52 protein-coding genes and 1 tRNA gene (1 of these 53 running past the window's edge) are annotated in these 57,671 nt (G+C 38.0%); 35 read left to right on the top strand and 18 right to left on the bottom strand.

What is annotated here, in order from left to right:
• The 4 genes from G504_RS0117760 to G504_RS0117745 all read left to right on the top strand — a co-directional run.
• A protein-coding gene (locus tag G504_RS0117760) for a hypothetical protein (RefSeq protein WP_019671546.1) crosses the window boundary here: on the top strand, positions 1-925 show its 3' portion. It extends 32 nt beyond the left edge of the window; 925 of the gene's 957 nt are visible here — the last part of the coding sequence; its start codon lies beyond the left edge, outside the window; the stop codon is at positions 923-925.
• A 5-nt stretch (positions 926-930) separates the two neighbouring features.
• Positions 931-1,446 (top strand): mechanosensitive ion channel domain-containing protein, encoded by a 516-nt coding sequence (locus tag G504_RS0117755; protein ID WP_019671545.1) that lies wholly within the window; start codon positions 931-933, stop codon positions 1,444-1,446.
• A gap of 109 nt (positions 1,447-1,555) precedes the next feature.
• Entirely contained in the window at positions 1,556-4,090 is a 2,535-nt protein-coding gene (locus G504_RS0117750) for a PIG-L family deacetylase (RefSeq protein ID WP_019671544.1), read from the top strand.
• Between the two features lie 102 nt (positions 4,091-4,192).
• Positions 4,193-5,902, top strand: coding sequence for a sodium:solute symporter (locus G504_RS0117745; RefSeq protein WP_019671543.1), 1,710 nt, complete (start codon positions 4,193-4,195; stop codon positions 5,900-5,902).
• A gap of 123 nt (positions 5,903-6,025) precedes the next feature.
• Here the strand turns inward: G504_RS0117745 and G504_RS0117740 are convergent, their stop codons facing one another.
• Together G504_RS0117740 and G504_RS18965 are read right to left on the bottom strand one after the other, a co-directional pair.
• Positions 6,026-6,868, bottom strand: a complete 843-nt coding sequence (locus G504_RS0117740) for a DUF2911 domain-containing protein (RefSeq protein WP_019671542.1) — start codon at positions 6,866-6,868, stop codon at positions 6,026-6,028.
• Between the two features lie 90 nt (positions 6,869-6,958).
• The gene (locus tag G504_RS18965) at positions 6,959-8,116 is read right to left on the bottom strand and encodes a T9SS type A sorting domain-containing protein (protein ID WP_019671541.1); all 1,158 of its coding nucleotides are present in this window, start codon (positions 8,114-8,116) and stop codon (positions 6,959-6,961) included.
• 194 nt (positions 8,117-8,310) lie between these two features.
• Here G504_RS18965 and G504_RS0117730 point away from each other — a divergent pair, with 194 nt between their 5' ends.
• The 8 genes from G504_RS0117730 (at position 8,311) to G504_RS0117695 (ending at position 15,381) form a co-directional block, all read left to right on the top strand.
• On the top strand, positions 8,311-8,808 hold the full coding sequence (locus tag G504_RS0117730) for an SRPBCC family protein (RefSeq protein WP_026348683.1): 498 nt from the start codon (positions 8,311-8,313) through the stop codon (positions 8,806-8,808).
• Positions 8,809-8,810: 2 nt separating this feature from the next.
• Positions 8,811-9,503 carry an SDR family NAD(P)-dependent oxidoreductase gene (locus tag G504_RS0117725; RefSeq protein WP_019671539.1) on the top strand — a complete coding sequence of 231 codons (693 nt, stop codon included), beginning with the start codon at positions 8,811-8,813 and terminating at the stop codon, positions 9,501-9,503.
• A complete protein-coding gene (locus tag G504_RS0117720; RefSeq protein WP_019671538.1) occupies positions 9,504-10,814 on the top strand; it encodes a cryptochrome/photolyase family protein in 1,311 nt (436 codons plus the stop codon). It abuts the gene before it with no gap.
• Positions 10,815-10,932: 118 nt separating this feature from the next.
• A complete protein-coding gene (locus G504_RS0117715; protein WP_019671537.1) occupies positions 10,933-12,363 on the top strand; it encodes an amidohydrolase in 1,431 nt (476 codons plus the stop codon).
• Positions 12,364-12,391: 28 nt separating this feature from the next.
• Positions 12,392-12,823, top strand: a complete 432-nt coding sequence (locus tag G504_RS0117710; protein WP_019671536.1) for a (4Fe-4S)-binding protein — start codon at positions 12,392-12,394, stop codon at positions 12,821-12,823.
• A 72-nt stretch (positions 12,824-12,895) separates the two neighbouring features.
• On the top strand, positions 12,896-13,816 hold the full coding sequence (locus tag G504_RS0117705) for a TolB family protein (protein ID WP_019671535.1): 921 nt from the start codon (positions 12,896-12,898) through the stop codon (positions 13,814-13,816).
• 45 nt (positions 13,817-13,861) lie between these two features.
• Positions 13,862-14,308 (top strand): VOC family protein, encoded by a 447-nt coding sequence (locus tag G504_RS0117700; protein WP_019671534.1) that lies wholly within the window; start codon positions 13,862-13,864, stop codon positions 14,306-14,308.
• Between the two features lie 74 nt (positions 14,309-14,382).
• Complete coding sequence (locus G504_RS0117695) at positions 14,383-15,381, top strand: pirin family protein (RefSeq protein ID WP_019671533.1); 999 nt, start codon at positions 14,383-14,385, stop codon at positions 15,379-15,381.
• Between the two features lie 63 nt (positions 15,382-15,444).
• Here G504_RS0117695 and G504_RS0117690 read toward each other — a convergent pair whose 3' ends face one another.
• The 4 genes from G504_RS0117690 to G504_RS0117675 form a co-directional block, all read right to left on the bottom strand.
• Positions 15,445-15,768, bottom strand: coding sequence for a GNAT family N-acetyltransferase (locus tag G504_RS0117690; protein WP_019671532.1), 324 nt, complete (start codon positions 15,766-15,768; stop codon positions 15,445-15,447).
• Positions 15,769-15,821: 53 nt separating this feature from the next.
• Positions 15,822-17,132, bottom strand: a complete 1,311-nt coding sequence (gene murA / locus G504_RS0117685) for a UDP-N-acetylglucosamine 1-carboxyvinyltransferase (protein ID WP_019671531.1) — start codon at positions 17,130-17,132, stop codon at positions 15,822-15,824.
• A 15-nt stretch (positions 17,133-17,147) separates the two neighbouring features.
• A complete protein-coding gene (locus G504_RS0117680; protein ID WP_019671530.1) occupies positions 17,148-17,801 on the bottom strand; it encodes a DUF4290 domain-containing protein in 654 nt (217 codons plus the stop codon).
• Positions 17,802-17,886: 85 nt separating this feature from the next.
• Positions 17,887-18,174 (bottom strand): DUF493 family protein, encoded by a 288-nt coding sequence (locus G504_RS0117675; RefSeq protein WP_019671529.1) that lies wholly within the window; start codon positions 18,172-18,174, stop codon positions 17,887-17,889.
• Between the two features lie 87 nt (positions 18,175-18,261).
• Here G504_RS0117675 and G504_RS0117670 point away from each other — a divergent pair, with 87 nt between their 5' ends.
• The 5 genes from G504_RS0117670 to G504_RS0117650 all read left to right on the top strand — a co-directional run bounded on the left by G504_RS0117670 (position 18,262) and on the right by G504_RS0117650 (position 22,792).
• Positions 18,262-18,828 (top strand): AAA family ATPase, encoded by a 567-nt coding sequence (locus tag G504_RS0117670; protein ID WP_026348682.1) that lies wholly within the window; start codon positions 18,262-18,264, stop codon positions 18,826-18,828.
• The gene (locus tag G504_RS0117665; protein WP_019671527.1) at positions 18,828-20,726 is read left to right on the top strand and encodes a RecQ family ATP-dependent DNA helicase; all 1,899 of its coding nucleotides are present in this window, start codon (positions 18,828-18,830) and stop codon (positions 20,724-20,726) included. The genes G504_RS0117670 and G504_RS0117665 overlap by 1 nt, the downstream gene beginning before the upstream one ends.
• Complete coding sequence (gene fmt, locus G504_RS0117660; protein ID WP_019671526.1) at positions 20,723-21,670, top strand: methionyl-tRNA formyltransferase; 948 nt, start codon at positions 20,723-20,725, stop codon at positions 21,668-21,670. Before G504_RS0117665 ends, fmt begins: the two co-directional genes overlap by 4 nt.
• Positions 21,671-21,845: 175 nt before the next feature.
• Entirely contained in the window at positions 21,846-22,118 is a 273-nt protein-coding gene (locus G504_RS0117655) for an HU family DNA-binding protein (RefSeq protein WP_019671525.1), read from the top strand.
• Positions 22,119-22,231: 113 nt separating this feature from the next.
• Positions 22,232-22,792: a YqgE/AlgH family protein gene (locus G504_RS0117650; protein ID WP_019671524.1), complete on the top strand. Its 561-nt coding sequence runs from the start codon at positions 22,232-22,234 to the stop codon at positions 22,790-22,792.
• Here the strand turns inward: G504_RS0117650 and G504_RS0117645 are convergent.
• Positions 22,785-23,627: an aminotransferase class IV gene (locus G504_RS0117645; RefSeq protein ID WP_019671523.1), complete on the bottom strand. Its 843-nt coding sequence runs from the start codon at positions 23,625-23,627 to the stop codon at positions 22,785-22,787. The two genes, G504_RS0117650 and G504_RS0117645, sit on opposite strands and share 8 nt — an antisense overlap.
• Positions 23,628-23,680: 53 nt before the next feature.
• A complete protein-coding gene (locus tag G504_RS0117640; protein WP_019671522.1) occupies positions 23,681-24,064 on the bottom strand; it encodes an START-like domain-containing protein in 384 nt (127 codons plus the stop codon).
• Between the two features lie 135 nt (positions 24,065-24,199).
• Between G504_RS0117640 and G504_RS0117635 the strand changes: the two genes are divergently transcribed.
• The 7 genes from G504_RS0117635 to G504_RS0117600 all read left to right on the top strand — a co-directional run bounded on the left by G504_RS0117635 (position 24,200) and on the right by G504_RS0117600 (position 31,733).
• Positions 24,200-24,273, top strand: a tRNA-Met gene (locus G504_RS0117635).
• 337 nt (positions 24,274-24,610) lie between these two features.
• Positions 24,611-26,113, top strand: a complete 1,503-nt coding sequence (locus G504_RS0117625) for a S10 family peptidase (RefSeq protein ID WP_019671520.1) — start codon at positions 24,611-24,613, stop codon at positions 26,111-26,113.
• 34 nt (positions 26,114-26,147) lie between these two features.
• Complete coding sequence (locus G504_RS0117620; protein WP_019671519.1) at positions 26,148-26,840, top strand: aspartate/glutamate racemase family protein; 693 nt, start codon at positions 26,148-26,150, stop codon at positions 26,838-26,840.
• Between the two features lie 269 nt (positions 26,841-27,109).
• A complete protein-coding gene (locus tag G504_RS0117615) occupies positions 27,110-28,657 on the top strand; it encodes an amidase (protein WP_019671518.1) in 1,548 nt (515 codons plus the stop codon).
• Between the two features lie 94 nt (positions 28,658-28,751).
• Positions 28,752-29,879 carry a TolB-like translocation protein gene (locus G504_RS0117610; RefSeq protein ID WP_019671517.1) on the top strand — a complete coding sequence of 376 codons (1,128 nt, stop codon included), beginning with the start codon at positions 28,752-28,754 and terminating at the stop codon, positions 29,877-29,879.
• A gap of 287 nt (positions 29,880-30,166) precedes the next feature.
• Positions 30,167-31,117: a proline iminopeptidase-family hydrolase gene (locus G504_RS0117605; protein WP_019671516.1), complete on the top strand. Its 951-nt coding sequence runs from the start codon at positions 30,167-30,169 to the stop codon at positions 31,115-31,117.
• 100 nt (positions 31,118-31,217) lie between these two features.
• A complete protein-coding gene (locus G504_RS0117600) occupies positions 31,218-31,733 on the top strand; it encodes a nuclear transport factor 2 family protein (protein ID WP_019671515.1) in 516 nt (171 codons plus the stop codon).
• Between the two features lie 436 nt (positions 31,734-32,169).
• Here G504_RS0117600 and G504_RS0117595 read toward each other — a convergent pair whose 3' ends face one another.
• Positions 32,170-33,177, bottom strand: a complete 1,008-nt coding sequence (locus G504_RS0117595) for an AI-2E family transporter (protein ID WP_316928677.1) — start codon at positions 33,175-33,177, stop codon at positions 32,170-32,172.
• A gap of 416 nt (positions 33,178-33,593) precedes the next feature.
• On the opposite strand from G504_RS0117595, the gene G504_RS0117590 reads away from it, so the two are divergent.
• The gene (locus G504_RS0117590) at positions 33,594-34,319 is read left to right on the top strand and encodes a peroxiredoxin (RefSeq protein ID WP_019671513.1); all 726 of its coding nucleotides are present in this window, start codon (positions 33,594-33,596) and stop codon (positions 34,317-34,319) included.
• Between the two features lie 140 nt (positions 34,320-34,459).
• Entirely contained in the window at positions 34,460-35,425 is a 966-nt protein-coding gene (locus G504_RS0117585) for a calcium/sodium antiporter (protein ID WP_026348679.1), read from the top strand.
• 45 nt (positions 35,426-35,470) lie between these two features.
• Here G504_RS0117585 and G504_RS0117580 read toward each other — a convergent pair whose 3' ends face one another.
• From G504_RS0117580 to G504_RS0117570, 3 genes are all read right to left on the bottom strand, one after another.
• Complete coding sequence (locus G504_RS0117580; protein WP_019671511.1) at positions 35,471-38,110, bottom strand: cation-translocating P-type ATPase; 2,640 nt, start codon at positions 38,108-38,110, stop codon at positions 35,471-35,473.
• A 216-nt stretch (positions 38,111-38,326) separates the two neighbouring features.
• The gene (locus G504_RS0117575; protein WP_019671510.1) at positions 38,327-39,280 is read right to left on the bottom strand and encodes a phosphoribosylaminoimidazolesuccinocarboxamide synthase; all 954 of its coding nucleotides are present in this window, start codon (positions 39,278-39,280) and stop codon (positions 38,327-38,329) included.
• A gap of 9 nt (positions 39,281-39,289) precedes the next feature.
• Positions 39,290-40,243: a PhoH family protein gene (locus G504_RS0117570; RefSeq protein WP_019671509.1), complete on the bottom strand. Its 954-nt coding sequence runs from the start codon at positions 40,241-40,243 to the stop codon at positions 39,290-39,292.
• A gap of 129 nt (positions 40,244-40,372) precedes the next feature.
• Between G504_RS0117570 and G504_RS0117565 the strand changes: the two genes are divergently transcribed.
• The 5 genes from G504_RS0117565 (at position 40,373) to dnaN (ending at position 45,140) form a co-directional block, all read left to right on the top strand.
• The gene (locus tag G504_RS0117565) at positions 40,373-41,203 is read left to right on the top strand and encodes an SAM hydrolase/SAM-dependent halogenase family protein (protein WP_019671508.1); all 831 of its coding nucleotides are present in this window, start codon (positions 40,373-40,375) and stop codon (positions 41,201-41,203) included.
• Entirely contained in the window at positions 41,204-41,500 is a 297-nt protein-coding gene (locus G504_RS0117560) for a putative quinol monooxygenase (RefSeq protein WP_019671507.1), read from the top strand. It abuts the gene before it with no gap.
• A gap of 3 nt (positions 41,501-41,503) precedes the next feature.
• A complete protein-coding gene (gene gldF, locus G504_RS0117555; protein ID WP_019671506.1) occupies positions 41,504-42,235 on the top strand; it encodes a gliding motility-associated ABC transporter permease subunit GldF in 732 nt (243 codons plus the stop codon).
• Positions 42,235-43,902, top strand: coding sequence for a gliding motility-associated ABC transporter substrate-binding protein GldG (gene gldG, locus G504_RS0117550; protein ID WP_019671505.1), 1,668 nt, complete (start codon positions 42,235-42,237; stop codon positions 43,900-43,902). The genes gldF and gldG overlap by 1 nt, the downstream gene beginning before the upstream one ends.
• Before the next feature lie 119 nt (positions 43,903-44,021).
• Positions 44,022-45,140 (top strand): DNA polymerase III subunit beta, encoded by a 1,119-nt coding sequence (dnaN, locus tag G504_RS0117545; RefSeq protein ID WP_019671504.1) that lies wholly within the window; start codon positions 44,022-44,024, stop codon positions 45,138-45,140.
• A gap of 59 nt (positions 45,141-45,199) precedes the next feature.
• Here the strand turns inward: dnaN and G504_RS0117540 are convergent, their stop codons facing one another.
• Positions 45,200-45,562, bottom strand: coding sequence for a DUF4870 domain-containing protein (locus G504_RS0117540; RefSeq protein WP_019671503.1), 363 nt, complete (start codon positions 45,560-45,562; stop codon positions 45,200-45,202).
• A gap of 172 nt (positions 45,563-45,734) precedes the next feature.
• On the opposite strand from G504_RS0117540, the gene mnmE reads away from it, so the two are divergent.
• A complete protein-coding gene (gene mnmE, locus G504_RS0117535) occupies positions 45,735-47,150 on the top strand; it encodes a tRNA uridine-5-carboxymethylaminomethyl(34) synthesis GTPase MnmE (RefSeq protein WP_019671502.1) in 1,416 nt (471 codons plus the stop codon).
• Positions 47,151-47,277: 127 nt separating this feature from the next.
• Complete coding sequence (locus tag G504_RS18960) at positions 47,278-48,051, top strand: hypothetical protein (protein ID WP_019671501.1); 774 nt, start codon at positions 47,278-47,280, stop codon at positions 48,049-48,051.
• 87 nt (positions 48,052-48,138) lie between these two features.
• On the opposite strand, the gene G504_RS20090 is transcribed toward G504_RS18960, so the two are convergent.
• Positions 48,139-48,270, bottom strand: coding sequence for a hypothetical protein (locus G504_RS20090; protein ID WP_262493647.1), 132 nt, complete (start codon positions 48,268-48,270; stop codon positions 48,139-48,141).
• A gap of 19 nt (positions 48,271-48,289) precedes the next feature.
• The gene (locus tag G504_RS19360; protein WP_026348678.1) at positions 48,290-48,508 is read right to left on the bottom strand and encodes a hypothetical protein; all 219 of its coding nucleotides are present in this window, start codon (positions 48,506-48,508) and stop codon (positions 48,290-48,292) included.
• Between the two features lie 377 nt (positions 48,509-48,885).
• Between G504_RS19360 and ppdK the strand changes: the two genes are divergently transcribed.
• Both ppdK and G504_RS0117510 read left to right on the top strand, forming a co-directional pair.
• On the top strand, positions 48,886-51,606 hold the full coding sequence (ppdK, locus tag G504_RS0117515; protein WP_026348677.1) for a pyruvate, phosphate dikinase: 2,721 nt from the start codon (positions 48,886-48,888) through the stop codon (positions 51,604-51,606).
• Positions 51,607-51,712: 106 nt separating this feature from the next.
• Positions 51,713-52,453 (top strand): tyrosine-protein phosphatase, encoded by a 741-nt coding sequence (locus G504_RS0117510; RefSeq protein ID WP_019671499.1) that lies wholly within the window; start codon positions 51,713-51,715, stop codon positions 52,451-52,453.
• A gap of 5 nt (positions 52,454-52,458) precedes the next feature.
• Here G504_RS0117510 and G504_RS0117505 read toward each other — a convergent pair whose 3' ends face one another.
• Genes G504_RS0117505 through G504_RS0117495 form a run of 3 tightly spaced genes read right to left on the bottom strand, consistent with a single transcriptional unit; the run spans position 52,459 to position 57,669 of the window.
• Complete coding sequence (locus G504_RS0117505; RefSeq protein WP_019671498.1) at positions 52,459-54,843, bottom strand: GumC family protein; 2,385 nt, start codon at positions 54,841-54,843, stop codon at positions 52,459-52,461.
• Positions 54,844-54,884: 41 nt separating this feature from the next.
• Positions 54,885-55,676 carry a polysaccharide biosynthesis/export family protein gene (locus G504_RS0117500; RefSeq protein WP_026348676.1) on the bottom strand — a complete coding sequence of 264 codons (792 nt, stop codon included), beginning with the start codon at positions 55,674-55,676 and terminating at the stop codon, positions 54,885-54,887.
• Positions 55,677-55,710: 34 nt separating this feature from the next.
• Entirely contained in the window at positions 55,711-57,669 is a 1,959-nt protein-coding gene (locus G504_RS0117495) for a polysaccharide biosynthesis protein (protein ID WP_019671496.1), read from the bottom strand.
• Between the last annotated feature and the right edge of the window lie 2 nt (positions 57,670-57,671).

Genomic DNA, 57,671 nt, shown 5'->3' with positions numbered 1-57,671 from the left:
TTTTTTAATCCTATCTGTACCTTTCCTATTTATATCCTGCGAATTAAAAGCCAGTTCAGAAGTGAACACAGTTATTGATGCTGAAAGCCTGAAAAAAAACAAGGAAGCCGCAAGACCAACCCCACTTTCACCGGAGTTTAAAGAGTATTGGTATGCGGGAGAAGCAGAGATTACGTCTTATAGGCTCGAACAGGCAAGGTATGGAGAACTAAGAGAGGGACATGCAGTTTTAATTTTTGTTACGGAACCATTCCTGGCCGATAAGCAGGTTAAGGCAGATAGAAATAATCCCGAGAATATTCCTGTTCTTAAATTAAACAGCACCAAAAAATACCTTACGGGTATTTATCCGTATTCTATAATGAGTAGTTCATTTTATCCGGTTCAGGACAATCAGCACGCTATAAAGATATCCTCATCTATTCAGGAGTGGTGCGGGCACGTTTATTCACAGTTGAACAACAGGGAGGTTTTTGAGTACGAATCACACTCTTATTTTGAAGGTGAAGCCGATCAAAAATTCACAATGGAAAAAAGCATTTTGGAAAACGAGCTGTGGAACAAATTGCGAATTAACCCCAAAGGGCTTCCCCTGGGTGAAATGGAAATAATACCTTCATTAGAATATATACGAGTCTCTCATAAAAGGATTAAGCCGCATAAAGCCATTGCTTCTATTGCAGAGAAGGATGGAATTAGCTCTTATTCCTTAACATATCCAGAATTAGACCGCACACTTACCATAAACTTCAGAACAGCCTTTCCTCATGCCATAGAAAGCTGGACGGATGAATTTAAAAGCGGCTGGGGTGTTAATGCCAAAAAAATGACTTCTAAAGCAACAAAAATCAACACCATTAAAGCTCCATATTGGCAACAAAATGGAAATAAAGATATATTTTTAAGAGAACAGTTAGGGTTATAAAATCTATGCAGGAATTTATTACAAACCATCAGAATGAAATTTTAGCAACAGCAGTTACAATAATAACGTTGCTGGTCTTAAAATTTATTTTATCGAAGACAATTCGTAAAGTCGGTGGTGTTAGCGACCTCAATATTATACGTACAAGGCTGATAATAAAGTATGTCTCCTTTGGTCTTAGTACAATAGGGCTTGCAGTAATTATATTTATTTGGGGTGTTAATTTCAGGGAACTCGGTCTTATTTTTTCCTCTGTCTTTGCGGTTATTGGAGTTGCGATATTTGCCCAATGGTCCATTTTAAGCAATGTTACGGCAGGTATTATTCTTTACTTCTCTTTTCCTTTTAAAATAGGCGATCGCATTAAAATAATGGATAAGGATATGGAGTCTGAAGGAAATTATATTATTGAAGATATCAGGGCATTTCATATACATTTGCGAAATGATGCGTCCGAATTAATAACCTATCCCAATAACCTTATGCTCCAAAAAGCAGTTTTGATATTAAAGACTATTTAAACATTGAAGCTTTATGTACATAAGGTGTTATAAGTTGTTAAAGAAGTTCTAAATATTAACTCCGCGCCTCTAAACTTTCTATATTTGACCACCACCATATAAAAAAACTATGCGGAATTATCTGGCACTCCTTCTTGGGATATTCTTTGGTTTACAATCCGTCCTGGCCCAGTTACCAAAAAAAAGCACCTCTTCAGACATCTATCATTCCTTGCAAAAACTAAACTTTCTGGGTTCTGCCCTTTACATTGCAGCGCACCCGGATGATGAAAATACACGACTGATATCTTACCTTTCAAATGAAGTAAAAGCCCGGACCGGTTATTTATCTATTACTAGAGGTGATGGAGGTCAAAACCTTATAGGCTCGGAACTTAGGGAATTGCTTGGCGTTCTGAGGACTCAGGAATTATTGGCGGCCAGAAGTGTAGATGGCGGCGAACAGTTTTTCACAAGGGCGAATGATTTTGGATATTCCAAACACCCGGAAGAAACCCTGGAAATTTGGGATAAAGAAGCTGTTTTGGGCGATGTGGTATGGATCCTAAGAAATTTCAAACCAGACGTAATAGTAAATCGTTTTGATCACAGGACCCCCGGTTCAACCCATGGGCACCATACTTCTTCTGCCATGCTAAGTTTCGAGGCTTTTGATCTTGTGAATGATCCAAATGCATATCCGGAACAATTAGATAAGGTAGGTCTATGGCAGCCTGAAAGATTATTCTTTAATACATCCTGGTGGTTTTACGGAAGCCCTGAAAACTTTGAAAAAGCCGATAAGTCCAGATTAATGAATTTGGATATAGGAGTTTATTATCCAATGAAAGGTCTTTCCAACAACGAAATTGCCTCCATAGCAAGCAGTCAGCATTTGAGTCAGGGTTTTGGCAGACTGACCAGCAGGGGCAGTCAGGAAGAATATATTGAATTGTTGTCGGGGGACATGCCAGAGGATAACTCCGATATTTTTGAAGGGATCAATACAAGCTGGTCAAGGATAAAAGGAGGTGAGGCTATTGGTAAAATATTGGTTGAGGTAGAAAAGAATTTTGACTTCAAGACTCCTTCAAAACACCTTCCGGAACTATTAAGGGCTCATAGATTACTTGCAGGTATTGAAGATGATCACTGGAAGCATATCAAGCTGAATGAACTTAATGATATTATTCTGGAGGTTTGCGGACTTTATCTGGAAGCGTCATCATCCGAATCAAATGCAGTTCCCGGAAATACTGTAAAAATAAATATTGAAGCCATTAACAGAAGTAATGCTGATATTTCCCTTAATTCGGTAACTCTTGCTTCAGAAACCTATGCCCAGGATAAATCGTCTTTAGCCAATAATCAAAAAAAGACCATTGCTATAGATCTTAAAATTCCTGAAGATCAGCCCTATACCGGTCCATATTGGCTCGCTGAAAAAGGAAGTCTTGGCATGTACAAGGTAAATCAGCAGGAACTTATTGGAAGTCCCGAAACCCGGCGTCCATTTCATGCAGTATTTGAATTGGGATTTGACGGGTATGCTGTAAAATTTGAAAAACCCGTAATTCATAGATTTTCAAAACCAGATAAAGGAGAGCTTTATGAACCTTTTGAGATTATTCCTGAAGCTACTGCCAGAATTGGTGAAAAGGTGTTGATCTTTGCAGACGGCAGCCCAAAACAAATACCCGTAACTATTACCGCGCACAAAAACGGGCTCAAAGGAAATGTGCGATTGGGCTATAATAAAGGCTGGATGGTAGATGAGGAATTTATAGAGTTTGAAATTGCAAACAAAGGGGATGAAAAGACCCTTATTTTTACTTTAACACCACCATCCCAGGAAGATAAGTGCTTCATAACACCTATTATTCGTATCCAAGGTAAAGAACTGGATAAAGAGTTAGTAGAGATTACCTATGACCACATACCCAAACAAACGGTTTTGCTACCTTCCGAAGCAAAAGTTGTAAGACTGGATATTCAGAAAGTGGGTGAACATATTGGTTATATAATGGGTGCAGGTGATGAAGTACCTGAAAGCCTGGAACAGATTGGTTATACCATACATCGTATAGATCCTAAGGCAATAGAATCCGGTTCTCTGGATAAATATGATGCAGTGGTTACCGGGATAAGGGCATATAATGTAATTGAAGACCTAAAATTTAAACAGCGGTATTTGCTGGAATATGTTGAGAAAGGCGGGAATCTGATCATACAATATAATACTGCCGGGCGAAGGGATACACCTTTTAAAGACCTGGCCCCCTACCCTCTTAATATTTCCAGGGATAGAATTACCAATGAAGATTCTGAGGTAAAAATTCTTGCCCCTGACCATTCTGTAGTTAACTTTCCAAATACCATAACCAACCAGGATTTTGAGGGTTGGGTTCAGGAAAGGGGACTATACTTCCCGGATGAATGGGATCCCAAATTTACTCCAATCCTGCAAATGAACGACAAAGGAGAATCTCCAACCAACGGAGCTCTGCTTGTCGCCCCATACGGTGAAGGAAATTATATATATACCGGGATTAGCTTTTTTAGGGAACTTCCTGCAGGTGTTCCGGGAGCCTATAAACTATTTGCAAATATTTTATCGATCGGTAAAGAGCAAATGGATAACAGCACAGATATAAAAGGCAAATGATACCGGAAAAACTAAACTGGAAAAAGGAATATACCATGGTGTTGGTGCTCAACACTATCTACATTATTATATTTTACTTTGTAATGACCATATACAGCTAATATGGGGAAACTTGACTGGATAATTCTTGGTGGAACCCTATTATTTATAGTGGCTTACGGAGTATGGAAAACAAGAGGAAATAAAGATGTAAGTGATTATGTGCTTGGAGGTAATAAGGCCAAATGGTGGACGATTGGACTTTCCGTCATGGCTACCCAGGCCAGTGCAATAACTTTTCTCTCCACTCCGGGTCAGGCGTTTCACGATGGAATGGGTTTTGTTCAATTCTACTTTGGCCTTCCATTGGCCATGATAATCATTTGCATTGTATTTATCCCGCTTTATCATAAACTAAAAGTTTATACGGCCTATGAATTTCTCGAAAGAAGGTTCGATCTTAAAACCCGTTCCCTTGCGGCTGTTTTATTTTTAATTCAACGTGGCCTTGCGGCTGGTATTACCATTTTTGCGCCATCTATAATACTCTCTGCAGTGCTTGGTTGGGATTTGAAAACCCTAAACATAATTATTGGCTCCTTAGTAATTATTTATACCGTTTCGGGTGGCACCAATGCCGTAAGTGTTACTCAGAAACAACAGATGTTTGTTATTATGACCGGGATGTTTATAGCGTTCTTTTTCATTCTGGGTTATTTGCCGGCAGATATCACATTTACCAAAGCCCTTAAAATTGCCGGGGCCAGTGATAAGCTTAATATCCTTGATTTCAGTCTGAATACGCAAAGCAGGTATACCTTCTGGAGTGGTATTACCGGAGGAATGTTTCTCGCCCTTGCCTATTTCGGGACGGATCAAAGTCAGGTTCAACGCTATCTTTCTGGTAAATCTGTCCGGGAAAGTCAGTTAGGCCTTATTTTTAATGGAATCCTTAAAATACCCATGCAATTTTTCATACTCCTCGTTGGCGTTATGGTATTTGTGTTTTATCAGTATAATCCATCACCGTTAAATTTTAATCCTGCGGCAACCAATGCGATTCTGCAATCCTCCCACGCAGAAGATTATAAAATATTGGAAGAAGGTCATAAGAATTTGGAAATTGAAAAGAAAATTGCCCAGGATCAGTTTTCTGCAGCTTTGGATTTGGACGATCCGTATGCTACCGCTGCCGCGCAAAACGACATGCTCTTAATTATTGAAAAGGAAAAAAACAACAGGGAAGCAGCAAAAGCGATGATCAAAAAGGCAGATGACCTGGTTGAGACGAACGATAAAGATTACGTCTTCATCCATTTTATCTTAAATTATCTGCCAAAAGGCTTAATAGGTCTTTTATTGGCTGTTATTCTATCGGCAGCTATGTCTTCGACCGCCTCAGAATTAAATGCGCTTGGTACAATTACTGCTCTGGACCTTTATAAAAGGAATAGAAAGAATGAATTTTCGCCCGGGCATTATGTCAAAATATCCAAGTTATTTACCTTGTTATGGGGAATCATAGCCATTATTATAGCCTGTGTAGCAAACCTGTTTGATAATTTAATACAGTTGGTAAATATCATTGGCTCCATTTTCTATGGAAATGTTTTAGGGATCTTTTTACTGGCCTTCTTTTTCCGTTTTGTAAAAGGCAATGCTGTTTTTATTGCTGCAATTATTACGCAGGTTGCTGTAATCCTTGTTTGGTATTTGGATTGGATGTCCTATTTGTGGTTAAATGCGTTTGGTTGCGCAGTGGTAATACTGCTGGCGCTGGTGCTCGAATCATTTGACAGGCTCCACAAAACTCCTCCTATAAAAGGAGATTAAGCTGTTATCACAACTATTTTAACACGCGAAGATGGTACTCCAATTATACTATCTGAGGGGGAAAGAAAAAAACCCCAACCTATAGAAGGTCAGGGTTTTTAAAAAATTATAATTTTGGAAATATTATAATGCTCCCCACTCTTTCAGCGAGTCTTTATTCATTTTAACGTAATCGGCATTGCCTGCAGCTTCCGCTACTGCCATAGATTTTTTGGCAGCTTCAATAGCCCCTTTGGTATCACCCATTTTAGCATAAATAAGAGATTGTCTTCTCATCATCCAAAAAGCCTTATCATTCATGGAAACCGCTTTATCTATCCATTCCTTGGCTTTAGTAAGGTCTTTGCCTTCTTCATGATAATAAGATGCAGCCGCAAAATAATCATTAGCTGATGGCCCGTTCATGACACTTTCAATACTCTTTACTGCCTTTTCCGCTGTTGGTACTTCAAAAGCAACACCAACATAAACTTTTTCCCATATTATCCCAAGAGTAGCCCCGTTATTGTGCAAGGCATCAATGCTCATGGTAAAGGATTCTACATCCATCGGCATAGTATATACCTCAACGGTGGTCTTTGCCGCTACTTTAGAATCATCCCAGTTCTGAGGAGTACCCCAGTTATTGGTGTCTGCATAGAAAATTACTTCCCAGGAAGTCTGTCCCGGTTTAGTAAATACTGCATAAGAGCCGGCTTTTACTTTCTGGCCGGCAATAGTAACATCATCTCCAAAAGTTATCATTGAATTTTGGTTAGCCCCTGTCCTCCATAATTTATCATAAGGAACAAGATCTCCAAAAATAGTTCTTCCGCGCATAGAAGGTCTTGAGTACTCTACAGTTACATCAGTTAACCCAACGGTCTGCATAATTTTTGCGGACGGACTGGGCGCTGGGGTTGTTATCTGTCCATTCAAAGAAACGGACCCCATAACAACACAAATTAATAGTGCTAGTTTTTTCATTATTATTTAGGTTTTATAGTTCTGACAAATCTAAATATAATGGTGTATTACACTTGTTAACAAATCCTTAAATAATGGGAATTGTAATTATTATTCCAGGATAAACGGTTTCGTTATTGTCACCCCTTGCAGATAAAAAGTTAAGTAATATACCGCACTTTCCAGTCCGGATAGATCTATGCTGTTATTTTCAATTAAATTGCCCGGAGTGTGCCGTACCCTTTTCCCTGTAATATCAAAGATGGCCCGTCCAAACAATGGCGCATTAGAATTTAGATCGTACTGAAGCTCTTTAGATCCAATGGATCTGTAAATTATTAGTTCATTATCGGCTTTGCCATCATCTGATGGAATTTCTATTGGCAATTCTTCATTTTCCTGAGAGGCATCCTTGTCATAAAATCTATAAAGTTGGGGAGCAAGTGTTATGGAAGGAAAATTGTTTTGGTAACGTTCAGAGGAGATAAAATAAGTATTGGAATCTGAATAGGTAATTCCTTCTACCTGTGAAAATCCAATTCCCAAATCCAACTTTTCTTCTGTTCCATTAAAGATTAAACTGGCAGAAGGTTCATCTATCCGAACAACAAAAGGCTGTAACTGTGTTGAATACCCCAGTAACATCAGGACATTTGAAGATTTATTATATGTAGCTCCCGTAACCAGTCCGGAGACATCATAAAAGCCCATATTTTTGGCCGAATAAGATCCTGGAACCTTAGGAATTGAATAAACAACTGAGCCGTTTGTTTGCCATTGTTTTGTAAAGATTAGCAATTGATCATCAAAATCAACAAGGGCTTCCGCATCCCAATCAGAATTCGGTATCTCCGAAAAATCTGTTTGATCCTCATATGAAAAATTTATTATTTCCGGATCTATACTACCAAAGGCATCATACTCAGACTTTTTTATCCTGTAAATACGGAGGTCCTGCCTGTTTCCGCTATTGTTTCCGAAATCACCAATATAAATATAGGCGTCATCCTGTGTTATGTCTTCCCAATCAATATTTGAAGCATTGTTTATGGTGATTATCCGGATGATCTGCGAGCTTAAGGTATCCAGTTCATACAATCGGGGCGAATTTCCCGAATCATTATGGGTTATAAGCCTGTTCTTATAATAGATAAGCCCGGAAGATTCCGGAACATCTTCCGGTAAAGTCCCTACAATAGAAGCACTCGCCTGGGCATTTAAGAAAGCGACAGGGAAAAGAATACTTAAAATAAGTAACCTGAAAATCATAACACAAAGCTCCTGAAATATACAAAAATCAGGCACTGAATGGAAAATTACCCGATAACAAGACCTATTGCACCATAATCGGTAATCATCCTGCCAAATTATTTTCAGACAAATCAGGGTATTTTTACTATTTGTTTAACACTTTTAATTTTTTATTAAACAATAATGAGTCTAATTTTGTAAAAAACAGTTTAATGAAATTATATCAGCTGCATTCCCGACAAAACTTACCTATAACACCACAAGTAGCGTGGGCTTTTTTATCAAATCCCGCAAATTTAAAAGTCATCACGCCGGAACACATGGGTTTTCATATTTTAAACGGAGCCGACAGGGAGATGTTTCCCGGTCAGATTATCCAGTATAAGGTTTCCCCCTTTGCCGGAATAACGACCAAATGGGTTACCGAAATTACCCATGTAAAGGAAGGTGAATATTTTGTAGACGAGCAAAGGTTTGGCCCCTATGCGCTATGGCATCATAAGCACTTTATTAAACCTGTTCCCGGCGGAGTGGAAATGGAAGATGTTATTGATTATAAACTCCCATTTGGAATTTTAGGTCAACTTACCCATCCCATTCTGGTTAAAAAACAACTGAAAAAAATATTTGCCTACCGGGAAAAAAAGCTGGAGGAACTCTTCGGAAGTATGAAGGACTCCACTAATGAATTAAGTATGAAATCTATTTAAAAATGAAAAGAAATATAGTATTGATAGGAGGTTCTTATGGTATAGGTTTATCCATAGTAAAACAGCTACGGGAAAGCTGTACAATATATGTGGCCTCAAGAAGTACGGAAGGTTTAGAAGGCTATAACGTAAAACATATTCCATTCGACGCATTAACCGACTCCCTGGATCTTTCACTACTTCCGGAAGAAATTCACGGGTTTGTATATTGTCCGGGCAGCATTAACCTAAAACCTCTAAAAATGCTTAGCCTGGCTAATTTTGAGGAAGATATGCAACTGAACTTTTTTAGCATGGTAAGAGTTGTTAAAGACATCATAGGCAGAATGGCAGATAATTCAAGTATGGTGTTTTTTAGCACTGTAGCCGTAAGCACAGGCATGCCATTTCATACGAGTGTATCGGCGGCCAAAGGCGCTATAGAAGGCTTCGTAAAATCGCTTGCGGCAGAATATTCTCCTAAAGTTCGAATAAATGTCATTGCGCCCTCTCTTGTAGATACGCCATTGGCGGCTCGTTTATTAAATAATGACAGAAAAAAAGATAGTATGGCAGAACGCCATCCACTCAAACGGGTTGGCAACCCAGAAGATATTGCTAATATGGCGGAGTTTTTATTAAGTGATAAAAGTGGTTGGATTACGGGTCAGGTCATTGGGGTTGACGGGGGGTTGTCTACCCTCAATATTAATTAAATGTCTGAAAAAGTAAATATTTTTTGGTTTCGAAGAGACCTAAGGCTGGATGATAACGCAGGGCTTTATAATGCCCTTAACGCAGCTTATCCGGTGCTGCCAATATTTATTTTTGATGTTGAAATCCTCCATACACTTCCGGAGAATGATGCCAGGGTATCTTTTATTTATGATTCTTTGCAGGAAATGCGAAAACGGCTGAAAGAACGCAACCAGGGTTCAATTGGCATCTATTACGGCAGTCCGGTCGAGATTTTTAAAAAGCTAACCACTGAATACGATGTTGAGGCTGTCTATACTAATCGTGATTATGAGCCCTATGCTCAAAAAAGGGACAGGGAAATTGCAAAGAATCTAAAAGTATCGAATATTGAATTCAAATCTTTTAAGGACCAGGTAATCTTTGAAAAGGATGAAGTTGTTAAGGATAATGGTGAACCCTATGTGGTTTATACGCCCTATATGAGGAAGTGGAAACAAAAGTTCCAAACAGATAATCCGGCTATGGATTATGACTCCGCATCGCTGTTAAACAGGGTATATAAAAAAGTTGATTTACCAAATCCGGCATTAGAAGAGGTAGGCTTCAAAAGGTCTGATATAAAGGTTTCGCCTTATGAAATTTCTCCTTCGTTGATAAATTCATATGATAAAACCCGAAATTTTCCGGCCATTGAAAAAGGGACTTCCAAACTGGGTCCTCATTTGCGATTTGGAACCGTTTCAATTCGACAAATCGTTAAAAAAGCCCTGAAAGCAAGGGTTGAAGCTTTTTTAAATGAATTAATCTGGCGTGAATTTTTTATGCAAATTCTTTGGCATTTTCCCCATACCGTGCATAAAGCTTTCAAACCAAAATATGACAGGATTCCATGGCGAAATAATGAAAGGGAATTTGAAAAGTGGAAAAATGGGGAAACAGGATACCCTCTTGTTGATGCAGGAATGCGGGAACTAAATTCTACCGGATTTATGCATAACCGGGTGCGAATGCTGGTGGCCAGCTTTCTCTGTAAACACCTGTTGATAGACTGGCGCTGGGGTGAAGCCTATTTTGCTTTGAAACTACTGGACTTTGAATTAAGCAGTAATGTAGGAAACTGGCAATGGGCAGCCGGAAGTGGTGTTGATGCCGCCCCCTATTTCAGGATTTTCAATCCGCTTACGCAAGTAGATAAATTTGACAAACAAAAAGAATATATTAATAAATGGGTGCCAGATCTGCAGGAACTGACCTATCCCCAAATGATGGTAGACCATAAAATGGCCCGTGAGCGCTGCCTCAAAACATATAAAGAAGCTCTAAGCTGAAACCTGAAAGTCTGCTACTGATTGGAGTTTGACTTTTTAGCTGTATAACAGGCAAGACAGAATAAAAAAATGTATTTTTAGTGAATTGATTGGTTTTACCAAAAACATCTGTAAAAATATGAGAAAATTATTCTTTGGATTATTACTTATTCTGAGCTCTCTTGTCTCAGCTCAAAAAATAAGCAATAACAAAAAAGCTATTATACAATCCATAGAAAAACACAACAAAGAGTTAATCGCTATTAGTGATTCTATCTGGGGCCTTGCCGAAACCGCCTTCAATGAAACTCAATCTTCCGTTATCCTGTCAGACTATGCCGAAAAGAATGGCTTTACTTTGGAACGAGGGGTTTCCGGAATGCCAACTGCTTTTATAGCAACTTACGGAACAGGTAAGCCCGTTATAGGAATTCTAGGCGAATTTGATGCGCTTCCGGGAATTTCTCAAAAGGCACAACCAACCAAGGAAGCCTTGAATGAAGGAGCTGCCGGACATGGATGCGGGCATAATTTATTTGGAACAGCCAGTCTTGGAGCCGCTGTGGCGGTTAAAGAGCTAATAGAACAGGGTAAAATAAAAGGAACGATTAAGTTTTTCGGAACCCCTGCTGAAGAAAAATATTTTGGAAAGGTTTGGATGGTACGAGACGGTTTATGGGATGATGTAGACGTTAATTTAAGCTGGCATCCGGCAGACAATACTGAAGCCGATGCTCAAAGCACGCTGGCCCTTGTTGATTTTAAAGTTGAATTTTTTGGTCAGGCGGCACACGCTTCTGCTGATCCCTGGAATGGAAGAAGTGCTTCCGACGCCCTGGAAATATATACAACAGGAATTAATTATTATCGCGAACATATAAAGCCAACAGTACGGATTCATTATCATATTCAAGATGGTGGCCAGGTTGTAAATGTAGTGCCTGACTATTCCAAACTTTGGGTACGGGTAAGGGACACCAAGCGAAGCGGCGTACTGCCGGTTTACGAAAGAGTTCAGAAAATGGCTGAAGGTGCGGCAATAATGGCAAATGTGGATTATAAGATTTCACTGATTTCCGGAATCTATGAAGTCCTGGTAAACAGGTCCGGGGAAGAGATCATGCAAAAAAATTTAGAATATTTGGGTGACATTACTTACTCGGAAGAAGAACAGGCCTTTGGTAAAAAAATTCAGGAGATTACGAAAAAACCTCAGGTGGGCATGGATAGCAAAATTAATCCGTTGAAAGAGACCAAAGAAAATCCCGGGGGTGGCTCAACAGATGTTGGCGATGTAAGCTGGAATGTTCCGAATATAAATTTAAGTGTTACTGTAGCACCAAAAGATACCCCCTGGCATTCATGGGCCGTAGTGGCATGTGGCGGGATGAGTATTGGCCACAAAGGCATGACGTATGCTGCCAAAGCGTTAAGCATGACCGCCGTTGATCTTTTCGAAGATCAGAAATTAATTGAAAAAGTTAAGAACGAGTTTAAAGAACGGAAGGGCGATGAGGTTTATATGGCAAATATACCTCCCGGCCCGCCTCCCGTAGGAGATAATTACTAATAACTTTTTAATAATCCTAAATAAAATAATGGCAGAAAGAGAAATAGTAAAAGAATATGCAAACGGGGATTTCATTGTGGTATGGAAACCTAAGAAATGCATTCATTCGGCTATATGTGTCAATACTTTGCCGAAAGTTTATGATCCTGATAAAAAACCATGGATTGAACCAAAAAATGCATCTATCGATGAATTAAAATCGCAAATAGACAAATGTCCTTCAGGGGCACTAACTTATTATATTAAAGGAGAAACAGAAAATTTAGAAGATATGTCAGATAATACACGAGTAGAAGTAATGGCAAATGGGCCACTGTTGGTACACGGTACTTTAGAAGTAAAGGATGCAAGTGGTAAGACTGAAAGCAAAAGCGGGGTAACTGCTTTGTGCCGATGCGGTGCATCAGACAATAAGCCTTATTGCGATGGGGCTCATAAGAAAATTGACTTTGCAGGATAAAGTAAATAATATATTATTATAATCGAGGCGAGTGGAATTGAAGCTCACGGCATTAACAAATCCCTGATTATTATGAATTCAATTTTTAATAAAACTCTGGTAATTCTATTTATTATGGGTTCTTTACAAAGTTTTGGACAAGCATCGCAGCTTAAATCAATGCTAGAGATTTTCTCACTCGAAACCGGTGAGAGAAAGGTAATTTACGAAGAAATGGGGCACTTTGAGGCACCTAACTGGAGTAAGGATGGTAACTCCTTAATTCTCAATCAAAATGGTCTCTTATACAGAATAAAAACCGATGGGAGCTCAAAGGAACAAATAGACACAGGATCGGCCGTTAAATGCAATAATGACCACGGAATTTCTCCCGATGGCACCATGCTGGCAATTAGCAATAATGATCCTATTGAGGGGGTAACATCCGGCACTTCCCGTATCTATACATTACCTATTGAAGGGGGTATCCCTAAACTTGTGACCCCGAAATACCCTTCTTACTGGCATGGATGGTCTCCTGAGAGTGATGCTGTTGTGTATACAGCAAGTCGTGACAATAATTTTGATATCTATAGGATTTCTATTCATGGAGGGAATGAGGAGCGCCTTACAAATAGTGCCGGATTGGATGATGGCCCGGAATATTCACCGGATGGATCTTACATTTACTACAATTCAATGCAATCCGGGTCTATGGAAATTTGGAGGATGAAAGCCAATGGCAGCGAAAAAGAACAGTTGACTAACGATGCATATTCCAATTGGTTTGCCCACCCATCGCCGGATGGAAAGTATTTTGTTTTTATTTCCTATCTGGAAGACCAGGGAGATCGTCATCCACCTTTAAAAGATGTGGCATTGCGCCTTTATGATCTCAATACTAAGGAAATTAAAACTCTTTGCTTTTTTACAGGAGGGCAGGGAACCATAAACGTTCCCTCCTGGTCACCAGATAGCAAACATTTTGCATTTGTTTCTTATAACAATAAATAATCCAATCTTTTTAAGTATCCATTAAAACAGCCAAAATCTTTTCCAATGAAAAAACTCATACTCTTACTATTCATATGTTATTTTTCAAATTCTTATGCGCAGGACTTTGACTTTCAATACGATCACTATTCGTTTGTAGTTACCGACCTTAAGAAGACAGGAGATTTCTATGCCAATATCCTGAAATTAAAAGAAATCCCCCATCCTTCTGCATCAAAAGGGTTTAGATGGTTTAATATTCATGGGAATTCTCAATTACACCTGATAGAAAAAGATTCGGTTATCAGACTAAATAATAAAAGTGTCCATCTTTGCCTTGCTACCAAAAACATGGATGGCCTTATCTCCTATCTGGAAGAGAAAGATATCCCCTACTGGGATTGGCCCGGGAAAAAGAATGCTGTTACAGACCGGGCAGATGGCGTAAGACAAATTTATATTAAAGATCCGGAAGAAAATTGGGTCGAAATTAATACTGCAGCCCATGAATAAAGGGTTTCCATTTCTTTTGATATCGATATTCAAAATCCTCTTGTAAAATTACTAAAACATTAAAACTTACTACAATGAGCATCCCTGTTAGTCGTATTTTTCCTTTGGGTTTCCCATGGGAAACTCAAGATCCTTTTTTATTCTGTGTTTATCATTTAGATCATTATCCAAAGGGCAATAATGCAATGGAACCTGCAGTTTCCCTTGAAGGACGTAATCTGGGTAATGACTTCACATTAAAGGATGGCTGGAGAATGTATCACGGACATACCATTCCCGGGTTTCCCTATCATCCTCACCGGGGTTTTGAAACAGTTACTATTGTGAATAAAGGATTTTGTGATCATTCAGATTCACTGGGAGCTGCCGGTAGATTCGGGCAGGGCGATGTGCAATGGATGACTGCAGGCAGGGGCGTACAACATTCAGAAATGTTCCCTTTGCTGAATACAGACCGGGATAATCCCTTAGAATTATTTCAAATTTGGATTAACTTGCCTAAAGCAGATAAATTTGTTGAACCGCATTTCAAGATGCTCTGGCATGAAGATATCCCCCTGGTCAGGATAAATAATACTACGGTAAAAATAATAGCGGGAAACTTCAAAGGAACCCAAGCACCGGAGCCGGCACCCAATTCGTGGGCTGCTAATTCAGATCATGAAGTAGCCATTTGGAATATCCATATGGATGAAAACGAAAAGTTTGATTTACCTCCGGCATCTGCAGGTTTGAAACGCACCCTCTATTATTATGAAGGGCATGAAGTTTCAATTGAGGGGCAGATAGTTAAACCGGATCATGGCGTGGAGCTTATCTCAGATGCCGAAATTACTATAAAAAATGGCGGTGAGAAATCGCACTTTTTGCTGCTGCAGGGGAAACCTATAAATGAGCCGGTAGCAAAGTACGGTCCCTTTGTTATGAATACTCAGGAGGAAATTCAGCAAGCTATGGAGGAATACAGGCTTACTCAATTTGGCGGCTGGCCCTGGCCACATGCAGACAACGTTCATCCCAGGGAAAAAGGAAGGTTTGCTAAATACCCTGATGGAGAAGTTGTTGAACGTTAATTACTTTTTTAAGAATTAGTTTAGGGTATTTATTTAAACTAATACTTCAATAACTATTTTAAGTTAACCTATTGAAAATCCCGGTGCCAGCAAGTTCTCTGCTTTGCCCGGATTGCGTTTCAGATACGCGGCAATAAAAGGGCATAATGGTGCCATTTTAAATTTGTTTTCTTTAAGATATTCTAGAGTTTTAGCCACAATAATTGCTCCCAGACCATTCCCTTCAAGGGAGGGCGGGACTTCTGTATGGGTAAGGTAAATAATATTATTTTCGGCCTGGATATATTCTATAAATGCAATTTCATCCTTGATGTGCAATTCAAACCTTTTCTTTGGACCTGAAACGTTATTAATAAGGGGTAGATTTTCCCACACTGGATTTTTCATTTACAAGGTTTTAATTCTGTAGCGTTTCCCGGGAATTCCGCATATTCAATTCCCTATTGTATCCTTTCAATCCTTGCACCAATAGCCCTGAGTCGGTTATCAATATCCTCATAACCCCTGTCTATCTGTTCAATATTGTGTATAATGGACGTTCCTTTTGCACATAGAGCAGCAATTAAAAGAGATACTCCGGCTCTTATATCAGGGGAAACCATTGTAGTTGCCTTTAAAGTAGACTTAAAGTCGTGGCCAATTACTGTAGCCCTGTGTGGATCGCAAAGTATTATTTTTGCTCCCATATCTATCAATTTATCCACAAAGAACAAACGGCTTTCAAACATTTTTTGATGCACGAGCACCTCGCCCCTGGCCTGGGTGGAAATTACAAGGATAATACTTAACAAATCAGGTGTAAGTCCGGGCCACGGAGCATCTGAAATTGTTAATATGGACCCGTCAATATAATTATGGATTTTATAACCATCTTCATGTGCGGGTATATAAATATCGTCTCCCCTTTTTTCCAAAGAAATACCAAGTTTCCTGAAAACGGAAGGAATCTGCCCAAGGTCGTCCCAACTAACATTCTTTATCGTTAATTCACTTTTGGTCATGGCTGCCAATCCTATCCAACTGCCAATTTCTATCATGTCTGGCAGCATGGTATGTTCTGTGCCTTTCAATTTCGTAACCCCGTCAATCACCAATAAATTAGAACCAATCCCCGAAATTTTTGCGCCCATTCTGTTTAGCATCTTGCACAATTGCTGCAGGTAGGGTTCACATGCAGCATTGTAAATAGTAGTCTGCCCATCGGCCAGAACGGCTGCCATAACAATGTTGGCGGTACCTGTAACCGATGCTTCATCTAAAAGCATATAAGTGCCTTTTAGTTTTTTGGCTTCTACCCCATAAAAGTGTTCCTCTTTATTGTATCGGAATTTTGCGCCCAGTTTAATAAATCCTTCAAAATGTGTATCCAATCTGCGCCTGCCTATCTTGTCACCTCCCGGCTTAGGAATGTATCCCTGCCCATATCTGGCAAGCAATGGGCCGACCAGCATTATAGAACCCCGTAATCCCCTGCCATCAGATTTAAACTGTTCAGATTGCAGATAGGACAGATTTATATCATCTGCTTTAAAGGAATAAGAGCCTTTGCCCTTTTTTTGAATTTTTACTCCCAGGTCTTCAAGCAGGGTGATTAATTTATTGACGTCGAGGATATCCGGAATATTATGGATAACAACCTCTTCAGGGGTGAGTAATACTGCGCAAAGAATCTGAAGTGCCTCATTTTTTGCGCCTTGTGGAGTTATTTCTCCATGAAGTTTATGACCGCCCTCTATTTTGAATGTACCCATTTAAGCAAGAAGTATTTAATATCGCTTTTTACCTCTGCCAGAATTTCGCTGACTCTTTTTTGAAGATCCGGTTCTGTTGGATTTTGAAATCCGGCTTTTAAGAAACTGTCCGCTATCCGTAAGGCTCACACCATCGGATGCCAAATCTATTTTGCCATGACTTAACTCATAGAGGTGCTTAAAAATAGCCTTGTCCTCTACCGTATCCTTATTCCAGTTAAGGTAGCATTTCTTCATGTGATTTGCTATCGCATACTCCAATCCTGCCCGTTTATCGCCTTCATCCCATCCAATAGCCACATCAATCATTCGCTTTATATTGTTCCCGTAAAAGCGGTATTTAGGATGATTTTGAGGGTATTCCAAGGGTTCGGGTCTTGCTTGCAATAATTCTTTTGAAGTTATGGGGAAAGGTGATTCAACATCCAGCTTAAAGTCAGACATAATAAACAATTGATCCCAAAGTTTATGCTGAAAGTCAGGAACATCCCTCAAATGTGGTTGAAGGTTACCCATGACACTAATAATAGCCTTTGCTACTTCATTTCTCTTCTCATCGTCTTCAATGGAAACGGCATGATCCACCATTTTCTGAAAATGACGGCCGTATTCGGGAATAATAAGCTTTTCGCGCTCAGTATTGTATTCTAAGTTTTCTACTGTATTCAAATTTCTATGTAATTCTGATTAAATATGTAAAGGAAGTATATCTATAACGGTGGCAAATTAGGAAAATTATCCCAGTTATCCCAGTTTACAAAGATATTACGCCCTCAATGAGGCCAACTTCTTTATATTTCTCTATAACCGCATCAGGATTTGCAAGATTTACCATAATGGAAAGGCTCGTATATTTACCCTTGCTGGATTGTTTGGATTCAATTACTGCCCCGGTATTATCAAATATCACCTCTATTTGAGTGATCTTATCACGATCTGTTGGTACTATGAATTTATACAGGTAATCTGAAGGCCAGCTATTGCTTTTAAGCAATTCTTCTTTTAGCCTAAGGTAAAAATCGTCCGATTTCTCAGTATCCATTTAAAAGTTTTTACAAATATAAAGCTTCACAATCAATTTTTTAAGCTTGCCTGCATTGATTACTTTTGTGAGTGTAAAATTTAATGTTTGAAATCGAAAAAGGTAGTTATTACTGGTGGGCCGAGCACAGGAAAAACGGTCATTATACAACATCTTGAAGCTATTGGACATCATTGTTTTCATGAGATCGTTAGAACAATGACTCTTGAAGCAAAAAAAGAGGGTGATCCTGAATCCTTTGTTTCAAATCCGCTTACTTTTGTCAAAGATCCTTTCGAATTTAACCAACGGATTCTTAACGGCAGGATGCAACAGTACAGTAAATCTAAATCTGTTAAAAGTTCCTGTGTTTTTTTTGATCGTGGTATTCCGGATGTACTGGCTTACATGGATTATTTTAACCAAAGCTACACCCTTGAATTTGAAGAAGCCTGCACCAGCAGAAGATATGATAAAGTTTTGATACTGCCGCCATGGGAAAAGATCTATGTATCTGATAATGAAAGACTGGAAAGTTTTGAGGAAGCTATTGAAATTCACGATCACCTGGAGCGTACCTATATTAAATATGATTATTACCCGGTCCGGGTCCCAACCGGTACCGTAAAAGATCGTATATCTTTTATTTTAAACGAGTTGAAGGAAAGTAATTAATGAAGGACCCGCAAGAAATCTTAAAAAAATATTGGGGATATCAAAATTTTAAAGGGTCTCAGAAACCTATTATAGATGCTGTGTTGTCTGGTAAAGATGTGCTTGCACTTTTACCAACAGGGGGAGGAAAATCTTTATGTTATCAAATTCCGGCCATGGCCTTTGAGGGATTATGTATTGTGGTTTCGCCTTTGATAGCCCTTATTCAAAACCAGGTACAGCAATTAAAGGATTCAGGGATTAAATCTGTTGCCCTGACAGGAGGTATTTCCAAAGAAGAATTAAATAATCTGTTAGACAACTGTGTTTATGGGAATTACAAATTCTTATACCTGTCTCCGGAGCGTTTGCAACAGGAAATTGTAAAAGACAGGATTGCCCAAATGCAGATTAGCCTTTTGGCAATAGATGAGGCGCATTGTATATCTGAATGGGGAAATGACTTTCGACCTGCCTATTTAAATTGTGCGCTATTGCGGGATATAAAGCCCGAAGTTCCGGTAATTGCTCTTACGGCTACAGCTACGGCAAAAGTTGCTGATGATATTACACAGAATCTTCGGTTTAAAGAGTATCAGGTATTCAAAGATTCATTTAACAGGAAAAATATATATTTTGGGGTTATTTGGGAAGAGGATAAACAGCGGCGCTTATTTGAATTATGCAAAAATTCTGATAAAAGTGCCATTGTCTATGTGCGCAGCAGAAAAATGACACAGGTACTTACTTCTTATCTGCAAAGAAAAAATATATCCGCGACCTATTACCACGGAGGCATACCAAAAGAAGAAAAGGAAAAGAAACTAACTATGTGGCTTAGCAATGAAGTAAGAATAATGGTGGCCACAAATGCTTTTGGAATGGGAATCGATAAAGCCGATGTATCCCTGGTAATTCATTATCAAATACCGGAAAGCATAGAGAACTACTATCAGGAAGCAGGAAGAGCGGGCCGTAACGGACTGCCCGCAGAAGCGATTTTAATAACTAACAAGGATGATGAAATACAACTAAAAAATCAGTTTTTGAAGGTATTGCCTGATATTACCTTTTTGAAATTACTTTACAATAAGCTAAATAATTATTTTCAAATACCTTATGGAACACTGCCTGAAGAAACCTTTCAGTTCCGGTTTGAAGAATTCTGCCATCACTATGAACTTAATTCGGCAATGGCATACAACGGGTTACGCGTTCTTGATCAGAATTCGGTAATATCTTTATCACAGAATTTTTCACGTAATACAACCGTTCAATTTTTAGTTTCTAAAAAGGATCTTCTGGACTATTTGGAGAGATATCAGCGACTTGCACCATTAGTGCAAACTATTTTAAGGACATATGGGGGAATTTTCGATTTTGAAACGAAAATAAATACGTTGTTGATTTCGAAAAAAGCAGGGCTCCCGGAAGATAAAATAGTAAATACCCTTGCTCAACTGGAGAAAGATAAGATCATAGATCTGAAGGCAAAAAACAGAGATCTGGAGCTTGTATTCCTGGTACCAAGGGAAGATGACTTAACAATTAATAATTTTTCTCAAAAGGTTGAAATGCAATTGCAGACCAAAACAAGCAAAGTAGCTAGTATGCTTGCTTACATTAATAATAACCGCGTTTGCAGAAATCGTCAGTTACTATCCTACTTTGGAGAAAAGAGCGACCAGAATTGCAATAATTGTGATGTCTGCAATACTCCGGAAAAACTGGATAAACAAAACTTTCTTGAAATAAAAAGCGATATAATTTCACTGCTAGAGCAGAGAGAAAGCAGTTCGAGGACTATTATTCAGGATTTACCGCAAAATGAACTTTTGATATTGCGAGTACTTCAAAAATTACTTGAAGATGGAAATATTAGTATAAATTCAAAAAATGAATATAAGCTGCTAAGATGAGAAACTTGAGAATTGTATTTATGGGAACCCCGGATTTTGCAGTTGCAACACTAGATATGCTGGTGCAAAAGGGCTATCAGGTTGTCGGCGTAATTACTGCACCCGATAAACCTGCGGGAAGAGGTCGCAAATTACATGAATCTGCGGTTAAGCAATATGCCAAAAAAGCCGGTCTGCATATTATGCAGCCCAACAATCTAAAGGATAAGGTATTTCTTGATGATCTGGGTTCACTAAAGGCCAACCTTCAAATTGTGGTAGCGTTCAGAATGCTGCCAAAAGAGGTATGGGCAATGCCCGAATATGGAACATTTAACCTTCATGCTTCATTATTACCTCACTACAGAGGGGCGGCCCCCATTAACTGGGCTATTATTAATGGTGAGAGGGAAACAGGTGTTACTACTTTTTATATCAATGAGAAAATAGATACAGGAGAGCTTATTCTTCAGGAAAAAACTAAAATTGGACCAGAAGATACTGCGGGCGATTTACACGACAGATTAATGAATATGGGAGCCCAACTTGTTTTAAAAACGGTATCCCTTATTGAAAATGACCAGGTAGTAACACAAAAACAACCCCAGGAAAGCCAATTTAAAACTGCAGATAAACTAAATAAGGAAACCTGTAAAATAAATTGGGAAGAATCCGCTAGGAAAATCTATAATCATATCAGGGGTTTAAGTCCGTTCCCAACTGCGTGGACCAATTTGAAAAATAACGATGAATTAATTCCAATTAAAATATACAAGTCTAAATGGCAAAAAGAAGCACATAATTTTAAGCCTGGAACTATAAAGTCCACTAAAAAGGAATTAAAAGTTGCAACTCCCGGGGGTTATATTTACCTATTGGAATTGCAACTGCCAGGCAAGCGAAAAATGGCTGTTGGGGATGTTTTAAATGGTCTGAAAATCAAGGAATCGGCCTATATGACCTAAAGGCCCGTTACCATTGGGCTGGGAGAATCACCCAAAAAAGGCCAACTTTATCAACAAACGTTTTAAGTTATCAACAAAAACGTTGATTTACCCCAGTTTTACTTGTCTTAACCGCAAATCCGTATAAATTTGTTTAAGCTTAAAATTATTTAACAACAATTAATTTAATTAAATTATGAACAAAACAGAATTAATTGATGCCATGGCAGCTAGTGCAGGCATCACTAAAGCAGCAGCAAAAAAGGCTTTGGAGTCTTTCTTAGGTAATGTAGAAGGTTCTCTTAAGAAAGGGAATAGAGTATCTCTAGTAGGTTTTGGATCCTGGTCTGTGTCTAGAAGAAATGCTAGAGAAGGCAGAAACCCTTCTACAGGTAAGACTATTCAAATTCCAGCTAAGAATGTAGTTAAATTTAAAGCAGGTTCGGATTTAAGCAGTGCTGTAAACTAAGCCATCCTTTAAAAATATATGAAAGCGCTCCCAATTTCGGGGCGCTTTTTTAATTTATAGTGCTTTTTGTTATTAAATAGATTTATCTTATTTTAGATTGTACTAACAAAGTTATGATAAGTTTAAAGCCTCAAAAAGGGAAATTACTAATTGCAGAACCGGCACTGACAGGAGATGTTTCTTTTAACCGGTCTGTTGTCCTTTTGGCTGAGCATAATGATGAAGGTTCTGTAGGTTTTATTCTTAACAAACCCTTGAATTATGATATCAGCGATCTTGTTGAGGGCATAGACGTCCCTTTTCAGATATTCAACGGGGGTCCGGTAGAACAGGACAATCTATATTTTATTCACAAAGTACCCCACCTAATTGACAATAGTATTGAAATCTCGAATGGAATTTTTTGGGGTGGAGATTTTGATAAAACTGTACAACTCATTAACCAAAAAGTAATCACGAACGCGGACATTAGATTTTTTCTCGGTTATTCCGGCTGGTCTTCACTGCAACTAGATCAGGAGCTGGATTCGAAATCATGGATTGTTGTAAAGAATAAATACGAGAGCAATATCATTGAAAAATCTACACTTGAATTCTGGAGAGAAAAAATGCTGGAACTAGGTGGCGATTATTTATTGTGGTCCAATGCCCCCGAAAATCCAGGCCTTAATTAAATCTCGCAGCAGCATTTAATTTACCCAGTATATCCCTGGCTACTATATTCCCGAAAGTTTTCTTTCTGTATTTTGAAATTGGCTGTATTCCATTGCGGCTGTTTGTGATAAACAGTTCATCGGCTTGTTGTAGTTCAAATGGGGAAATTGACTCTTCCAGACATTCATACGTGTCAACTTTGTTAAGAATATCCAGAATCTTTTTTCTTATTATTCCCTTAATACAGCCGTCTCCCAAAGGTGGTGTTCGCAAAACATTGCCTTTTACAAGGAAAATATTTCCATCTAGCGCCTCCGCGACAGATTTGGTATCATTGAGCATCAAACAATTGTGATACCCGTTTTCCTTTGCATAAATACTACCCACTACATTCAGGATTCTATTGTTGGTCTTAAGATTGGAAAGCATGTTTTTGCTCAACGTAAAATCTTTAAATAATTCCACCTCATAACTTTCCTCTTTTAAGATATAATATGGATTCGTCAGAGGATCTGCGGAAATAAGATAAGATACATCATTGCTTTCCGGTGTATATAAGCCTCCGTTTTTTCTAAAAACGGTAATCCTTATTTTAGCTGACCTGGTTTTTTGTTCTTCCGGAAGTAGCATTAAAATTTGCCCTTCCAAAAATTCCATCGTAAAAGACATGGGTATCTCCATCCTCAAAATCCGCATGGCCGACATTAGACTTAAATAATGATCTTCCCAGAAGATAAGCTTTCCGTTCACAACCCTAAGCGTTTCAAATAGGGCATCGCCAAAAAGCAATCCCCTGTTATTCACATTGAGATAAAGTTCTTTGTCATCTACTATTTGTCCGTTGTAATTAACCATAAAAAAAGGCCTTGAAAATCAAGGCCAAATATACTGTTAATATTGATTTAATATTACTTTGAACCTAACACTTGTTTAAGATCCGAGACCTGGTTGGTCCATAACATCTTTGCTTCGTCAATCTCATCCTCTTCAGCAAAATCCGTTATAAAAAGAGAAACATCTTTTGTAATTTCATCTACTATAATCCGCATCTCAAAAAAACTATCATCCTCACTCTCGGCCCAGCTAAACTTAACAAACTCATCGCTTTTCTTTTTCAATAGTTTGGCCTGCTCTTCAGAGCCATCCCACATGAAATTAAAAATTTCGCCACGGGAATTCACATTGTCTGCAAACCATTCAGACAGTCCTGATGGTGTTGACAGATACTGGTATAACAACTGGGGGGAGGACTGTATTACAAACTCAATTTCAAATTTTAATTTATCACTCATTCCACAACATATTTAGGTTGGACAATATATATATTTATATATGATAAAAAAATAAAACTGACATATTAATTTTGATCACTGAATTTTGACGGACAAGAAATTAACCTTTATATTTGCAGCCATTTTGAAATCTATGGCGAGGTAGCTCAGGTGGTTAGAGCGCAGGATTCATAACCCTGAGGTCGGGAGTTCAAGTCTCCCTCTCGCTACTTATTAAAACAATAAACCCAGGGTTTCCATCCTGGGTTTTTTTGTACATTACTACTTGTGGGCTTTCGAATCTTTGAAAGGCATGAGAGGGGATTAAAGACAAAGCGCTTTTTTTTGTTATAAAGCACTGGTATCAGGAGGGAACAGCTCGTTACCAAAAAAGGAAGAAATATTGAAATCCATTGAACTGTAATTAAAAAAAAATAAGGTTAGTACAAGCTTAAAATGATAATAACTAACTTCGGCCATAGGACAATGAACTTATTTTATAAGTCCGATTTGTGCAATTTTTATAAAACTTAACTAACACAAGAATTTATCTCACCTTTCCATATTATGAAAAACTATTTATTTACTGCCTTGTTTATCCTTTTTACACTAACATCATTCTCTCAGGAACAAACCGAAAAAAAGGAATTGCCGTTGGGCGAAATATTTACTTCCACCCAATCTGTCTCAATTAATGGCAGAACTATAAATCTGGATACTGAAACAGGTACAGTTCAACTGCGGGATGAAAATGATAAGCCAATTGCATTATTTGGCTTCACACATTATAAGAAAGCAGGCTCAAATGAAAACAGACCCATCGTTTTTGCTTTTAATGGGGGGCCTCTGTCAGCATCCTTCTGGTTACACTTTGGAATTTTAGGCCCAAAGCGGGTTGAAATAAATGACCCGGACTACACAAAGCCTGCTCCTTATAAATTTGTCAACAATGAGTTTTCAATTCTGGATAAAGCCGATTTAGTTATGATAGATCCAATTGGTGTTGGCTTTAGTAAACCCATAGGCGAGTCAAAATGGAAAGATTTCTGGGGAGTAGATCAGGACATACGAAGTATCGGACTTTTTATAGAACAATTTATTATCCGGTCCGAAAAATTTAACGCTCCCAAATATTTGTTGGGTGAAAGTTATGGGACCTTTAGAAATGCTGGTCTGGTAAAGTTTTTACAGGATAAAGGTATCGCTATGAACGGAGTAATTATGGTTTCCGCCGTGTTTGAATTACAGCATTTACTTTTTGGCCCGGGGGATGATATTTCATATTTAGTACATTTTCCTACCTATGCTTCCACTGCATGGTATCATAATAGGGTAAAAGATAAGGGGGAAAATCTGGAATCATTTTTAAATAATGTACGCAGTTTCACTGAAGAGGATTACGCATCAGCTCTTCTTAAAGGAGATAAACTGACTGCAGCTGAAAAAGCGGTTATTGCACAAAAACTAGAAGATTTTTCGGGTTTAAGCAAGGACTATTGGTTAAAGGCTGATTTACGCGTTACGAATGGTGAGTTTTTTCAGGAATTATTTCGCAAAGAAGGCCTTACCGTGGGCAGGCTGGATTCCAGATTTACTGGTATCAATGAAGATCTGCTATCTCAGGTTGCCTTGACCGATCCCCAGGGAGATGCTATTTCTCCACCCTACATTGCAGCCTACAAAGACTATTTATATAATGATTTGAAGGTTAGAAAAGATTTGAGCTATATCACAACGACAGGTTCAAGAAAAGATTTTAAATGGGACTGGAATCATAGCGGAAATATAATTTGGAATGCGCAAGTCGCTGTAAGCACTTTGCCTGATATGACTTCCGCAATGAAAAGAAATCCAAATCTAAAAATACTTATTCTCAATGGATATTACGATTTGGCAACCGTCTTTTATGGCGTAGAACATTCTATAAATCATATGGGTTTGGATGCTGACTTAAAGAAAAACATCATCATGAAATATTACGAAGCGGGTCATATGATGTATATACATGAGCCATCCATGGAAAAGTTCAAAAAAGATGTGGATGAATTCATTGACCAAACTTCAAATTAATATAAAATAGACGGTAACATGCTTGAAATTATATATGAAAAAAATAGGGTTAATTGGGGGAATGAGCTGGGAGTCTTCCCTGGTTTATTATAAAATCATAAATGAGAGGGTACGTGAAATTTCAGGAGGATTTCACTCAGCTAAGTGTATTATGGAGTCCGTTGATTTCGCTGAAATAGAAAAACTACAACATAAAGGCGACTGGGAATCTCTAAATAGCATTATGGTTGACGCTGCAGGGAATTTAGAAAATGCCGGAGCTGAACTTATTATATTATGCACAAATACAATGCATTTATGTTCTGTAGAGATAATAAAAAATGTGAATCTTCCTTTTTTGCATATTGCGGAAGCAACCGGAAAAAAAATTAAATTAGAAAAACTCAAAAAAGTGCTATTGCTTGGAACCAAATTTACAATGGAAAAGGATTTTTTCAGGGAAATTCTAAGAAACGATTTTGATATCGAAGTAATCATACCCAATGAAATGGATCGGGAAATTGTTCATAAGATAATATATAAGGAACTCGTTCATGGAAAAATAGAATCCTCATCAAAAAGAACGTATCAGAGAATAATCAATGATTCAATAAAAAATGGTGCTGAAGGTGTAATATTGGGCTGTACGGAAATTCCATTATTAATAAAAAGTCGTGATGTAACTATCCCCACGTTTGATACTACCAGAATTCACGCCGAAAGTGCCGTGGAATTTGCTTTAAATTAGCGGGAGGATGACAGTTGCAATCACTTGATTTACGGCATAAAGGTTCATCATACTTTAAACCTGAACAAATCGTAACGAAATCATTTTAAGTTCTTGAAAACATCTGTATCAAATAACATATATTGCAGTAAAGAATAAAATCAAAATAATAGCCGAGATAGTAATAAATTCTGACTTTGTAGCCGGCTTTAGCTTTCTTGAAACTTGACGGGAAGTTGCCACGCAATCAGTTAGTATTTTTATACCAAAGGTTATAGCCAATATATAAAATGAATAAACTTACAGCCTTTTCAACTTTTACGATACTGTCTTTCTACGTCAGTGTATGCCAAGTAGCTGATCAACAAGTAAATATCGATATAGAAGAACTGACAATCGTCGGGATTCACAAGGCATATGCTGATGGCTCTTACAACAGTCAAAATTTAGTTGAAGCATATTTATCTGCTATCGGGGAAGCTGATGACGAAATCAATGCCATTACCATCATAAATCCAAATGCGCTGCACACAGCCAAGGCTCTTGATCAGGAATACCAGAAGACAAAAGTATTACGCCCGCTACATGGCATTCCAATTATTGTAAAAGACAATATTAATACTATCGGATTGCCAACAAGTGCCGGAGCTTTTGCACTTCAAGATTTTATTCCAGAGGAAAACGCTTTTGTTATAAAAAAATTAGTAGAAGCTGGAGCAATAATACTTGCAAAATCAAACATGGCTGAATGGGCCTTTTCTCCTATGCATACTGAAAGTTCTACGGGTGGCATAACCCGCAATCCTTACAACCTCGATTATGTCCCGGCGGGATCAAGTGGAGGAACCGCTGCAGCTATTTCTGCCAATCTTGCGGTAGGGGGTTTAGGTACTGATACGGGCAACTCCATTCGCGGACCATCTTCACATAATTCACTTGTGGGATTCAGGACTACACTTGGGTTAATCAGCAGAGAAGGTATCGTTCCCTTGTTTTTAAGAAATGATGTGGTAGGCCCCATGTGTCGTAATGTTGAAGATGCCACACGGATTATGGAAGTTATGGCAGGATTTGATTCAAAAGACCCTATCACTAAAAACTCTTTAGGTAAAACACCTGATAATTACAGGAAATATTTGGTAAAGAATGGTTTAGAAGGCACCAGAATTGGCATACTTAGGGAACTTAGCGATCATGAAGCAGATCCAGACATAAAGGCTTTATTTGAAAATGCAATTTCAGATTTAGATTCATTAGGTGCGGAAATCATTGATCCGTTTGTAATTCCTGATTTTGCAATCCTGAGACAAAACCAATGGTGCGCTACCTTCCGAACCGATGTGGAGTCCTTTTTAGCAACCTATGTGAAAAGAGATACTGTTAAAACTTTGGAGGATATTATTAGAATTGGAACCACCTCAGAATTTTCCGGTAATCGCCTGGCAACTTTTGCCGGCAATAATGGCAGGTGGGGGGGCCAGGAAACGGAATGTTTGGATGCCTATCAGGACCAACTGAGAATCGCGTTTAGAGAAGCAATTGAAAATGCTATGGATTCTTTAAAACTAGATGCCATTATCTACCCTTCTTGGAATAACAAACCTGCACTTATTGATCACTTTCAGGATGAGTATAAAGGAGATAATAGTCAAGTTATAGCACCTCATACAGGACAGCCTGCTTTCACAGTTCCGATGGGCTTTAGTAATGGTAATTTGCCAGCAGGGCTTCAATTTCTGGGAAGGATGTACGATGAGCCTACTTTAATAAAACTAGCATATTCATATGAACAGGGAACAAAGTTTCGAAAACCGCCAAAACTTAAAAAAAAGCTGTAAAAAAAGATAAAATGCATTAAAGCACATTTTATACGCACTGTTAGCAGTAATTTCCGACGAAATTTTATCCGGAATAATTTTAAAACACGATTTTATGAAAAAAATAAAAAAGACTATTTTACAACAACAAATACTTCTTTTATACTTTCTTCTACAGATAATTAGTGGTTTAGGACAAGGTAATGATAAAACAGAAACTGGTTTCATAAACGCCAGTCCAATAGATAATTTACCCCCATATATAAAACTTGTAAGCGGTTTTGGGGAACGTCCGGATTGGTCTCATGATGGCCGATTCATTCTTTTTTTAGATAAACCAATGGGCGAAGTATATGAATTGGAATTAGCAACCGGAATAATACGTCCAAAAACCAGACATTTTAATCATTACGGTTTTACCAGGGCCATGTATTTATCAAATGGCGACATTCTACTTTCCGGTCCAAATGCGCTCTTTGATCCTACAGATAATGAGGAAAGAGATAAAGCACGTGACCTTACCTGGTTGTATGTAATGGATAAAAGTGGTGAAACACCCCCGGTTCCTTTAAATACTCTTTGTGCTGAAGGGCCAGCTGTTTCCAGAAATAAGATGAGAATAGCCTGGACACACAGAGATCGCCAATTACCTGAGTTGGGAAAAAATAGGGCAAAGCTATTAATGGCTGAAATAATTTATCAAGATGGAATACCCAAATTAGCCAATGAAAGAGTGATTTTTGATTCAAAGCAGTTACCTTTTTCACTGGGTCATGCAAGTCTTGAAACACAAAATCTTGTTCCACCAGAAGATATAAAAGTCACATTTGCTGTTTATACTATTAATAATGGAAATAATACCGATGTTTATATGGTAGATAGCGAAACCGGCGAATACAGAACTATCACTAACTCTCCCTGCTGCTACGATGAGCCGGAAGGAATATTTCCTGACGGTTTACATACTCTGGTCGAACACGGACCCTCCGACAAAAATGCCTGGCCACTGCTTGATCTGTATAAATTGAAATTAGATGGATCAGGTGAAATGCAAAGACTAACTTATTTCACTGACTATAAGGGCTACAAGGCCAATCAGGGAGTAATATCAGACGATGGGAAATATTTAAGTTTTCAGATAGGAAAAGATAATACAGAACCCGGTGTTGGTTTCGGTTTCCTGATTATGGATTTGGAAGAAGCTGCAGAACACCTGGAGGATTTTAGGACTTACAATGAATAAGAAGAACATCCAATTTTTTAATCTATAAAACAAAGATGAGATTTATTTAATTAGAATGACTATCTGATAAATAAAACCAAAAAACTACCGATAACACGGCATATATTTCATTCGCGGTGGAATGGTTTACCAAGCTTACATGCAACTGCTAAATATAATCCTAACTTTATAATGAACAGCATTGAAACGCCAACGAAATTATATATCAAGCCGTCAGCCGTTTTAATTCTTAAATACAAGAATTGGTAAATCCATCGTAGGTATCTAAACCTTTCAAAACTATAAATATGACGAACAATTCTAACTATTATATCCTGATACTACTTTTAATTTCCAGTTGTACTTTTAATTCAAAACAATCAAACCCGTTTCTCCGGCAAGGGGAAGGATTTGTAGAAGTAGAAGGTGGAAAAATCTGGTACGGAATAATGGGCGAAGGTAACAATACACCTTTGCTGTGTTTACATGGCGGTCCAGGAGGTACGGGTAAGAGTTATTATAATTTATCCGAAATAGGGAAAGAGCGCCCGGTAATCATATTCGACCAATTAGGAACAGGACGATCCGACCATCATCAGGATACAACTTTACTAAAAGTAGAAATGTTCGTTAAGCAAGTGAAAGCAATTAAATCGGAGTTAAATCTGAATGAATTCTATTTGCTGGGCAGTTCTTGGGGGGCAGCGTTGGCACTTGAATACTACACGCAACATCCCGAAGGTATAAAAGGAATTATATTTAATAGCCCATATTTTAGCACTCCAATTTGGACAGAGGACGCGGCAAAACTTGTAGCGGGACTTCCGGATTCTATCCAAACAGCAATTCGCATAGCTGAAAGGGATAGTGTCTTTGATACGGATGCCTATATTGCTGCCAATAGCTTCTTTGCTAGTAGGCACGGCCGAAGAAAAGAACTTGTCAAACATCCATATGACACTGTGGAGTCCAACAGAAATACATTCATATATAATTATATGTGGGGGCCAAGCGAATTCATTGCAACAGGCACATTAAGGAATTACGATAATGTTCAAAGCCTCAGAAAAGTAAAAGTACCTGCATTGTTCACAACAGGTGAATTTGACGAAGCTCGTCCAGAGACAGTTACTAAGCTAAGTCAGATGGTGGAAGATTCCAGATTTGTAATCATACCGGATGCAGGGCATTTTTCCCTCAATGATAACAGAGAGGCATTGGTAAGAGCAATACAAGAATTTCTTAAGAATAAGAAATGAAGACAGAGAAATGGAACATTCGCCAACAAGGCTATGATTTAGGAAACAAATGGGTAAGCTGAAAACCGATTAGAGTAGGCAAGATATAACAAGAAACAATATGAAATCACATAAATTAATACTTCAGGTTACTTATGCGCTATTCTTATTAGTTACAATATCCAGTTGTAACGAAAAAAATAAGGAACCCGAAAATACACAAGCAACCATGCCTCTTATTAACAAAGAGGATCTCGAAAACGAAGTCTGGCGAATGGAAGAGCTATACTGGGATTATGCAAGTAAAAATGATACAATTGCTTACAAAAAGCTTTGGCATAATGATTTTATCGGGTATCCAAGCTTTGGTAATGGAGTATCCGATAAAAGTAAAATAGCATCCTGGATTCCAGAATTACACGAAGATAAAAGCCGGATATATAGTTTTAAACTTTATAGAAAAGCAGTGAATTCTATTGCCGATGTGGTAATTGTATTTTATGACTTTGATCAAATTTTGACAGATGAGCAAAATAATATTTTAGAGAAAAAAACATTTAAGATTACCCACACATGGAAAAAACTGGGCGACACATGGCTAATCTTAGGTGGAATGGCAGCTGATAAGGTTAAATGACTTTGAAAACTATCACCAACGAGGTGTAAAAATAATAGCACAGTTCTTACCTATTTTGAAAAGCGATAGGATATTCCCCTGATTCGTTTAATTCTTGCTAAGTTAGTTGCTTAATCATGCAATTTCCCGCAATGGAAATATAATAATTATAACTTTTTTTATTCGGGAAGCAACCCTATATGACTTTGATAAATTCAATTTATTAGGAGAATGGTGAAAGAGAATATTCTCTAAACCCCTCAACATGCGACAAATGAAGATTGTAAAACCTTCATAACTCAACGGGGAAAAGGATGGCAATAAGCTCAAGGGGTTGCCGATTTGTTTTAAGAGAGGATATCTTATTGAGAATCATTGCCTTCATGCTTCATGAAATTTATTGAATTTAAATGGTCAGCTTAAATTAAACACCGATTTTGGTAAAATCCGGATGTTGTTACTTTTCATTTTTATCCTTAAAAAAAAGTCTAAAAAATCGGTTCTCATCTTTATCAAATTTCTCCAGGAAAATATCTGACTTCCTTGATAATCCGTCTTCCATTAAGTAACTTATAGGCGCCAATACATCAAAACTTCTAAATACCTCTTTTGAAATGGCCAGGATTGGCAGAGCCAATACCATACCTGATATACCCCAGATAAAAGCTCCCAAAAAAAGACCGATTATAATAAACAACGGGTTAATCTTTATACTTGCACCCATCACATTTGGCGAGATTAGGTTGCCTTCTAACTGCTGTACAACGATATACCATGCCAGTACAGCCCATGGTTGCCATAGCGTATCCGCAGCTATCAGCATATAGGTAAAAGGAAGAATAGCACCAATGGTGGTACCTACATAGGGTATGAGTTCCAGAAAACCTGCCAAAAACCCCCAAAAGAATGGATACGGAACTCCTATTATCCAAAGTCCGGAGCCAATAAGTAACCCTAGTATGATGATAACCAGACCCTGCCCTATCATATAGCGTTTGACTAATTTTTGCAATTGCTCAAAAAGTTGTTCTGTATTTTTTCTGTATATGGGATTTATTTGTGAAAGAACAAAATTTTTAAAAGCAGTTCTGTATAAAAGCATGAAATAAGTGATAAGGATAATCAATATTATATTTGCAATGATGCTTGTACCCGATTGAAAACTTTCCTCCAACAAGCCAATGGGGATGTCTATCGCTGTAAGCAAGTTTTCTGAAATCCAGTTAGAAGAAGTTTCCGGGTCCAAGTTGAACTGTTGGTTGAACCACTCCATAAAGCGCGTGGCCACATTGCTAAGTTTGTCGCGTATAGAAGGTAGCTCGCCGAACAGGATCCTTGATTGGTTGAAAAAGAAAAATAATACTGCAAATAATGGTACGACAGCTACAAGGTAAGCAACTAAAATAGCAATTATCCTATTGCGCAGTTTCACCTCGAAAAAGGCTACGATGGGCATTAGCATCAAGGCAAAAAAAAACTAAATATTAATGGAACAAGAATAACCCTACCTTCGATGAGCAAATAGACGGTCAAGGCCGTTGAACCGAAAAAATAGAAAACGTTGGGCAGATTGATAGTGTATTTTTTCATAAGGTTTTTTAGCGGTTTAATAAAGTTGCTTTATGAGCCCAAAATAATTCAGAATCCTCAGATTATTGCGACCTGAATCTGCTTTGCATTGCAAGTAACCGAGGTAATATCTCTTGCTTCAAATATAACTTTATAGTCAATTTTTCGAAATGACTAAAATCATATTATGCGCTGTTCAAAAAGTGAGGCGAGTTTGGGGCGACAATGACCCAAATCATTTTATAAAAAATATTCGCATTTTAAATTTGTGATCATTAGTGTGACTATTATTATAAATCAAAAAATCTTAATATGGAAACTTTTACAGAAACAAAAGAACAACTGATTCCAATGCCAAGAATTGGAGATAAAGCCCCTGATTTCCGGGCAGTGACAACTCAGGGAAATATAAATTTCCCGGAAGATTATAAAGGATCATGGGTAATCCTTTTTAGCCACCCTGCAGATTTTACACCGGTTTGCACCTCTGAATTTATGACTTTTGCCAAACTCGAAGGGAAGTTCGGTAAAGCAAACTGTAAATTGGTTGGTCTTTCAATAGATGGTTTGTATAGTCATATTGCCTGGTTAAGAACGATCAAGGAGAAGATTGAATTCAGGGATATGAAAAATATCGAGGTTAAATTCCCATTAATAGAAGATATTACCATGGATATTGCTAAAAAATATGGTATGATCCAGCCTGGAGAAAGTAAAACCCAGGCCGTACGGGCTGTTTTTTTCATTGACCCTGATGGCTTTATTCGGGCAATTATATATTATCCTTTGAGTTTGGGTCGCAATTTTGATGAGATTTACCGCGCCTTAATTGCAATGCAGACGGCCGATGAGTTCTCTGTGGCTACCCCTGCAGACTGGCAACCAGGAGATGATGTTATTGTGCCACCTGCCGGATCTTGCGGTACTGCCGAAGAACGCATGCAAGGACAAAACGGGGAAGTTAGCTGTACCGATTGGTTTTTCTGCACCCAAAAATTGGAGAAAGACAAAGTCCTGGAAACTGTTCTCAAGGATTGATATATGAGATTTTTGTTTTTGTTCTGTTCATGGGCAGGGGCTCTTACATAAAGGCATCATTTCCATGGATTAGGATTTCCTGTTACTGATTTATGGCTTTTACGAAAATCCGCCTGGCACAAAATTTCAAACAGTAGGTGATGGATCCGCTTGTATATCTTATTATGGGTATTTTGGGCTTATGGTTAGGCACCGAATTAACAGTCAGGAATGCCATAAATATTGCACGACATTTCAATATTTCAGAACTGTTCATTGGTCTTACTATTCTGGCCTTTGGCACAGATTTACCGGAACTCGTCGTAGCCGTTGAAGGGGCCTTTAAAAACCTTGCCGGTACAGATGCGTCAGGGGTAGTCGTAGGTAACGCCATTGGTAGTTCTATTGCGCAAATAAGTATTGTTATAGGTTTCATAGCCTTATTCTACTATGTCACTACAGGAGAGATCCAGAAAAGGCAAATAGCAACAGAGCTTATAGGTTCCGTAATACTCCTGGCGCTTGTTGCCTTTGACAATGTTATCACGTGGAATGACGGTGCATTGCTGCTTATAGCGTTTTTAATGTACATCTTCACTTTGTACCGAAGGGAAACGAAAATAGCAGATAACGAAAGATCAAATGAAAAGGATAAAAAACAAGTTATCCCAATTGCCCTGACTATACTATTCCTGGCAGGCAGTCTTGGGATCGTTATTCTCAGTTCCCATCTTACCCTTGAAAATGCCTTAATTATGGTGGAAAAATGGGATGTTAAACAATCTTTTGTAGGGGCTATCATCATAGGACTTGGAACCAGTCTGCCGGAACTGGCTATTTCACTTAAGGCACTTTCTGCCGGTAAAGCCAGCCTTTCTGTTGGCAATATCGTTGGAAGTAATATTTTCGATCTCCTGGTGCCATTGGGCGTTGGCTCGCTCATTTCACAAATAGAGGTGGGCAATGCCGTGCTTTGGTTCGATATGCCCGTGTTGTTGCTTATAAGTATTGTCTTTGTCTGGTTTTTGGGCAGAAAGAAAGGACTACAAAAAAGAGAAGGGTTTGTGTTAATCCTACTCTATATCTTCTATAGTTTAATCAAATTTATGGTAAGCTGGTCCGTATAAACAGTAATTCTTATAAAACGAAGACAAAAATTATCCTTCTTTATATTACCCCCTAAATCGCTTAACCAATTGTGCGAGCACTATGGAACCAAGAGCGAATAAAACTGTTATACCCAATTGTTCCGGAGATATTGGTAATAAGCTCAGGGCCTCAGCAATTGGGGGTGCCAGATATGCACCCAGTGTAATAAGCACTGAAAGAGCAATAGCTCCCCAAACCCATCCGTTTTTTGTTACTTCATTCTTAAAAAAAGACGCCTTCCGCTTCGGCATATTGAACACATTAAACAATTGTGCAAACACCAAAGTATAGAAGGCCATATTATTAATAATGTCCCAATTTAACTTCAGGACAAAACTTGCATAGACCACAATTCCTATTACGGATGCACTTATGCTCAATCCGTAGACCATGGTGGCATACCAATCCTTGCGTGTTAATATTGGCTCCTTAGGATCGCGGGGTGGCTGCTCCATAATATCCTCTTCGCCTTTTCCGAGTCCCAGTGCCAGAGCAGGGAAGACATCAGTAACCAAATTCAAAAATAATATTTGCAAGGGTAAAAGGGGGGATGGAAGATTTAGCAAAGCGGCAACGCCTACGGACAGAATTTCGGCCAAATTACAGGACAAAAGATAAATGGCAAACTGACGAATATTCTGCAATACCACTCTCCCTTGTCGAATGGCCATTTCAATTGCCGTAAACTTATCGTTCATTAAAATGACGTCAGCAACTTCCCTTGCTGCTTCAGTGCCTCGTATGCCCATGGCAATGCCCACATCTGCTTTTTTCAGGGCGGGCACATCGTTGATCCCATCCCCTATCATACCAACAATATTGGCATTTTTTTGATACATGGTAATAAGGTCCAGCTTCTGCCGGGGTGTAACTCGTGCAAAAACTGCGGCTTCAAGTAATGGCGCACCAGCCATTTCCTCTGTAAGCTTCATGCTTTGAAGATCTTTACCCTCCATCACTTTATCACCTGGAGCCCGTGGTTCCAAAAGTCCCACTTCCTCTGCGACTTTTTGTGCCGTCTTCGGGTGATCCCCAGTAACCATAATTACATTGATTCCCGCTTTCTTGTAAATATCTATAATGGCTTTTACATCTTTTCTTGGAGGGTCCATAAACCCGATTACACCCAGAAACGTAAGCCCATTCGTCAAGGATTCCTTTTCGGGTATTTTTTCTACTTTCCTATAGGCAAATGCCAGGGTACGAAACCCCTGAGACGCAAGATCATCAACTTTACGGTACCATTCTTTCTTAGTTTCGAAACTTTTAACCTGACCTTCCTCAAGAATATGAGTACAAGATTGTACCAGTTTTTCAAAAGCCCCTTTTGCATATACATGGTAACCATCTTTTCCCAGATTTACAGTGGCCATAAGCTTGCGATTGGCATCAAAGGGTAGTTCTAATTTTTCAGGATTTTCAATCTGGATGTTTTTTATATCATACCCGGCTTGATCTGCAAAATCCAGCAACCCTATTTCAATGGAATCCGACTGCAATCTATAGCCGGAATGAATGACATTATTACAAAGAATACTCGTAAGCATCATTTTATTAAAGGCTTCGTTTTTCTTTATAATATTGAACTCTTCGGCTTTATATTGGGTTACATTGGTCAAAGTGGTATTTGCTATAACAACAGTGTGGACCTTAATTTTATCTTCAGTGAGTGTCCCTGTTTTGTCTGTGCAGATTATATTGGTTGCCCCTAAAGATTGTACAGCTTCCAATTTTTTAATGACAACCTGTTTTTTTGCCAGTTGCAGCATCCCCTGGGCTAAAGCAATGGTGGCAACAATGGGCAGTCCTTCCGGAATGGCTGCAACTGCCAAAGCCACGCCTGTTTCAATCATAAGGATTATATCTCTTCCGCGTATAATACCGGCAATAACAATTAAAACGACAAAAATTAAGGTTAACCAGATCAACCATTTTCCAAGTTGTTTTAATTTTTTTTCCAAAGGTGTAGCTTCCTTTTCTGCCATTACCCCCATTTGCTGGATCTTTCCCAATTCAGTATTTTGGCCAGTTGCGGTAATAATTGCACTTCCCGATCCGGTTACTATGGTTGTACCTCTGAAGACCATGTTTTTTTGATCGGTTACCGGAGTTTTTTCAGATAGGATAGCTGTATCCTTGCTTACAGGAATGCTCTCGCCTGTTAAAGATGATTCCTTTACAGACAGGCTATCGATCTCTATCAAACGAGCATCCGCAGAAACTACATCTCCTGTTTCCAAAAGAACAATGTCGCCCGGAACCAAACTGGCAGCCTTGATCCTGTGCTTTTTGCCCGAGCGAATCACGGAAGTCATAACCTGACCCAATTTGCGCAGTGCTTCCAGAGAACGGACTGCCTGCAGCTCCATAAAAAATCCAATCGCAACTGAAATAAATATTACAATAACGATAGCGAATCCTTCCAATAAATCACTGAATAAAAAAGCAAGGATTGCAGCAGCCGTAAGAATATATATAATTGGGTCTATAAACTGGTCGGCTAAAATTTTCCATCGCTTCTTTGGCCCATCTTGCAGAATTTGGTTCGGGCCAAATGTTTGCCGATGCTTCAAAACAGTTTCCCTGTCCAATCCATTAGATAGATTGCTGTTGAGTTTGTCTGCAATTTCTTGTACGCTGAACGAACACGGCGCCTGGACCATTTAACTAATTGTATTGCTGAAAATTATTCTACTCTTTAAAATTAAATAGTTATAAACAAATATGTATTGAAATTCTGGATAAAATTAAGCTGATCAGTAAAAACTTCATGGGGCTTGTAGAAATTGTTATAGGGGTTATGCCTTCAACCTAAATCTAAAAAAGTTAAAAACCGTCTTCCGGACAAGAATAGCTCTTTTAAGGAAATTTAAACACTATTATTGGTTGGCGAGGTAATTTAATACGTTATCCTCAATTCTTTGCTGTATGTTGGAAAGATCTGCCTTTATGAAAGTTTCTCCGGTAATATTTTGATAAAGCTCTATATAACGCTCAGAGACCTGGTTAATATATTCGTCCGTCATCTCTGGAACAGTTTGCCCTTCCAACCCCTGAAATCCATTACTGATCAACCATTGTCGCACAAATTCCTTCGAAAGTTGTTTTTGACCTTCCCCCCTGCTCTGCCTTTCATCATAACCATCTGCATAAAAGTATCGCGAAGAATCAGGGGTATGAATTTCATCAATTAATAGAATTTCACCTGCTTTATTTTTACCAAATTCGTATTTGGTGTCTACAAGAAGTAAACCTCTTTTTTTTGCAATCTCTGTACCCCTTTTAAACAAAGCCTTTGTGTAATTTTCAAGTATTGCGTAATCCTCCGCTGAAACAATCCCACGCTTTATGATATCTTCTTTTGAAATATCCTCATCATGATTTCCCTCCTCCGCCTTGGTGGCCGGGGTAATTATGGGTTCATTAAACCGGTCATTTTCAATCATCCCATCGGGCATTGGAACACCGCAGAGTATTCTTTTCCCCGCCTTATATTCCCTTGCCGCATGCCCGGAAAGATATCCGCGTATAACCATTTCTACTTTAAAAGGTTGACAAGCCTGTCCAACAGCTACATTTGGATCTGGAGTGGCAACCAGCCAATTTGGAACTATATCTGAAGTTGCCCTCATCATTTTTGTAGCAATCTGGTTTAGTATCTGACCTTTGTAGGGTATTCCTTTGGGCATAACTACATCAAACGCTGAAAGCCTGTCCGTTGCTATCATTATGAGTATATCATTCTTCAGATGGTATACCTCCCTGACTTTTCCCTTGTAAACCCCTATCTGGTTGGGAAAATTAAAATTTGTGGTCATGATTGTCTCGGGCATAGCTCTCTTTTAGTTTTGATGCTCAATATTCTTATAGGCATCTATAACCTTCTTCACAAGTTTATGCCGTATTACATCCTTATCGTCCAAATAAATAATTTCTATGCCGGGGACACTTTTAAGGATAAGAAGTGCTTCTTTAAGCCCGGAGATTACCCTTCTTGGTAAATCTATTTGCCCGGGGTCGCCGGTTATTAGAAATTTAGCATTCTTTCCCATACGGGTAAGAAACATTTTCATTTGGGCATGCGTTGTATTCTGAGCCTCATCAAGGATTACAAATGCATGATCCAGAGTTCGTCCGCGCATAAAAGCAAGCGGCGCAATTTGTATTGTACCGTTTTCAATGTAATGAATAAGTTTTTCACCAGGTATCATATCACGAAGTGCGTCATAGAGAGGTTGCATGTAAGGATCCAGCTTTTCTTTCAGATCTCCCGGCAAAAAGCCCAGGTTTTCTCCCGCCTCCACAGCAGGCCGGGTTAAAATGATCCTTTTCACCTCTTTATTTTTTAATGCCCTGACGGCTAATGCTACCCCGGTATATGTTTTACCGGTACCGGCAGGACCTATGGCAAATACAAGGTCGTTCTTTTCGGTAGAATCAACTAACTTTCTCTGGTTAGCTGTAATTGCCTTGATATAGCGGCCATTAACCCCATGTACAATAATTTCTCCGCTACTTGCTGAAGATTCGTATTCATTATTTCCGTTACTTGCCAGCACCCGTTCAATTACGTTTTCATTAAGGGTATTATATTTGGCAAAATGCGCTGTGAGCATATGAAACCTCTTATCAAATTCATCGAGCAGGGGTTCATCGCCAAATACCTTGATTTTGCTTCCTCTTGCAACTATTTTTAATTTGGGGAAATATTTTTTTAATAGATTGATGTTTTCGTTTTGGTGCCCAAAGAATTCCCTTGGACTAATCGCGGTAAGTTCTAAATTAAGTTCGTTCAAAGAATAGTTTTATTTAATTGTTGTGTACCATGAGATAAATTTCTGTAGGCTGTTTTTTTCATGTAATTTTGTGCAACAAACTTAAGTAAAAATCGGTTTGAATAGTTAAAAAAATATCAACAGTGCTGCATGGCAATCATCACTTTAACTACAGATTTTGGACATAAAGACCATTTTGTAGGGGCCCTTAAGGGGACTATTTATAAGGAGCTCTCGGATGCTAAAATTGTTGATATTACGCACACCGTTAGCCCTTTCAACATTCAGGAATGCGCTTATATCCTCAAAAATTCTTACAAGGCTTTTCCGGAAGGAACGGTTCATATTGTTGGCGTAGATTCTGAACCTACAATTGAAAACCAGCATATTGCGGTCCTGGTTGACAACCATTATTTTATAAGTGCAAATAACGGGGTAATTAGCCTTATTACTTCCGAAATAAAACCAGAAAAGGTTGTGGAAATAAATATCCCTAACCCCATAGTTGGTTCCTTTCCGGTACTGGATATATTCGTAAAAGTTGCATGCCATATTGTTCGGGGAGGCAAACTCGAAGTGGTTGGAAAATCATTTGATGACTTAAAAGAGTTAAAAGAATTTGCACCAAGGATAACAAACGAAGGAAAAACAATAGTTGGAAGTGTAATTTATATAGACAACTACGGAAATGTGATCACTAATATCCAGAAAAGCCTGTTTGAGGCCTACAGGAATGGCAGAAAATTTGAAATTAATGCCCGGAACAGAAAAATAAATCAAATCCATAACAGGTATAGCGATATCATAAATTTCGACCTTGGAAAAAACCAGCGTAAGGGTCCGGGAGATCTGCTGGCACTGTTTAATTCGTCTGACTATCTGGAGCTGGCAATCTACAAAAGTGATCTTAACACGGTTGGCGGGGCTTCTACCCTATTAGGTTTGGATTACAGGGATACCATCATAATAAACTTTTTATAAATGTTGATACGTATCGTCAAGTTGACTTTAAAAAGGGAAAATATTGCTAGTTTTGAGCAAATTTTCGAAGAAACCAAAAGTTTTATCCGAAATTTTGAAGGCTGCCTTTTTTTAGAGCTATACCAGGACAGAAATCAGCCAAACATCTTTTTCACGTACAGTAAATGGGAAAATGAAGAAAATCTGGATGATTATAGAAAATCTGAATTCTTTAGAAATGTATGGGGAAAGACAAAATTGCTATTTGAAGACAAGCCGGAGGCCTGGAGTGTGAACAGAATTAAATCAGTACAATAACCTATGCTTGCCATTTTTAAAAGAGAAGTACTTTCATTCTTTATGACTCCTGTTGGCTATTTAATCATAGGCTTTTTTCTAATACTCAACGGACTGTTTTTATGGGTGTTTAAAGGACCCTTCAATATATTCGAGTATGGTTTTGCCGATTTAAGTAATTTTTTCCTGTTAACGCCCTGGATTTTTTTATTCCTGATCCCTGCGGTAACAATGAAAAGCTTTTCCGAAGAAAAGAAAGCAGGCACCTTAGAATTACTGTTTATAAAACCATTGAGCTTAAGAGAAACTGTTTATGGTAAATTTTTGGGGGCGTTATTCCTTGTGCTAATAGCGCTCATTCCCACACTACTTTATGGTATTTGTATATCGCAATTAGGAATTATTGAAGGTAATTTGGATTGGGGCCTTATTTATGGTTCTTATTTTGGATTGATTTTCCTGGTAATGAGTTACACAGCTATAGGTATTTTCACCTCTGCATTAACCGAAAATCAGATTGTAGCATTTATCCTCGCATTGGTTATATGTTTTTTGCTTTATTATGGTTTTGAAGGTGCTTCTACACTTTTTAGCGATGGCGAGATTATTCAATTCATAGTGTCCCTAGGAATGAAATCGCATTTCGAAGGCATTTCAAGAGGTGTATTGGACAGCAGGGATTTAATTTATTTTCTGAGTCTGACCGTACTGTTTTTATTCTTTGCAATTGTTCAATTAAAAAACCATTCCAGGTAATGAAACAAAATAAGTTACTTACACTTGGTTTGGCGTTGCTGGCATTTATTTTGATCAATATTATTGCGGGTTTCTTTTACGTAAGAATAGACCTTACCGAAGATAAACGATATACCCTGTCTGAACAGGCAATAGAGGCCGCAGCCGCTTTTAATTCGGTTGTGGTTGTCGATGTACTTCTTGAAGGGGATTTACCGGCTGAATTCGCGAAGCTAAAAGCAGAAACCAAACAGCTATTGGAAGAGTTTGCCTCAGGAAACGACAATATAAAATTTAATTTTGCAGATCCCCTCTCGGATAATACCCGGACCGAAGCCACCATCGCTGAATTACAAAGTCTGGGACTAACACCGGCGAATGTTACGGTTGAAGAAAACGGCAGGGTCTCACAAGAGATTATCTTCCCCTGGGCAATGGTGAACTATAACAATAAAACCATTAGAGTGCCCCTTTTAAAGAATAAACTGGGAGCATCTTCGGAAGAACGGGTTAATAATTCCGTGCAAAATTTGGAATACGCTTTCGCTGATGCTTTTACCAAACTGACCATTCAGGCAAAAAAGAGAGTTGCCGTAATCAAGGGCAACGGAGAGTTAGATGATATTTATTTGGCAGATTATCTTACTACCATAAGGGATTACTACAATATAGGTGCGATCACACTGGATTCTGTAGAAACAAATCCGCAGAAAGTATTAGATCAATTAAAGGAATACGATTTAGCTCTTATTGCCAAACCTACGGAGGCTTTTACCGAAAAGGAGAAATACGTATTGGACCAGTTTATAGTAAACGGAGGAAAATCTATTTGGTTAATAGACCAGGTAGCCATAGAATTAGATAGCCTTTTTAACGCTGAAGGCAGTTCAATGGCATTTGCAAGAGACCTCAACCTGAATGATTTTTTCTTTAAATATGGAATCAGGATAAACCCTGTGCTTATTTCAGATCTGTATTTTTCACAAATTGTCCTGGCTTCCGGGGAAGGGAATAATTCTCAATACAATCCGGTGCCCTGGTATTACAATCCTATGGTTTTCTCACCAAATAACCATCCTATAAATAATAATCTCGAGGCGGTTCGTTTTCAATTTGCAAATAGTATTGATACCATTTCCAATGCATATAGAAAAACCATCTTGTATTCAAGTTCTCTACTTTCCAAAACCGAAGGCGTGCCTAAACTGATAAGTTTAGATATTATAAACACCCCTCCGGATAAAGAGAATTACAAGGATGGGGATAAACCTTTGGCTGTACTTATTGAAGGGGAATTCACATCTGCATTTAACAATAGAATTACTCCTGTGAAGCTTGAGGGTGCTAAAATTGAAGGCAGTGATAATAAGATGCTGATTATTGCTGATGGGGATGTAATAAAAAATCAAGTAAGGAATAACAGGCCCCTTGAGTTGGGTTATGATAAATGGACCAATAATTTTTATGGCAACAAGGAATTTTTGGTGAATAGCATCAATTATCTTTTGGATGATACCGGACTTATAAACATTAGAAATAAAAAAGTAAAAATTGCATTGCTGGATCCGGAAAAAATAGCTGATCAAAAAACAAAGTGGCAATTGATAAACGTTGGCATTCCCGTGGTACTTGTATTCTTTTTCGGTTTTGCTTTTAACTATTTCAGAAAGAGAAAATTCAGTACCTAAGTGTTAATAAGTTTGTTTTAATCAAAAGGACATTTAGGATATATTTGTTTTATTGCTTGGCTGTCAATAATCTCGCTGTTTGGCAATAAAAAGAATACGTAAAAAAGCATAAAAAACGAATGAAATTTATAGTATCGAGTACCTATTTATTAAAGCAACTTCAGGTTTTGGGTGGGGTTATAAATAACAGTAATACACTACCTATTCTTGATAATTTCCTGTTTGTTCTAAGCAAAAACAAACTTACGGTATCTGCCTCCGATCTGGAAACTACCATGAGTTCTATATTGGAAGTAGATTCGGATTCTGAGGGCACAATAGCAGTGCCTGCAAGGCTTTTGCTGGATACTTTAAAGACCTTTCCGGAACAGCCGCTGACATTCGTTGTGGAAGATAACAATACAGTAGAGATTAGTTCTAACCACGGTAAATATGCGCTTGCATATGCCGATGGAGCAGAGTTTCCCAAAGCGGTTGAACTTGCAAACCCCAGTTCTACAGACCTTATGGGCGATATTCTTGCCAATGCAATAAACAAAACTATTTTTGCAGCCGGTAACGATGATTTAAGGCCTGTAATGAGTGGCGTATTCTTTCAGTTCTCATCCGAACATTTAATTTTTGTGGCTACGGATGCCCATAAATTGGTAAAATACCAGCGTAATGATGTTAAAGCTTCCGAGGTTGCAGAATTTATAATGCCAAAAAAGCCATTAAACCTCTTAAAAGGAATCCTGGCGGGAAGTGAGGAAACTGTAAAAATAGAATACAATGAAAGTAACGCCAAATTCAGCTTTGACAATACAGAATTAATTTGTCGTCTTATAGACGGTAAATATCCAAACTATGAAGCTGTAATCCCTAAAGAGAATCCAAACAAATTAACTATTTCCAGAAATCAACTTTTGAGTTCTGTAAGGCGTGTTTCCATATTTTCCAACAAAACTACGCACCAGATTCGGCTTAAAATTGCCGGAGCTGAGTTGAATATTTCTGCGGAAGATATTGATTATAGTAATAAAGCGGAAGAAAGGCTAACCTGCTCCTACCAGGGAGATGATATGCAAATTGGTTTTAACTCGCGCTTTTTAGTTGAGATGCTGGGTAACCTGACTTCTGAAGAAGTATGCCTGGAAATGAGTCTACCCAACAGAGCCGGGATTTTAACTCCCGTTGATGGCCAGGACGAGGGTGAAATGGTAACCATGCTGGTAATGCCTGTTATGCTGAATAATTAGGCTTCGCATTAAATAAATTAAAAAACCCGCTAATTAGCGGGTTTTTTTAGTTTCATATGTTATGTAATAAAAGGTATGGTCATAAAATAACTTGGAGATTCTCCGTTGGATGCCCTCACGGCATTAACAATTGGCAAAACAAAACCGAGAATTCCTGCCCCTATCAATGTTATTATACCAAGGCCAAATAATAAAATAGCCGGAATGCTTAGAACAATATAGAGAATCAGACTTAGTTGCAGATTAAAAATAGCTTTACCGTGCGCATCCAGTCCTTCTACAGAATTTCTTGAAGACAGCCATATAATTAAGGGGGCTATTAAACCTCCAAATCCAATTACGTAACTTAATAATTGTGTCAGGTGAGTTATAACAAGCAGCTGCCTGTCGGTTCGCATTGATGTTTGATTGACAACTTCCATTTTTTGATTGATTTAATGATGATACTAATAAGACGTATTTTTTTATGAAATGTTACATTATATTTTATGGAAAATTTAAAATCAGTTGCCCACTAGATTATATATATGAATGGCATATCAATGAATTACAATGGATAAGCGGGTTTTGTCTATTTTTGCAACAAACATGTCAATGATTTCAAAGGATACTATAATTGCATTAGCTACACCCTCGGGCACAGGTGCCATTGCCGTTATTCGTTTATCCGGAAAAGAGGCTATTCCGTTGGTTTCAAAACTATTCAGATCTGTAAGCAATAAAGATTTAAAAAAAGTAAAAACACATACCATTCACTTAGGGTATATTTTAGATGGAGATGCTACAATAGATAAGGTTTTGGCATCAGTTTTCAAAGGACCCAACAGTTATACAGGGGAAGATGTTGTTGAAATTTCCTGTCATGGCTCCATCTACATCCAGCAACAAATTATTCAGCTGTTTATAAGGAATGGCTGCCGTATGGCCAATGCGGGAGAATTTACAATGCGAGCATTTTTAAATGGTAAAATGGACCTGAGTCAGGCCGAGGCAGTGGCAGATCTCATTGCCAGTGAAAATGAAGCATCTCACAAAATTGCCATACAACAGATGCGCGGAGGTTTTAGCAATGAAATTAAACAGTTGAGGGAAGAACTTTTAAATTTCGCTTCCTTGATTGAATTGGAGTTGGATTTTGCAGAAGAGGATGTTGAATTTGCGGATAGAAAAGAGTTTCAGGATTTATTAAACAGAATTGAAAACGTTCTTAAAAGCCTGATTGATTCTTTTGCTCTCGGAAATGTCATAAAAAGCGGAATACCCATTGCCATTGTCGGTGAACCCAATGTAGGGAAATCCACACTCTTAAATGCACTTTTAAAAGAAGAGCGCGCCATAGTATCGGAAATTGCGGGCACTACCCGTGATACCATAGAAGATGAGATTACGATTGGAGGCATTGGATTTCGGTTTATAGATACGGCCGGGATTCGGGAAACTATGGATAAAGTAGAGCGAATAGGTATTGAAAGGACCTATGAGAAGATGGAAAAAGCAGAGGTGGTGCTTTTCCTGATATCAGCATTGGATGTATTGGATCATGAAGTGAGCTTTTATGATGAATTAAAAAGGATAAAGACTAGATATCCCTCTAAACCTATAATCGCCCTGATTAACAAAACAGACCTTCTTCCATCTGATAAATTATTGAACTTAAAGAACCAATTGAAGGATTTGTTTAGTGATAAGGACAAAATAGAATACCAATTACTCTCTGCAAAAACAGGTCTGGGAATTGAAGAGTTAAAATCTAAGCTCCTGGATGATGTAAATGCAGGAATCTTAAGAAATAATGAGACTATAATTACGAATAGCCGGCATTATGATGCCCTGATAAAGTCGTTGGAAGAGATTAAAAAAGTGCAGCACGGCATGCAGGAGGGCCTCTCCGGTGATCTACTGGCCATAGATATCCGGCAGGCTCTTTATCATTTTGGTGAGATTACAGGAGAGATAACTTCAGATGACCTATTGGGTAATATCTTTGCGAATTTTTGTATTGGGAAGTAATCTTTTTCCGATGTCCCCGGTACCCTATAATTAATTTAGGAATACCATTTCGTCGAAAAAATCGTTTTTGGGGTAGGGTATTCTTTAACCTCGTTGTTATACCCATGAACTAAAAAATCTAAATACTATGTTTATATTAAAATCGATTACCAGAAACCTTGCTATTGCGCTTATTTTCTCCCTCTTTTTAATAAGCTGTTCCAGTGATGAAGCCGATGGCAATGGCACCTTAAAATTAAGCGCTAAAACTAGCGTTAACAACTCCTCTGCGAAAACTGCTTCCACAAGTAAATCCATTAACACTGATGTCTTTGTAAGTGATTTCAGGGTCAATATCCGTGAATTTGAACTGGAAATGGACGATGCTGAATTTGAATCTGAAAACGAATCCGAATATGATGATGATATCTGGGATGATGACGGATATTACGATTATGAGGACGAGTTTGAACTGGAAGGTCCGTTTGAGCTAGATCTTCTGGCAGGAGAAATTAACTTCCTTACCGTAGATGTCCCAAATGGTGACTTTGAAGAACTGGAGTTTAAGTTCGATCGGAGTACTGACCCCAACAGCGATTTGTTTGGTAAATCAGTACTTATTCAGGGAACTATCAACGATATCCCCTTTATTTTCTGGAATGATTTTGAAGATGAAGTTGAAGTAGATTTTGAAGAGGCTGAATTTGATATTTCTATAAGAAGCAATACGGAAGGCATTACGATTGAATTTGATCTTTCCCAGATTTTTGATGTGGTGTCCGGAGTGGACCTTTCTCAGGCTGCGGATGGCAATGAAAATGGCACTATTGAAATAAGCCCTGAAGATCCGGATGGAAACAACGCCCTTGCAGAGACCATTAGAGAGCGCATTAAAACTGCAATTGACCTTTTGGACGATTAAATTTTCAAAAATCCATAATCAAAAAGCTTTCTGTGTTTGCAGAAAGCTTTTTTCTTTTTATGAGCGTAAATGAATCTAGAACTTCAATTACTCATCCTTGTCCCATAACCCCCAATAGATTACTACAAGTCCCTCGGCTCCTACTTTCCAGGATTCATCAAAAGTAGTGAAGTAAAAGATTGTAAGATAATCTTGCTGTACCCACTTCTGCATATTCATAAAGTACTTCAAGCAATTTTCATAGGAGGGTTAAGCCCCTTCCAGATTGGTGGCCCTGGTAGGGCCAGCCCATTTCTAAGATGATCACCTTTTTTCCATTACCCGCAAGTAAAGCCCTTTGATACATGTCCTTGATATACAGGAGTGCATAATTCATATCACAGCCTTTCCAGAAAGGGTAACAATTGATGTGAATTACATCACGGGCCTCTCCAATACGTGGCTTCAGCAAATTCATAATAGGCGTCCATATAGCCAAAGGAACATCCATAATGATGCCATCTCTAACTTGGTGATATTAACGGCGAAATAAGCAACGATGCACTTTTAGGAAATATTTTTGCAAATTTTTGTATCGGGAAGTAACTACAGTTAAAATCTCAAAGAACCTTAATTGTTTATCATCCTGATTTATTATTATAATAATAATTAAGCAATCCCTTTTTTCTTTTAAAGTATTCATAATCCTAAGTACTTCATTTAAGAAATACTTACTTTTTACTGTAACATTAATTACATAACCAAAGCAATTTTCAGATACATGATATAAGTCATAAAATTGAAGCTATAATGGACCTAATTTCGGTGTCAAACTATATTAAACTTAATATTCCCATGGAAACAGTATCCGATGTAAAAACAAGAGTCTACAGGTTTGGAAATAAAACCGCAGATGGAAATAGTAAAATGAAAAACCTACTGGGCGGCAAGGGGGCTAATCTTGCCGAAATGAGTGCAATTGGAATTCCCGTACCTCCGGGATTCACTATTACTACTGAAGTATGTACGGAATATAATGAATTGGGTAAAAATAAAGTTATTAAATATTTAAAGGAAGATGTAAAGAAGGCGATTAAAAATATTGAAGAAATTATGGGAACCAGATTTGGTGATCCTGAAAATCCTTTGTTGATTTCTGTTCGTTCAGGGGCCAGGGTTTCTATGCCTGGTATGATGGATACCGTACTAAATCTTGGACTTAATGACGAAGTGGTTTCCGGATTGGTAAAAAAAACAAATAATGAACGCTTTGCATGGGATTCCTATCGTCGGTTTATTCAAATGTACGGTGGCGTTGTTTTGGGAATGAAACCCGTGACCAAAGAAGACATAGATCCTTTTGAGGAAATCATGGAGCACCTTAAAGATAAGCGTAACATAGAATTAGATACGCAATTTACTGTTCAGGATTTACAGGATTTGGTTTATGATTTCAAAGATGCAGTTAAAAAACAAACAGGTCACGATTTTCCGTTGGATCCCTGGGATCAGCTTTGGGGCGCAATAATGGCCGTATTTGATAGCTGGAATGGAGACCGTGCTATTTATTATCGAAAAATGAACGGATACCCGGCAGACTGGGGTACTGCAGTTAATGTCCAGGCGATGGTTTATGGCAACATGGGGAATAATTCAGGAACCGGGGTTTGTTTTACGAGAGATGCAGGAACCGGAGAAAATGTTTTTAACGGGGAATATTTGATAAATGCACAGGGTGAAGATGTGGTGGCGGGAGTAAGAACACCGCAGCAAATCACCAAATTAGGCTCAGAACGCTGGGCAAAACTTGCGCAGGTTAAAGAAGCTATAAGAGCCGCTGACTATCCTTCTCTGGAAGAACTAATGCCTTCTATTTATTCCGAATTATATGGTTATCAGGAAAAACTGGAAAAACACTATAAAGACATGCAGGATATGGAATTTACCATACAGGAAGGTAAATTGTGGATTCTGCAAACCCGAAATGGTAAAAGAACCGGTGCTGCGATGGTAAAAATCGCGATAGATCTTCTTAAGGAAGGTCAGATTGATGAAAAGGAGGCCTTAATGCGCATAGAACCAATTAAATTGGATGAATTACTGCACCCCGTATTTGACCCTAAAGGGCTGAACAAAGATGATATTATTGCGCAGGGCTTACCTGCTTCTCCCGGCGCAGCTACCGGTCAGATTGTTTTTTTCGCCGATGAAGCAGATAAATATAAATATACCATTCTTACCCGGATCGAGACATCTCCTGAAGATCTGGAAGGCATGAACATTGCCAGGGGTATACTCACTGCAAGGGGTGGAATGACTTCCCACGCAGCGGTTGTAGCACGAGGCATGGGTAAATGCTGTGTTTCTGGTGCAGGGGCACTAAAAATTGATTATAAAAACAGGGTTTTAAGAGTTGATGGCAAAGAATTTCACGAAGGAGACTGGATTTCCTTAAATGGTACTACGGGTAATATTATTGAAGGTAAAGTTCCAACAATGGAACCCGAGTTGAGTGGGGAATTTGCGGAAATTATGGAATTGTCTGACAAGTATCGCACAATGAAAGTTCGTACGAATGCAGACACACCTAAAGATGCTACGGCAGCTCGTAATTTTGGTGCTGAAGGTATAGGGCTTACGAGGACTGAGCATATGTTTTTTGAAGTTGACAGGATTAGAGCCATGAGGGAAATGATTTTGGCCGACACTATAAAAGGTAGAAAAGTGGCTCTAAAAGAACTCCTTCCTATGCAAAGGTCAGATTTTGAAGGTATTTTTGAGGCTATGCAGGGATTCCCTGTAACCATTCGTTTGCTCGATCCGCCTTTACATGAATTCGTTCCTCACCAATTGGCAACCCAAAAAGAACTGGCGGAAGATCTTCATATATCTCTTGCAGCTGTTAAAAATAAAGTGTCAGAGCTTCATGAATTTAATCCCATGCTCGGACATAGGGGCTGCAGACTGGGTATTACTTATCCGGAAATTACCGAAATGCAGACAAGGGCAATCATAGAGGCTGCTTTAAATTTAAAAGAAAAGGGTATTGCAGTAATCCCAGAAATCATGGTCCCACTTGTTGGTACAGTTAAGGAATTTGTAGCACAGGAACAGGTAATCAGATCTACGGCTCAAAAAGTATTTAAGGAGCGAAAAGATACTGTGGAATACCTTGTAGGAACAATGATTGAAATTCCGCGTGCAGCACTTATGGCCGACAGAATAGCCGAGCACGCAGATTTCTTTTCTTTTGGCACAAATGACCTTACTCAGATGACTTACGGCTATTCCAGGGATGATGCCGGTTCGTTTCTTGAAATCTATTTGAAAGAAGGAATCCTAACCTCTGATCCTTTCGAAGTTCTCGATCAGGAAGGAGTTGGACAATTAGTAAGAATGGGTACGGAAAGGGGTAGGAATGTGAAATCAGATTTAAAGGTAGGTATTTGCGGGGAGCATGGTGGCGAACCAAGTTCTGTTGAATTCTGTAATCGAATTGGATTAAATTACGTAAGCTGTTCTCCATTCAGGGTGCCAATAGCCAGGGTTGCTGCGGCACAGGCAGCTATTTCTTAGATAATCTAAATTGTATGGATATTGAATACGCAAGACTAATTAGTATAGCTGCGAGTAGTTATTTTAGAGCATTAAAGACTACTTTTGCTTTGATAATAGGCATTGCATGTTTCATATTTTCAGTAAGAAAAAATTCCTTGTAGACTATCTCCAGAATTTTGTGGATATACATAACCATATCCTCCCTGGGATAGATGATGGGGCTAAAAATGTAAAGGAATCGATAGGGCTTATTCGCGGTTTTAAAGAAATTGGGATTACAAACCTGATAGCCACGCCTCATATTATGAGCAATTTCTATCCCAATAATAGAGAAACAATTACAGGATCTCTTGACGAGTTAACCAATGAGTTATTGGCTAATGGTCTTAAAGATATCTCCATTGAAGCCGCTGCGGAACATATGATTGACGACAATTTTGAAGAGCTATTAGAACAAGATGGGGTAATGCCAATGAGAAAAAGTTATCTGTTGGTTGAAATGTCTTATTTGCAGCAATCCATAAATTTTGATGAGGCAACGCAAAGTGTTATGAAAAAAGGCTTTTTCCCGATTTTGGCGCATCCGGAGCGCTATGGGTATTGGCATGGCAATAAAGCCAAATATTCTGCGTACAAAAAAAAAGGAATCCAGTATCAACTCAATATTTTATCCTTAAGTGATTATTACGGGCCCGAAGTACATAAGGTGGCCTTAAATTTATTGGAGCATGGCCTTTTTGATTATATAGCTTCGGATATTCACCGTATAGAGCAGATAGATTATTTAAAAGAAGTAAAAATTAAAAAAGATATGTTAAAAAGTGTTTTACCCCTAATACATAATACCATTAACATATTTTATTAATTGCACTAGATATTCCACCACTTTTTCACCGACTTTCCATATCCATATCCATATCTACCTCCATAGCCCAGGTTAGAAGACTTCACATCGTTGACAATAAATGACAACCCTTTAAGCTTACCTTCCTTATATAATTTCAATGGGAAATCGAGTACTTTTAGTTCGGTGACTCCGGCTCTAGTTACATATATTATTTGATCTGCCAATTCACTTATTAATAAAGTATCTGAAACTACCATTAGAGGGGCTGAATCTACAAAGATATAATCATAATCAAGTTTAACTGCTTCCAATAATTCGGACATTCTATCACTCATTAAAAGATCAGCAGGGTTTGGTGGTATTTTACCTGAATAAATAATATCAATTGTTTGTTCATAAACCAACATTGAAGAAATGATATCTTTATAACCTAAATTTGGATCCACAAGATATTCTGTGAGTCCTTTATTCTCTTTATTCCTGTATGCCTTACCCAATTTATCAATGTTTTTTCCCGAATAGAACTGGTAAATCTTTGGATTTCTGATATCCGCGCCGATAAGTAATACTTTTTTATTTGTATTCGCAAAAATCATGGCCAGATTGGAAGATATAAATGTCTTTCCCTCCCCAGGTACACTAGAAGTAATGAGAACTATATTTCCCTTTGAAGATTTTTTTTTAGATTTAATAACGTAATCCAAGTTCGTTCTTAAAATACGAAGGGATTCCGCTAAAACAGTGCGCTCTCCACTTCTCACCAATGAATTTTCTTTTTTGGATAATTTAGGTAATTCTGCAAAAACAGGAATTGGATCTACTTGTTTTTCCAAATCAACCTTATTATGCACCTTGTTATCCAGCAACTGATTAAAATAAATAAATGAAAAGGGCAGAAGTAGTCCGAAAATCATCGATGCCAAAAGAATTATAGGTTTTTTTGGTGCAACAGGAAATGGACTTATTGGATATGCGTGATCGATAACTTTGGATTTAGGGGCCGCAGAGGCAAAAGTGATTTGAGACTCTTCTCTCTTTTGTAATAAATAAAGATATAAAGCTTCCGTTGTCTGTTGTTGTCTTGTAATATCCCTTAAAGCCCTCTCATTACCAGGTGCAGCATAAATTTTTGCATTTATACTTGATACCTGACTACTTAAATTATTTACCTGTAAATTCAGGTTATTGGTCATACTGCTTAAACTTGATTGCAGGTTTCTTCTTAATCCCCGGAGTTGTTGATCCAGGTTTACGATAATAGGGTTTTTCTCGTTTGAACTTTTTAGCAAACGGTTGCGCTCCAATACCAATTCGTTATAACGAGCAGTAGTATTTGCAATAGATTCATCATCTAATCCAATATTAGAAGGTAGTACTTCATAACCGTTTTGATTATCTACAATATCCTTCATGGATGCGGCTATATTCAATTGAATAGTCTTATTTTGTAATTCTTGTCGGTTAGCTGCACCTATATTTAAGTTAATATTTGACTGTGATTCAACATCCGTTATTCCTCTTCCCTCTTTAAAATCTTCAGCACTTTGATCAACAGTAGACAGATCACCATAAATGTCTGTGATGCGTTCATTAATAAATTCTGAGGTTTTATCAGCCATTTCCTTTTTATCCTGTACTGCGTTTCGGTTATAGATATAAATTAGCATATTGACTATATCCAAGGCTCTTTTCTCAACAGCATCCATAAGGGAAATTGACACAATATTGGATCCTTCTTCTAATAATAGAATTTCTATTTTTTCCTGATATGTTTGGACTACATTCTGAATAGGGGTAATCCATATTTCATATTCATTTCCCGCATAATGGGTCATCTGAGCCGCGTTAGGTAACAAAACAAATTCGCCAACACTGGAATTTATCGTATTTCCAAAACTATAATTCTTAGCCGACAAGTCTTCCTCTTCTTTAAAAGAAAAACTGGTTTCTGAAAGAACTTCAATTTGGAAAGTACTTTTTGCTAGATAAATCAGAGAATCAGGAACCAAAAAGTTAATTTTGAAAGGAGGTTTCTCATAAACTACGGCTTTTTTAATATCCCCCTTTGCAATAACAGAAATATTTAAACCCAATTCCTTTACTACTTCTACTATATTTGATCTGGAAGCTAGAATTTCAATTTCATCCACGATGCTTGCATTTTTCCCCCCAGTTAATTTCTGCAAATCACTAAAAGTGCTCAAATTCGAATTAGCATCATCAGCCAAAATCTGTATTTTAGCTTCTACCTCAAATAAGGGGGTAGCATATCTGAAATAAAATAATGATAAGGCTATTGCAAATACCAAGGAAAAAACGAACCATTTCCAGTGCCTCAGATATGGCCTGATCAGTTCTTTAAAATCGAGTTTATTGTCATCTGAAAAACTTGAATAATTAGATTCCATTATATGTAGGTAAAGTATTTTAAAAAAATTACTAACTGAATTTAGGGACCCGTGTACCTAGTAATTACCAATACAGCAGAAGTAACTAAAAGAGAAAATAAGGTGACATAAATAACCGCCCTTTGATCGAGCACAGTTTCTTTGATTCCGGATTTATTAGGCTCAACATAGACTACATCATTCTGTGTAAGATAAAAAACGGGTGATTTGGATACGTTCTTAGAGGTAAGGTCAATACGTGTATAGACCTTAGTCCCGTCAAAATCACGGATTACCAAAACATTGTTTCTAACTCCTCTTATAGACAAATCTCCTGCAAGACCCAATGCTTCTAAAATTGTGATTCTTTCTCCGTCTACCTGATAAGTCCCAGGGTTATTTACGGCACCTAAACATGTAACCGTAAAATTGCGCAATCTTATATTAATTATAGGATCTTTCAAATAATCAGAAAGTTGGTCTCGAAGCATGGTTCTAACTTCATCTGGGGACAGTCCTCCTATTTTTATCTTACCGATAACGGGGAAATCTATCATTCCATCCTGGTCAATAAGATAATCCACCTGCTCCGCCACTATACCACCTTCAGATTGGCCCCGAATTAGGTTAAAAGGTACACTCGCCTCAGGGTCTAAAGATGAAATATGTATGGAAACCAGGTCATCTGTTTTAAATTTAGTAACAGACTTATTATTATCCACAATTGTTTCAAAATTACCAGTATCCTGAAAATAAACTACTTCCTCTCTCGAAGCACCACAGGAAGAAAGTAATAATAAACAAGATAGCAATAATAGGGACGAATAATGTAAAATGTATTTTCTTAAGATCATAATTCTTAGTTATTTCTACAAGTATAATGAAAAATTATGATTGGAATATTTTCCTGTCCTCTTTATTATCAAAATTAGAATCTTTAACTATTTTTTTATCATTAATTTTTTTTTGGTCAAGTACGCAGAACTCAGAATTATTGGAAACATATTCCGGTACAATATTTTTCATCAGCTCTACAATATCAGTATTTAAGAACATGTTCGAAACACATAACTCATCAATTTTTGACTTAACATCCGAATAATCCAAATCCCTAACTTTACTGATCATAATTTTCTTATGATAGGTTGGTAAGGTATTTTCTCCGGATGCCAATAGTTCCTCATATAATTTTTCACCAGGACGTAAGCCTGTAATTTTTATGTCTATATCTTCAGGATATTTCAAGCCAGAAAGTTTAATCATGTTTTTAGCTAAATCAAAGATTCTAACAGATTTTCCCATATCAAAAATAAAAATCTCACCTCCATTACCCATTGCTCCAGCTTCCAGCACCAATTGGGACGCCTCGGAAATAGTCATAAAATATCTTGTAATATCCCTATGAGTAACGGTAAGGGGCCCTCCTTTTTCGATTTGCTTCTTAAATAATGGAATAACTGAACCATTAGAACCCAAAACATTTCCAAATCTTGTAGTTATAAATTTGGTTTTGCTTTCACGATGCTTACAACTTATATACATCTCGGCAATTCTTTTGGTCGCCCCCATGACATTTGTAGGATTAACCGCTTTATCTGTGGAAACAAATATAAATTTATCCACATTATAGTTTGAGGACAGATCGACCAACATTTTGGTGCCTGCAATATTAATTTTTATGGCCTCATAGGGGTTATATTCCATTAAGGGAACATGCTTATATGCAGCTGCGTGGAAAACAATATTTGGCCTATACTCCTGGAAGAAAGTATTCATTCTGTTTTTATCCCGAATATCAGAAACTATAGGAATAAAGTTGTGAATGCCTTTTTGTTTTAGTTCCTGTTGTAAATCGTAAAGAGGCGACTCTGCCTGATCAATTATGATAAGGGACTTATAACTAAAATTAGCAATTTGCCTAACAAGCTCACTTCCAATTGATCCGGCACCTCCGGTAACCATAATTACACGATCTTCAAGCTCTTTGGTAATTTTGGAGTTTTTTATATTTATAGGTACCCTGTTAAGCAAATCCTCTATCTCTACTTGTTTAATCTGAGATACTTTTAACTTTCCATTAATCCAGTCGTCAACAGGTGGTACGATTTTTACCTTAATCTGAAATTCAACCAAACTTTCAACCAGGTCCTTCAAAAAAGTACTATCTTCATTATGAATAGAAATAATAATTTCACTAATATTCCTTTTAACTATAAATATCTTAGTGATTTCTTCTCTGGAATAAACTCTTACCCCATTTAAATTCTTCCCCACTTTCTTAAGGTCATCATCTATATAGCCTACCACCTTTGAATCGCTTGCAGTATGGTCTGTTAGGGCATTGAAGGTCAATAAACCGGCTTCACCAGCACCATATATAAGTACATTTTTATATGTTTTGTAACCACGCATCAATTTGTGATACAAGGTTTTAAAAATGTATCGCGACGTTATAAGTGCAATAAAACTTATTAAACTGTGGATAATAATTATGGACAATGGAATAGTAAAATGTTCCATGAAATTTGTCTGTCTGTTAATTATCACCAAAAATATGGTTAGAATGCTGAAAAGACATATGGCGTTAAATATGTTATATACATCCCTGATTCCGGTATGCCTTATAACACCTTTGTATGATCCCGTAACGATAAAAGCAGTCCCAGCTATAAAAGCAACGTAGGGCAATTGTATAAACAAACGGTCTGTGTCAAAATTTAGGGTAAGATTAAATCTTATTATATAAGATAAAACAAATGAAATGCATATTAATAGTATATCAACTCCTAGAACAAGCCATCTAGAGGCATATCTATGAGCATTATTTATTAGGTAATTTTTTATCATTC

The organism is Eudoraea adriatica DSM 19308 (genome assembly GCF_000382125.1).
In the GTDB taxonomy this organism is placed as follows: Bacteria; Bacteroidota; Bacteroidia; order Flavobacteriales; family Flavobacteriaceae; genus Eudoraea; species Eudoraea adriatica.
The sequence above is the reverse complement of the archived record's forward strand: the minus strand, read 5'-3'. Positions and strand labels throughout refer to the sequence as shown.

Coding starts and splice junctions, on each gene's coding strand:
- G504_RS0117755 (WP_019671545.1), top strand. CDS start 931: ATGCAGGAATTTATTACAAACCATCAGAATGAAATTTTAGCAACAGCA.
- G504_RS0117750 (WP_019671544.1), top strand. CDS start 1,556: ATGCGGAATTATCTGGCACTCCTTCTTGGGATATTCTTTGGTTTACAA.
- G504_RS0117745 (WP_019671543.1), top strand. CDS start 4,193: ATGGGGAAACTTGACTGGATAATTCTTGGTGGAACCCTATTATTTATA.
- G504_RS0117740 (WP_019671542.1), bottom strand. CDS start 6,868: ATGAAAAAACTAGCACTATTAATTTGTGTTGTTATGGGGTCCGTTTCT.
- G504_RS18965 (WP_019671541.1), bottom strand. CDS start 8,116: ATGATTTTCAGGTTACTTATTTTAAGTATTCTTTTCCCTGTCGCTTTC.
- G504_RS0117730 (WP_026348683.1), top strand. CDS start 8,311: ATGAAATTATATCAGCTGCATTCCCGACAAAACTTACCTATAACACCA.
- G504_RS0117725 (WP_019671539.1), top strand. CDS start 8,811: ATGAAAAGAAATATAGTATTGATAGGAGGTTCTTATGGTATAGGTTTA.
- G504_RS0117720 (WP_019671538.1), top strand. CDS start 9,504: ATGTCTGAAAAAGTAAATATTTTTTGGTTTCGAAGAGACCTAAGGCTG.
- G504_RS0117715 (WP_019671537.1), top strand. CDS start 10,933: ATGAGAAAATTATTCTTTGGATTATTACTTATTCTGAGCTCTCTTGTC.
- G504_RS0117710 (WP_019671536.1), top strand. CDS start 12,392: ATGGCAGAAAGAGAAATAGTAAAAGAATATGCAAACGGGGATTTCATT.
- G504_RS0117705 (WP_019671535.1), top strand. CDS start 12,896: ATGAATTCAATTTTTAATAAAACTCTGGTAATTCTATTTATTATGGGT.
- G504_RS0117700 (WP_019671534.1), top strand. CDS start 13,862: ATGAAAAAACTCATACTCTTACTATTCATATGTTATTTTTCAAATTCT.
- G504_RS0117695 (WP_019671533.1), top strand. CDS start 14,383: ATGAGCATCCCTGTTAGTCGTATTTTTCCTTTGGGTTTCCCATGGGAA.
- G504_RS0117690 (WP_019671532.1), bottom strand. CDS start 15,768: ATGAAAAATCCAGTGTGGGAAAATCTACCCCTTATTAATAACGTTTCA.
- murA (WP_019671531.1), bottom strand. CDS start 17,132: ATGGGTACATTCAAAATAGAGGGCGGTCATAAACTTCATGGAGAAATA.
- G504_RS0117675 (WP_019671529.1), bottom strand. CDS start 18,174: ATGGATACTGAGAAATCGGACGATTTTTACCTTAGGCTAAAAGAAGAA.
- G504_RS0117665 (WP_019671527.1), top strand. CDS start 18,828: ATGAAGGACCCGCAAGAAATCTTAAAAAAATATTGGGGATATCAAAAT.
- fmt (WP_019671526.1), top strand. CDS start 20,723: ATGAGAAACTTGAGAATTGTATTTATGGGAACCCCGGATTTTGCAGTT.
- G504_RS0117655 (WP_019671525.1), top strand. CDS start 21,846: ATGAACAAAACAGAATTAATTGATGCCATGGCAGCTAGTGCAGGCATC.
- G504_RS0117650 (WP_019671524.1), top strand. CDS start 22,232: ATGATAAGTTTAAAGCCTCAAAAAGGGAAATTACTAATTGCAGAACCG.
- G504_RS0117645 (WP_019671523.1), bottom strand. CDS start 23,627: ATGGTTAATTACAACGGACAAATAGTAGATGACAAAGAACTTTATCTC.
- G504_RS0117640 (WP_019671522.1), bottom strand. CDS start 24,064: ATGAGTGATAAATTAAAATTTGAAATTGAGTTTGTAATACAGTCCTCC.
- G504_RS0117625 (WP_019671520.1), top strand. CDS start 24,611: ATGAAAAACTATTTATTTACTGCCTTGTTTATCCTTTTTACACTAACA.
- G504_RS0117620 (WP_019671519.1), top strand. CDS start 26,148: ATGAAAAAAATAGGGTTAATTGGGGGAATGAGCTGGGAGTCTTCCCTG.
- G504_RS0117615 (WP_019671518.1), top strand. CDS start 27,110: ATGAATAAACTTACAGCCTTTTCAACTTTTACGATACTGTCTTTCTAC.
- G504_RS0117610 (WP_019671517.1), top strand. CDS start 28,752: ATGAAAAAAATAAAAAAGACTATTTTACAACAACAAATACTTCTTTTA.
- G504_RS0117605 (WP_019671516.1), top strand. CDS start 30,167: ATGACGAACAATTCTAACTATTATATCCTGATACTACTTTTAATTTCC.
- G504_RS0117600 (WP_019671515.1), top strand. CDS start 31,218: ATGAAATCACATAAATTAATACTTCAGGTTACTTATGCGCTATTCTTA.
- G504_RS0117590 (WP_019671513.1), top strand. CDS start 33,594: ATGGAAACTTTTACAGAAACAAAAGAACAACTGATTCCAATGCCAAGA.
- G504_RS0117585 (WP_026348679.1), top strand. CDS start 34,460: ATGGATCCGCTTGTATATCTTATTATGGGTATTTTGGGCTTATGGTTA.
- G504_RS0117580 (WP_019671511.1), bottom strand. CDS start 38,110: ATGGTCCAGGCGCCGTGTTCGTTCAGCGTACAAGAAATTGCAGACAAA.
- G504_RS0117575 (WP_019671510.1), bottom strand. CDS start 39,280: ATGCCCGAGACAATCATGACCACAAATTTTAATTTTCCCAACCAGATA.
- G504_RS0117565 (WP_019671508.1), top strand. CDS start 40,373: ATGGCAATCATCACTTTAACTACAGATTTTGGACATAAAGACCATTTT.
- G504_RS0117560 (WP_019671507.1), top strand. CDS start 41,204: ATGTTGATACGTATCGTCAAGTTGACTTTAAAAAGGGAAAATATTGCT.
- gldF (WP_019671506.1), top strand. CDS start 41,504: ATGCTTGCCATTTTTAAAAGAGAAGTACTTTCATTCTTTATGACTCCT.
- gldG (WP_019671505.1), top strand. CDS start 42,235: ATGAAACAAAATAAGTTACTTACACTTGGTTTGGCGTTGCTGGCATTT.
- dnaN (WP_019671504.1), top strand. CDS start 44,022: ATGAAATTTATAGTATCGAGTACCTATTTATTAAAGCAACTTCAGGTT.
- G504_RS0117540 (WP_019671503.1), bottom strand. CDS start 45,562: ATGGAAGTTGTCAATCAAACATCAATGCGAACCGACAGGCAGCTGCTT.
- mnmE (WP_019671502.1), top strand. CDS start 45,735: ATGATTTCAAAGGATACTATAATTGCATTAGCTACACCCTCGGGCACA.
- G504_RS18960 (WP_019671501.1), top strand. CDS start 47,278: ATGTTTATATTAAAATCGATTACCAGAAACCTTGCTATTGCGCTTATT.
- G504_RS20090 (WP_262493647.1), bottom strand. CDS start 48,270: ATGAATATGCAGAAGTGGGTACAGCAAGATTATCTTACAATCTTTTAC.
- G504_RS19360 (WP_026348678.1), bottom strand. CDS start 48,508: ATGAATTTGCTGAAGCCACGTATTGGAGAGGCCCGTGATGTAATTCAC.
- ppdK (WP_026348677.1), top strand. CDS start 48,886: ATGGAAACAGTATCCGATGTAAAAACAAGAGTCTACAGGTTTGGAAAT.
- G504_RS0117510 (WP_019671499.1), top strand. CDS start 51,713: ATGTTTCATATTTTCAGTAAGAAAAAATTCCTTGTAGACTATCTCCAG.
- G504_RS0117505 (WP_019671498.1), bottom strand. CDS start 54,843: ATGGAATCTAATTATTCAAGTTTTTCAGATGACAATAAACTCGATTTT.
- G504_RS0117500 (WP_026348676.1), bottom strand. CDS start 55,676: ATGATCTTAAGAAAATACATTTTACATTATTCGTCCCTATTATTGCTA.
- G504_RS0117495 (WP_019671496.1), bottom strand. CDS start 57,669: ATGATAAAAAATTACCTAATAAATAATGCTCATAGATATGCCTCTAGA.